Origin of the sequence: Aurantimonas marina (genome assembly GCF_017183135.1) — a bacterium.
Lineage (GTDB): Bacteria > Pseudomonadota > Alphaproteobacteria > Rhizobiales > Rhizobiaceae > Aurantimonas > Aurantimonas marina.
In genome coordinates this window covers 1-57,671 of the sequence record NZ_JADDXW010000018.1, presented here as the reverse complement: position 1 = coordinate 57,671, position 57,671 = coordinate 1, and the positions used below count along the sequence as shown (strand labels likewise).

Genomic DNA, 57,671 nt, shown 5'->3' with positions numbered 1-57,671 from the left:
CGAGGTTGATGACGCCGTCGACCGTCTTCGAGCGCATGTAGGACCGCATTGCGAGCATGCGTTCCAGTGCCGAAATGACCGGTGTCTCGTCGCCCGCCGTCAGCATGTTGGCGAGGTATTTCACCGGGATACGCAGCGACTTCACGTCGGGCATATCACCGTCCGCGGCGATCTGGCCGGCCTCGGCGGCGTTCTGGATAGGGCTGAGCGGCGGGATATACCAGACCATCGGCAAGGTCCGGTATTCGGGGTGCAGTGGAAAGGCGATCTTCCACTCCATCGCCATCTTCCAGATCGGCGATTTGCGGGCCGCCACGATCCAGTCCTCGGGGACGCCCTCAGCCCTTGCCGCGGCAATCACCTCGGGGTCGTTCGGGTCCAGGAACACGCCGAGCTGGGCGTCGTAAAGATCCTGGTCGCTCTCGATCGAGGCCGCCTCGGCGATCTTGTCTGCGTCATAGAGCATCACGCCGATGTAGCGAATGCGCCCCACGCAGGTTTCCGAGCAGACCGTCGGCTGACCGGATTCCAGACGCGGATAGCACAGCGTGCATTTCTCCGATTTACCCGTCGACCAGTTGTAGTAGATCTTCTTGTAAGGACAGGCGGACACGCACATCCGCCAACCGCGGCACTTCTCCTGGTCGATCAGCACCACGCCGTCTTCCTCGCGCTTGTAGATCGCGCCCGAGGGACAGGCCGAGGCACAGGCCGGGTTGAGGCAATGCTCACACAGCCGCGGCAGATACATCATGAAGGTGTTTTCGTACTGTCCGTAGATTTCCTTCTGGATGCCCTCGAAGTTGTAATCCTTCGATCGCTTGGCGAACTCGCCGCCGAGAATTTCCTCCCAGTTCGGACCCCACTCGATCTTCTCCATCCGCTCGCCGGTCAGCTTCGAGCGAGGTTGCGCGGTCGGGAACGCCGACATCTCGGGCGCCGACTTCAAATGGTCGTAGTCGAAATCGAAGGGCTCGTAGTAATCGTCGATCTCGGGCAGGTCGGGATTGGCAAAAATATTGGCGAGGATGCGCCACTTGGCGCCCTGCTTGGGCCGCAGCTTGCCTCCCTTGGTGCGTTCCCAGCCGCCGTTCCAGCGTTTCTGGTTCTCCCAATCCTTCGGATAACCGATGCCGGGCTTGGTCTCGACATTGTTGAACCAGGCATATTCGACACCGTCGCGGCTGGTCCAGACGTTCTTGCAAGTGACCGAGCAAGTGTGACAGCCGATGCATTTATCGAGATTCAGCACCATGCCGATTTGCGCGCGAACTTTCATTCCGCTGCCTCCGCTGACGCGACCGGCGTATCCAGCCAGTCGACCTTTTCCATCTTGCGCACGATCACGAACTCGTCCCGGTTTGACCCGACGGTGCCGTAGTAGTTGAAGCCGTAGCTCAACTGGGCATAGCCGCCGATCATGTGCGTCGGCTTCAGAACCGTCCGCGTGACCGAGTTATGGATACCGCCGCGCTTGCCGGTGATCTGGCTGCCGGGCGTATTCACGATCTTTTCCTGCGCGTGGTACATGAATAGCGTACCTTCCTTGATGCGCTGCGAAACCACCGCCCGCGCCGTCAGCACGCCGTTCGCGTTGAAGACCTCGACCCAGTCATTGTCGACCAGCCCTGCCTTCGCCGCGTCCACCTCCGATACCCACACTACCGGACCGCCGCGGTTCAGCGTCAGCATCAAGAGATTGTCGGTGTAGGTCGAATGGATGCCCCATTTCTGGTGTGGGGTGATGAAGTTCAAAACGACATGCTTGTCGTTGCCCGCTTGCCCTATGGCCGGTGCGATGGTCTTCAGATCCATCGGCGGCCGCCACGTCACAAAGGCTTCGCCGAAGGCGCGCATCCACTCGTGGTCCTGGTAAAGCTGCTGACGGCCCGACAACGTGCGCCACGGAATCAATTCGTGCACGTTGGTGTAGCCGGCGTTGTAGCAGACCTCCTCGCTTTCGATCCCGGACCATGTGGGCGAGGAGATGATCTTTCGCGGCTGCGCCGCGATATCGCGAAAGCGGATTTTCTCGTCCTGCTTGGGTGCGGCCAGATGCGCGTGTTCGCGCCCGGTGACCTTTTCCAGAGATTCCCAGGCCTTAACCGCCACCTCGCCATTGGTTTCGGGGGCCAGCATCAGGATCACCTCGCAGGCGTCGATCGCCGTGTCGATCCTTGCCATGCCTTTGGTCGCACCCTCCTCGGTGACGCGACCATTCAGGTCGGCCAGATGATGCACCTCGGCCTTGGTGTCCCAGGCGATCCCCTTGCCGCCATTGCCAACCTTTTCCATCAACGGTCCAACCGCTGTGAAACGCTTGTAGAGGTTGGGATAGTCCCGTTCGATCGCGATGTAGTTCGGCGCGGTCTTGCCAGGGATCAGCTCGCATTCGCCGGCCTTCCAGTCGGCCACGACCGATTGGGCCAGCTCGCCGGGGCTGTCGTGCTGCATCGGCAACGCGACCACGTCGGTTTCCACTCCCAACACCTCGGGCGCGACTTCGGAGAACTTCCTGGCCAAGGCCTTGAAGATCTCCCAGTCCGATTTCGATTCGTAAGCCGGGTCCACGGCCGCCTGCAGCGGGTGAATGAACGGGTGCATGTCGGAGGTGTTGAGGTCGTCCTTCTCGTACCAACTGGCCGTCGGCAGGACGATGTCGGAATAGACGCATGTCGTCGACATGCGGAAATCCAGCGTCACCAGAAGATCGAGTTTTCCCTCCGGGGCCTGATCGTGCCACTTGGCCTCGATCGGCTTGACCCTGCCTTCCTCGCCCAGATCCTTGCCGAGGACGCCGTGATCGGTGCCCAGAAGATGGCGCAGAAAATATTCATGTCCCTTGCCCGACGATCCCAAAAGGTTCGAGCGCCAGACGAAGAGATTCCGCGGCCAGTTTTCCGGTGCGTCCGGATCTTCGCAGGACATTTCCAGCGCGCCCGACTTCAAGCCTTCGGCCACATATTCCGGCGCCGTCTTGCCCGATGCCTTGGCGGCGCGGCCAACCTCCAGCGGGTTGGTCTTCAGTTGCGGTGCCGAGGGCAGCCAGCCCATGCGTTCGGCCTGGATGTTGTAGTCGATCAGGCTGCGCTCGGCCCAATTGCCCGCCGGTGCGGTCGGCGACAGAATTTCGCCCGCCGTGACGGTTTCGTAGCGCCACTGGTCGGTGTGCGCGTACCAGGCGGAGGTCGAGTTCATGTGCCGGGGCGGGCGTGCCCAGTCCAGCGCGAAGGCCAGCGCCGTCCAACCTGTCTGCGGGCGGAGCTTTTCCTGGCCCACATAGTGCGACCAGCCGCCACCCGACTGACCGACGCAACCACACATCACCAACATGTTGATGATGCCGCGATAGGCCATGTCCATATGGTACCAGTGGTTCAGGCCAGCGCCCAGAATGACCATCGACTTGCCGCTGGTCTTTTCGGCATTGGTAGCGAATTCACGCGCGACGGCGACGATCCGGTCGCGCTTGACCCCGGTGATCTTCTCGGCCCAGGCCGGCGTAAACGGCACATCGGCGTCGAAAGAAGTGGCGACATGTTTGCCGCCGAGCCCACGGTCGAGGCTGTAATTGGCGCAGAAGAGATCGAACACCGTCGTCACCAGCGCATCGCCATCCTTAAGCTTCAGGCGGCGCACGGGGATATTGCGGGTCAGTACTTCCGGGTGATCGCATTTGGTGAAATGCTCGGTCGCCTCGCCGCCGAAATAGGGAAAATCGACACCGACCACATCGTCGCGATCCTCCTCGAGGACCAACGTCGTCTTCAGGTCGACCGCCTTTCCGCCGGCGTTCTCCTCAAGGTTCCAATGCCCGCTTTGCCCCCAACGGAAGCCGATCGAGCCGTTGGGGACGACGACATCGCCGGTGTTGCTGTCGATCCCGACCGTCTTCCAGTCGGGATTGTTGGATTCTCCCAAGGCATCGGTGAAATCGGCGGCGCGCAGCATGCGGCCCGGAACGTAGTGCCCGTCCTTTTCGTCCAGTCGCACCAGCAGCGGGAAATCGGAATATTTGCGGGTGTAATCCTCGAAATACGGCACCTGCCGGTCGAGGTGATATTCACGCAGGATGACGTGGCCAAACGCCATCGCCAGCGCGGCGTCGGTGCCCGCCTGCGGGTTGAGCCAGATGTCGCCAAACTTGGCGGCCTCGCTGTAATCCGGGCTGACCACGGCGGATTTGGTGCCCCGATAGCGCGCCTCGGTATAAAAATGCGCGTCCGGCGTGCGGGTCTGCGGCACGTTCGATCCCCAAAGGATCAGGAAGCCGGAATTGTACCAGTCGGCGCTTTCCGGCACGTCGGTCTGTTCGCCCCAGGTCTGGGGGCTGGCGGGCGGCAGGTCGCAATACCAGTCGTAGAACGACATGCAGGTGCCGCCCATCAGGCTGAGGTAGCGCGAGCCCGCCGCGTAGCTGACCATCGACATCGCGGGGATCGGCGAGAAACCGAAGACGCGGTCGGGTCCGTAGGTCTTGGTGGTGTAGGCATTGGCCGCCGCGACGATCTCGGTGACCTCGTCCCAGCTGGCGCGGACGAACCCGCCCTTGCCGCGGGTCTTGGTGTAGCTGCCCCGCTTGGCCGGGTCGGTCTGGATCGCCTTCCACGCCTCGATCGGGCTCATCGTCGTGCGCAACTCACGCCACAACCGCATCAGCCGACCCCGCACCAGCGGCGTCTTTACCCGGTTGGCCGAGTAAAGATACCAGCTGTAGCTGGCCCCCCGCGCGCAGCCGCGCGGCTCGTGATTGGGCATGTCGGGCCGCGTCCGCGGATAGTCGGTCTGCTGGGTCTCCCACGTCACGATCCCGGACTTGACGTAGATCTTCCAGCTGCACGAGCCGGTGCAGTTCACACCGTGGGTCGAGCGCACGATCTTGTCGTGCCGCCAGCGGTTTCGATAGACGTCTTCCCAGTCACGGCTTTCCACCGTGGTCTGGCCGTGACCATCCGCGAAGGTGTCCTGGCGGGTGGATCTCAGGAAATTCAGTCGGTCGAGAAGATGGCTCATCTCGCGCTCCTCTTTGGATCAGGCTGCTGGGATGGCGGGCGCGGCACGCCCAGCCCGTTCATGTGCCAGAAGGCCGCCGGGCCGTGTGTAGTAGGCCCAGGTCAGCACGACGCAGATCGCGTAAAAGCCGAGGAACCCCCAGAGCGCCGCCACCGGCCCCCCGGTCATGGCGATCGAGGTGCCGTAGGCTTTCGGGATGAAGAAGGCGCCGTAGGCGGCGATGGCGCTGGTAAAGGCGATGATCGCCGCGCTCTCACGCTCTGCCTGCTTGCGCAGCGCGCTCCCGTCCAGCTCCGGCATCAGACGCGGGATTTCGCGGGCCATGATCGCGGGGATCATCTGGAAGGTGGAGGCGTTGCCGACGCCGGTCAGGAAAAACAGTGTCATGAACGAAGCGAAGAAGCCCCAGAACGCGCCCGGCTGTTCCTTGATGCCGAGGAAGAAGATCACCCCGAACACCGCCGCGATCATCCCCAGGAAGGTCCAGAAGGTGACCCGGCCGCCGCCGAACTTGTCGGAGACCCAGCCCGTGCCGGCGCGCGACAGCGCCCCGACCAGCGGCCCCAGGAACACGAATTGCAGTGCGTTCACGTCCGGAAACTGAAGCTTGGTCAGCAGCGGAAAGCCCGCCGAATAGCCGATGAAGCTGCCGAAAGTGCCGGTGTAAAGCACGCACATGATCCAGTTGTGCTTGCGGCTGAAGATGACCGCCTGCTCCTTGAAGCTGGCCTTGGCGTCGGCGATGTCGTGCATGCCCAGCCAGGCCGCGACGGTGGCCGCGATGATGAACGGCACCCACACGAACCCCGCGTTCTGCATCCAGAGCTGGCCGCCATCCGACATGATCTGCGGCTGACCGCCCAACGCGCCGAAGACGCCAGCGGTGATGACGATCGGCACCAGGAACTGCATGACGGAGACGCCGAGATTGCCCAGGCCCGCATTCAACGCCAGCGCGTTGCCCTTTTCCGCCTTGGGGAAGAAGAAGGCGATATTGGCCATCGACGAAGCGAAGTTGCCGCCTCCAAGACCGCACAGCAGCGCCAGAACCAGGAAGATGAGATAGGGCGTTTCCGGATTCTGCACAGCATAGCCGATGCCCATGGCCGGCAACAGCAGCGAGGCGGTGGACAGGGTCGTCCACAACCTGCCGCCGAAGATCGGCACCATGAAGCTGTAGAAGATGCGCAAGGTCGCACCGGAAAGCCCAGGCAGCGCTGCCAGCCAGAACAGCTCGCCCGGCGTGAAGTCGAAGCCGATCGCCGGGAGACGCGCCACCACGACCGACCACACCATCCAGACGGAGAAGGCCAAAAGCAGTGCCGGGATCGAGATCCACAGGTTTCGACGCGCGATGCGACGGCCTTTTTCGTCCCAGAAGGTCTTGTCCTCGGGGCTCCATTCGTCCAGCACGCGCGTCCGCGCTTGCCGGTCCGCATCATGGATTTCCTGCATCTCGGGCAGTTGAGGCAGTTCGTCGAGCGCCGCCCCCTGCGCCGCACGCTCCATCGCCCGGATCGACAGATGCATCCAGGCCAGCGAGATGGCGACGATCACGAAGAGCAGCGCGAAACTGCTGGTATAGATACCGGTCAGATCGAGCAGCGCGCCGAAGGCGATCGGCAGGAGAAAGCCGCCAAGCCCGCCGATCATGCCGACCAGACCACCAACCGCACCGACGTGATTGGGGTAGTAGACCGGGATGTGCTTGAACACCGCCGCTTTGCCGAGGCTCATGAAAAAGCCGAGCACGAACAGCGTGATGACGAAGGGCCATTGTCCCATTTCGGTCGAGAACGCGATCGGACCATCCTTGCCCTGGATCACGTAATCCGTCGGCGGATAGGACAGCATGAACAGCAGGACCAGCGAGAAGCCGAAGGTCCAGTACATCACCGACCGCGCACCGAACCGGTCGGACAGATGCCCGCCATAGGCCCGAAACAGCGAGGCGGACAAGGAGAAGGCCGCCGCCGACATGCCCGCCGTGCGGATGTCGAGGGCGTAGACGTCGACGAGATAATGCGGCGTCCACAGCGCCAGCGCCACGAACCCGCCGAACACGAAGAAGTAGTAAAGCGAAAACCGCCAGACCTGGAGGTTTTTCAGGGGCGCGAACTGCTGGGCCAGGCTAGGCGCTTTCGTGCCGGACTTGCGGCGAGCCACCAATGCCGGGTCATCCTTGGCGAAGAGGAAGAAGACCAGGCCCATCAGTGCCAGGGCAACGGCCCAGACATGGGCGACCCCCTGCCAGCCGAAGGCAACCATGACGAAGGGGGCCACGAATTTGGTCACCGCCGCGCCGACGTTGCCGGCGCCGAAAATGCCCAGGGCCGTGCCCTGTTTTCCCGCGTCATACCAGCGGGACACATAGGCCACCCCGATGATGAACGAGCCGCCGGCAAGGCCGATGCCAAGCGCGGCGACGAGATACATCAGATAGGTCGACGCCCAGGTCAGCATCCATGTCGCGGCCGCCGTCAGCAGCATCTGCGCCGTGAACACGATACGGCCGCCGTATTTCTCGGTCCAGACACCAAGAATAAGCCGGGTAAGCGATCCAGTCAGAATGGGGGTGGCGACCAGCAAGCCGAACTCGAACTCGTTGAGCCCCAGCTCGGCCTTTATCTCGACGCCGATGATTGAAAAGATCGTCCAGACCGCGAAGCAGGCCGTGAAGGCGATCGTGCTCAGCCCCAGCGCTCGTGTGCGCTCGGCATCCGAGACGTGTGCCTGCTCCATCATGATCTATCTCCGCTTCCGACGCGTTTCGTCGCGCCGGAGTGGGACGGAAGAAGCCGCCGCGACTTGACCGAGATCAAACCGCAGCGGCCGGCGAGAGCAATCGAACTAGATTTGATGATAGGCGCCGCAATGACCTGGGTTTGTCAGGCGTCAGGAATTCATATTGCCTATATCCACTAGACTGATGTCTGTTCATCAATTACCAAATATCAAGCGAACTGTCGGAGACGAGTTGATTCATGCGTGAAACGGTCCTTCCGGCGATCCGCCGCCTTCCGCTGTTTCGATCGATGGCGGAGGAGAATTTTCTCGCCCTGACGCGCGCGGCGTACGATCAGACCTTTCCGCCCCAGATCCAGCTGATCGACGAGGGCGAGTCTGCCGATTTTCTCCACATCGTCGTGGAGGGCTCGATCGAGCTCTTCGCGGGCTGGCAGGAGCGTGAAACCACGCTGGCGGTGGTGCGGCCGCGTTCGACCTTCATCCTCGCCGCCTGCATGCGAGACGCGCCTTACCTAATGTCGGCGCGCACACTGGAGAAAACCCGCCTCATCCTGGTGCCCAGCAGCGATGTGCGAACCATCTTCCGCACCGATGGCGAATTTGCGTTGGCCACCATCGCCGAGCTTTCGGCCGGTTACCGCGGCATGGTCCGGCACGCCAAGGATCTCAAGCTGCGCAGCGCACGCGAGAGGTTGGCCGCTTACCTTCTGTGTCAAGCCGGGGCCGCCGGCGACAGAGCAAGCTTTGTCCTACCCATGGAAAAGCGGGTGCTCGCCTCTTTCCTCGGAATGACACCCGAAAGCCTCTCGCGAGCGATGAAATCCCTGCAGGCGGACGGCGCCGTGGCCGACGGCCAGCGGGTGATCATAACGGATCGTCCGGCGCTTGAGGCACTGGCGCAGCCATCTCCGCTCATCGACGGTCCGGACGAAGATGTTTGATCGACCAGCGGATAGCGCGGTCATTCGAGCAAGGCAGCCAAGCGCATGACGGCGCTGCTTGAGGAGGTCTGCCGTGCGACTGCGCGACAGGATCGCAAGGGAATAGGATCGGTCAGACGGGGCCGGTGCCGTCTCGACCGGAAAGCGATCTCATCGAACTCATCGCAAGGAAGACCGCTCTTCGGGAAAGACGCCACTCATGCCCCTCCTCTATCTCGCGAACAGAGGTCGGCAGGCATCTGTCAATTGCCGCGCCATCAGCGATATCACTCCGATGAGGTCGGCCGCTCACCGGGCGATCTGGGCGGTGATCTCGTCCGAGTCGCCGGCTTCAGATAGAAGGCCGGGGGCGGCAACGATGGTGCCCATCTCTGTCACCGCGCATATGGCCCGCAAATGGCCGAGATGCAGCGGCGATTCGCGGGCGATCAGCACCAGCCGGCGCCGCTCCTTCAGCTGGACTTCGGCGGCGCGGACGAGCAGATTGGCGATCGGCATCCCCTCCGATCACCATGAGATCGCGCGAGGGTTCCATGCCCGCGCCAGCGCCCAGGATATGTCGAACCAGCTTCGGGGATCCATGCGGCGGTACAATCCCGCGAGCTTTTCTCTCGTCCGAACTCTCTCCGTCGACAGGCGTGCGACCGCATCTCGTTGAGAATTCCACAGTTAAGCGGATGAGGATTGCCACACCCTGAAGAACACTCCCGCAGGCCTAGGGCAGCGGGGCAGGCTTCAGCATGTACCCGGCCGCCGAGCTTCGCGGCGCCGAGGGCACATCCCCGCGCTCCCATTTCTGACCGGAAATCGCCGAGTAGACGGTCTGCATGTGCTGGACCGTCGCCGTCGCCGCGGCGGCCGGATCGCGAGACTCGAGCGCCATGAAAATAGCCCGGTGCTCGATGCGATAGCGGTCCCGCAGAGCTGGGTTGAACGACGCCCGCTTCAACCGGTCCCATTCCGCCGTGCTGCGCATGGTCCGCATCATCTCCATCACCATCGTGAAGACCGCGTTCTGGGTGGCGTCGGCCAAGGCACGGTGGAAGGCGATGTCCCATTCCTCGAAGGCCTCGAATTCATCGCTCGTCTCGGAGCGGATGAGGCACATCTCGAGCCGCTCTAGATCCTCCTTGCGCGCCCGCAAGGCCGCTTCGCGCGCGATGGCGGGCTCCAGGACCAGACGGGCCTCCATGAGTTCGATCGGCGAAGCGTTTTCGCCGGTCGCTTTCGATGCCTCCGGCGGCGCGCTGACGAAAGTGCCGCGTCCGACATGTCTAACGATCGCCCCTTCCATCTCGAGGCGCGCCAAGGCCTTGCGCAAGGTCGCCCGATTGATCCCCAGCCGATCCGCGAGCGCCCGTTCGGTCGGCAGCCTGACTCCGGGAGCCAGGCCGTCGTCGCGCAAAAGCCGCCGGAGTTCGTCCAGCGCCAGATCGGCGGAGCCTCGCTTGGGATCGAAACCTTGCATTGCGTCTTTCATTGGTTGACATTACCAAACCAAGAATATACCAAATTGCCATAAAGGTCAACCAATAAGGCCTTGGACAGAAACGGAAACGACGCGACATACCGCGTTTACCAGGGAGGTTACACGATGAAATTCACCACAAACCCATCTCGCCGCAAGTTTCTTGCCAGTACGGCAGCCGGCGCCGCCGCGCTGTCGCTCGGTCTGGGCCGCTCGGCCTTTGCTCAGGAATTTCCCGCCGGCAACATGGAAATTACCATCCCGACCGGAGAAGGCGGCGGCGCCGATCGCGATTCCCGCGCATTCGTCCAAGTCTGGAACAAATATCTGAAAACCAACTTCGAGTTCGGCTACTACCCTGGCGCCGCGGGGCAGGTCGGCTACGAATTCTTCATGCAGAAGGAGCCGAACGCCTACAATCTCTTGTTCTCGAACCTCGGTCCCGAGGTCATAATGTTAACGCTGCAGAATGTCGGCATCGATATCGGCAAGGATCTGGTCTACATCCGGCGTACCAGCACCGAACCAATGGCAGTTTGGGTTGGTCCGGACTCGCCGTTCGAATCACTTGAGCAGCTTGTCGAGGAAGGCAAGAAGCGGCCGGTGAGCATTTCCGTCAGCCGTCTGCCACATCCCGCCTCGATCGGCATGCTGGCGCTCGGCGAGGCGACCGGCGCCCAGTTCAACCTGATCCCGTTCGGCGGCGGCAACCCGACGGCGATGGCGGCCATCACCGGCGAAGTCGACGCCTCCGCCCTGCCGCTGGCTAACCCGATCGCGCTCGGCGACCAAGCCCGCGTGCTCGGCATCTTCGCCAATGAGAACACCGTTCCCAAGGTGACCGGCAATGCGCCAACAGTGAACGGGGCGCTTGGAACCGATCTGCCGGAACTGTTCAGTTCGCGCGCCTGGGCGGTCCACGCCGCGGCGGTCGAGCAATATCCCGAGCGGGTCGAGTTGCTGAAGTCCACCATCGACCAGACCATGGCGGATCCTGCCTATGTTGAGGCGGTGAAGGCGGCCGGCGTCCCGCCCGAGTTCATCACGCCGGGTGACCAGGAAACAGCGATGGCGGAGGCCGCGAAAACGCGCGAACTCGCCGAGCGTTACCGCGACCTCTTGACGGGCAATTAAACCAACCTCCGGCAAGGAGGCTTTCCCTGACGGGGCGGCCACGCGGCCCCCCGTCTCCCATCCGTTCGCAAGCAGGATCTCGCCGATGTTGGATCGCGAAACCAGGAAACCGGTCGGGGCTGATCTCATTATCCCCGTCGCGGCGGGCGCCTACGCCATCTATTACGTGCTGTCCGTCCGGAACTTTCCCTGGCAAGCGCAGATGAGCGGGATGATCCTCGCCGCGCTGATGCTGCTGCTCGTCCTGATCTATCTGGCCAGAGTCGCGATCGGCCTTCGCCGCGGCCGGTATTCGATGGGCTTCGGCGATTTCTTCGGGGCGCCGGCCTCGCGCGCCAGTCGGGCGATCTTCGTCGCACTGATCGTCGCGTATATTTTCGCGGTGCCCTATCTCGGCTTCACCCTCACCACATTTGCCTTTCTGGCGCTCTCGTTTCACGTCGCCGGCGCGCGCCCGGTCGGGCGCGCCTTGCTGACGGCCGGGCTTGCCGCCCTCGGCGGTTGGTTCTTCTTCATCGTTCTCTTGAACACCCGGTTTCCCAAGGGTCCGTTCGAGCAGCTCATGGGGGCCATCTTCTGATGGAATTCGACGCCGCCTTCATCACGGGCCTGTTCCTGCATTCCTTCAGCCTCTGGTGGGTGATCATCCCAGCCGTGCTAATCGGCATCGTCATGGGCGCGATTCCCGGTTTCGCCGCCCACAACACGATCATCATCCTGTTGCCGCTGACACTCGCCCTCGATGTGGAAGTGGCGCTAGTGTTCATGGTTGCGCTCTACAGCGCCTCGCATCTCGGAGGCGGAATACCGGCGATCCTGCTCAACATTCCCGGCACAGGCGGTGCGGCCGCGACGACGCTCGACGGCTATCAGATGACCAAGAACGGCCAGGCCAGCAAGGCGCTTGCGGTCTGTTTTGTGGCGTCGGTGATGGGCGGACTGATCAGTTCGATCGTGACGCTGTTCGCGCTGCCGGCGCTGTCGCGCGTCGGTTACTACGTCCACAGCGTCGAGATGGTCGTGATCATGCTGTTCGGCCTCGCGCTGATCGCCTCCATCGCTGCCCAGGACATGTTGAAGGGCCTGATCGCTGGCGCTTTCGGATTGATGCTCGGGGCGATGGGGGCGGACCACATCTACGCGACGCCGCGCGGCACCTTCGGCTTCCTGGAACTCTTCGACGGCGTGCCACTGGTGCCCGCCTTGATCGGCCTCTTCGCCATCTCCGAAGCCCTTGTCATGCTCGAGCAGAAATGGCTCGTCGACACCAAGGGCACGATCTCCGTGCCTACCACCACCTGGGCGAACAGCCTCAGCGAGACCCTGCAGGCCTTCCGCAAATGGTGGTTGATCAGCTGGGCCAGCCTGCTCGGGCTGGTGATCGGCGTGCTGCCGGGTGCCGGCGCCTCGATCGCGGCCTTTGTCGCCTACCAGCAGGCCCGGCTGTTCTCCAAAACGCCGGAACGGTTCGGCACCGGCTTTTCGGACGGCGTCGCAGCGCCCGAGGCCGCCAATAACGGCGTGACCACCGGAACGCTGGTGCCGCTGCTCGCCATCGGCGTGCCGGGCGGCAGCACGGCGGCGGTGATGATGGTCGTGCTGCAGTTCCACGGCTTTCCGTTCGGCCCTCGGCTCTTCGTCGAGGCCCCGGAACTGGCCTATGGCGTCATCACGGCGATGGCGGTGTCCTACGTCTTCATGTTCCTCACCATCGTCCCGATGGTTCGCTACATGTCGCGGATCACCGTCGTCTCGACGATGTATCTCGCGCCGATGATCGTTGCGTTCACGTTGGTCGGCGCCTTTGTCCCGCGTGGGTTTTTGTTCGACATGGGGATCGCCTTCGCCTTCGGTATCATCGGCTACGTGGCGCGCAAGACCGGCTACCACGTCGCCGCCATTTTGATCGGCGTCATCCTCGGGCCGCTGATCGAGCGCTCCTTCATCCTCGCCATGCGAATTTCCGGAAACGACCCGATGGTGATGTTCTCCTCCACGATCGGCAATATCCTCTGGGTGCTGCTGGTTCTGAGCCTCGTGCTGCCGTTCGTGACGACGCGGTGGCGCGACCGGCGGGCCAAGGCGGCGGGACCATCGACGGGAGCCGGTCGATGAGCCCCGCGGATCAGCCGCTTTCGCACCGGGTGCGTCAGATCGCGATGCTCGACATCGCCGGCGGCGGCCAGGTGGTGGTCGATGGCGATCATGTCTTCATCGGGCACATGAAGCCGCCCTACGGCACCACGATCGTCGACGTCTCGGACCGCAGAAATCCGAAGGTCGTGGCGGACATCCGGCTGGAGACGGACGCCTCGCACACCCACAAGCTGCGTGTCGTCGGCGACCTGATGATCACCAATGTCGAACAGAACGACCGCCACTTCAAACGCCGCGCCAAGGGCATTGCCGCCACCGAAGCGGCGCTGCGCGACGAACTCGGCCGCGATCCGGGCGAGGCGGAGGTGGCGGCAAGGGTCGGCGTCACGCCTGGCGACATGCCGCGACTGCGCAAGGCCGCGAATGAAAGCTATGACGAGGGCGGCTTCAAGATCTGGGACATTTCCGACCGGACCAAGCCGTCCCTGCTCGCCTACGAACGCACCCATGGCGTCGGCGTCCATCGTTTCGATGCCGACGCGCGTTACGCCTACATCTCGACAGAGATGGAGGGCTACGTCGGCAACATCCTGGTTGTCTACGACCTGGCCGAGCCCGCCCGGCCGCGCGAGGTCTCGCGCTGGGCGCTGCCTGGCCAGCACGTAGCCGGCGGGGAGAAACCCCATTGGCAGGGCCTCAAGAACCGCCTCCACCACGCCATGCGCTGCGGCGACGAGCTGTGGGCGGCGGTCTGGAACGCCGGGATCCGGGTCATCGACGCGACCGAGATCACGAATCTCAGAACCATCGGGGCCTATGACTACCATCCGGCGATTCCGGAGCCGACCCATACCGTCATGCCGTTCGAGAATCCGATCGGCGGCCGGCGCATCGCCGCGGCGATCGACGAGGAGCACGACCATTTGCACGGCCGGCTGCACGGGTTCCTCTGGCTGTTCGACGCGAGCGACCTGGGCGATCTCAAGCCGCTGTCGATCTTCAGTCTGGGCGAGCACGCCTCACCTTACAGCCAGGCACCCGGCCGATTCGGTGCACACCAGTTCCACGAGCGGCTCGATACGACCCTGATCTACGCCACGTGGTTTTCCGGCGGCCTGCGCATCATCGACGCCAAGGACCCTACCCTACCGGAAGAGGTCGGCTTCTTCATCCCCGAACCGCTCGGTGACGAGCCGAGCCCGCAGTCGAACGACGTCGCGGTCGGCGACGACGGGATCATCTACCTGCTCGACCGCAATCGTGGCCTGCACATTTTGGAGTTCGAGGGGGCGTGAGGTCTTGAACGAAGGATCGGAGGCGACATGAAAACCCGGAAGCTCGGCGACCAGGGACTGACCGTCTCGGCGATCGGCCTCGGCTGCATGTCGATGACCGATATCTATGGCCCGGCGGACGGAGAGGAGTCGATCGCGACGATCCACCACGCGCTGGATCGCGGCGTCGACTTCATCGACACCTCCGACATGTATGCCAACGGCCGCAACGAGGAGCTGCTGGGCGCGGCGCTGGAAGGCCGGCGGAAACACGCCGTCCTGGCCACGAAATTCGGCAATCTGCGGCTGCCTGACGGCAAGACCGGGGTGAACGGTACGCCGGAATATGCCCAAGCCGCCTGCGAGAAGAGCCTGCAACGGCTCAAAACCGAGGTGATCGACCTCTATTACCTGCACCGCGTCGACCCGAATGTGCCGATTGAGGACACGGTCGGGGCGATGGCGCAGCTGGTCGAGGCGGGCAAGGTGCGCTTCATCGGGCTTTCGGAGGCCGGCGCGTCGACGATCCGCCGCGCTCACGCGGTGCATCCGCTGAGCGCTGTGCAAACCGAATATTCTCTGTGGACCCGCGACGTGGAGGCGGAGATCCTGCCGATCTGCCGCGAACTCGGCATCGGCTTCGTACCCTATTCGCCGCTGGGGCGGGGATTTCTTACCGGCGTGATCGGCGGCGAGGCCGATCTGGCGGAGAAGGACCGGCGCCGCGACATGCCACGCTTCACCGGCGAGAATCTTGCGCAAAACCTCCAGTTGCTGGAGAGCCTGCGCGCCACAGCCGACGCCCATGGCGCCACGCCGGCGCAAGTGGCGCTGGCGTGGCTGCTTTCACGCGGCGACGACATCGTGCCGATTCCCGGCACCAAACGACCGCAGCGTGTGGACGAGAATGCCGCTTCGCTCGACCTCTTTCTCACCGACGCCGAACACGCCCGGCTCGACAAGGCCTTCCCGCCCGGCGCGGCGGCGGGCCTGCGCTATCCGGAGCCACAGATGAAGCGCCTCGGCATCTGACTCATCCCATCATCGCCAACAATCAGGACCAAAACATGCAGGACGACATTCGCGCGACGACGAAGACCGAAGGCAAGGAACACCGCACGACATCGAACGGCCAGGAGGTTTTCATCTGGGAGAAGCCAAGCGTGGCCGAGGGCCCCGTCCGCGGCACCATCCTGTTCGTGCATGGATCGTCCATGGCCAGCCAGCCCACCTTCGACCTGCAGGTCGACGGCATGCCGGAAGCCTCGGTCATGGACTGGTTCGCCAGTCGCGGCTTCAACACCTGGTGCTTTGACTGCCGCGGCTATGGCCGCTCCTACAAGGGCGAGGATGTGCTGGCGACGATCGCCGACGGCGCCGACGACGCCAAAGCGGTCTCCGATTTCATCATCGAGCGCGGCGAGAGCGGACCGCTCTTTGCCTATGGCATTTCCTCCGGCGCGCTCCGCGCCGCGACGTTCGCCGAACGCCATCCCGACCGTGTCAGCCGCCTGGCGCTCGACGCGATGGTCTGGACCGGCGAGGGCAGCCCGACGCTGGAGCAGCGGCGCAAGAAGATCGACGATTGGCGCGGAACCGTCCGCCGTCCGGTCAACCAGGATTTCATGTGGTCGATCTTCACGCGCGACCACCCCGGCACCGTCCATGACAGTTTCGCCCAGCCCTTCATCGATCAGGTGCTGGCGCTCGACGATTCCATGCCGAACGGCACCTATATCGACATGTGCACCCGGCTGCCGCTGGTCGATCCGGAAAAGCTGGAGGCGGCGACGATCGTCATGCGCGGCGAGTTCGACGGCATTGCCGGCATCGACGACCTGCTCGCCTTCTTCAAGCGGCTGCCGAACGCCGACAAGGAGTTCGCGGTGATGAAGGGCATCTCGCATGCGTCCTTCACCCAGAAGAACTTCCTGATGGCCTATCAGATCCTGCATGGCTTCTTCACCCGGCCGGCATCGGACTATCACGGCTGAATTGCCGGCGAAAAGCAGACACTGGACTGGAGAGGAAGCCCGGCAGGATGAAGTTCATACGGTATGCGAAGAACGGCGAATCACGGATCGGCGTCGTTGAGGATCAGATGGTGCGGGCGATCGAGCCGGCCATTTCCGACATGGTCGAACTGATCGAGAATTACGATCGTCTGCGCGGCGAGATCCGCGCCGTCGGCGAATCGATGCCGCTCGACAGCCTGACGATCGAAGCGCCGATCCCTGCGCCGCGCCGCAACATTTTCTGCGTCGGCAAGAATTATCACGCCCACGCCAAGGAATTTTCCCAGAGTGGCTTCGAGGCCGGTGCAGTGGCGGGGGCCGAGGTTGACGACTTTCCGGCCGTCTTTACAAAGCCCGCCTCATGCGTGGTAGGAACCGGCGATGTCGTGCAGTTGCATGGCGACGTCACGCAATCCGTCGATTACGAGATCGAGCTCGCCCTGGTGATCGGCAAGGGCGGCCGCAACATCCCCAAGGCCAGGGCTTACGACCACATCTGGGGTTATATGATCGTCAACGACGTGACGGCGCGTGACCGTCAGAAACAGCACAAGCAGTGGTTTCTCGGCAAGGCCCTCGACACCTTCTGCCCGATGGGGCCTTGGATCGCCACCGCGGACGAGGTCGACCCGGAAAACCTCGACCTGGAAACGCGGGTGAACGGCGAGGTCCGGCAGCAGGCGAACACCAGCGACCTGATTTTCGACATCCCGAGCCTCGTCGAGACGATTTCGGCCGGTCTGACCTTGGTGCCTGGCGACATCATCGCCACCGGTACGCCAGTCGGCGTCGGGATCGGCTTCAAGCCGCCCCGATTCCTCAAACCCGGTGACACCGTGCGCATGAGCATTACGGGGCTCGGTGCGCTCGAAAACAGCTTCCAGTAGGCTCGAGGGCGCAGCGGATGCTGAGCGGACCGTTCGCCCTCATCGGGCTTGCCCTGCTGGTTCTCGGCACGTCGTTCCTGAGCGGGGTGTTCGGCATAGCCGGCGGCATGGTCCTAATGGGCGGGCTCCTGTTCCTGATGCCTGTCCCGGCGGCGATGATCCTGCACGGCGTCACCCAGCTGGCCGCCAATGGCTGGCGGGCGGCGCTGTGGTGGCGCTATATCGATTTCTGGGTCGTGGCGCGGTTCGCCGCCGGATCGGCGGCGGCGCTGGCGCTGTTCTCGTTTCTCTTGCTCGTGCCTGATCGCGCCACCGTGCTGATCTGCCTTGGGCTGGTTCCGTTCATGGCCTTCGCTCTACCCGAGCGTTACGCCCCCCACGCCCGGCGACGTGGCGCCGCCGAATTTGCCGGCTTTGTCGGCACGGGCCTGCAGTTCGTATCGGGCGTGTCGGGACCGCTTCTCGATGCATTTCTCGTCCGTATGCCGGTCGATCGCCGCATCATCGTGGCCAGCAAATCGGCCTGCCAAGTCTTGGCCCACGGCATGAAGCTGGTCTATTTCGGCGTTATCGTAACGGCGGGAGATGGCGTTGTCTCCCCCTGGCTCCTGCTGATGGGAGCGGGCCTGGCGGTCGTGGGAACCTCGCTGGCCCGCACCATCCTCGATCGCATTACCGACCGGCAGTATCGGGTTTGGACCAAGGGGATCGTACTAGGAATCGGGGCGGTCTATCTTGTTCAGGGAATCGCGATTCTCGCCGCCCCAGGGTAGGGATGCGAGATACTTCGAAACGAGGTCTCGAATCCGCCCGGTGGGCTTGCACTCGATTTTCGCGGCATCCTTCTTCTGCAACGGCACGATCGCCTCGCCCCCGAGGAGTGTCCGTCTTCCGGGTCAATCGCGACGCCTCGGCACTTCCTGGCTGAATCCTTCATTGACTGTCGTCCGAACCCGCCTCCTCTTCCCGCCGCGGGGCTGTCGCGGAGATCTTCGCCGCCGGCTTGCGCCAGTATTCCGGCCAGGGCGCCAACCGGTGCAGATTCCATTCGGCCGGCGGGTCTGCGATGGCGTGGTCGACGTTCGGTCGACCGGATACAGGGTCGCTTCGGATTGCCAGTGACCCGGACCGCCGCAGAGTCCGCAATGTCACCAGGACCGCGCCCGAACGACAGGCCGACAGGCGGATCGCGCGGGCGACGATCGCGATGTCGCCGCCATCGCACGCGACGCCGGTCTTCTCGTAATCGTCCGTCCAGACGACCTTTAACCCGTCGCGGGTCTCGAAGCGGCAAAGCGCTTCGTCGCAGTCGGCCGCAATACTCCGGCGGGGTTCCCGGTCGGTCGACGGCCTCCCCCTCGCCTCGAAGGCGCGCTCCCATTGCGCGGCGACGAAGTCGTTCGGACGGTCGCGCAGAAAGGCGAGTTGCCCGTCCCTGGCGATCAGTGCCACCTCCTTGCCGTCCTCGAATATGAGGAGCTCAGGTGGCGGCATACGATAGGGTGCCGCCGCCAGTCCGGCGAGGGCCAGCGGAACCGCTAGATAGCGTAGGCGACTTGCGAAGCATGCGGCCGCCAGTATGGCCGCTGTCAGCAAGACCAAGCCGGTGGCCGTGGTCAGGCCGATCGCCTGATCCGGCAAGCGCTCGTAGACGAACCGGGCGATCCGAAGCACGATCCCGATGCCGTAGCCCATCGCCTGAAACGCCCATGCGTCGACACCAAAGGGCATCGCCAATGAGCCGATCAACGCCAGTGGCATGATCCAGAGGGTAAACAGCGGCATGGTCAAAACGTTGGCGACGAGGCCGAACGTCGCCAGGCGATTAAAATGGTACGCCGCATAGGGCGCCGTGGCCGTTCCGGCGATGAGCGAGGTCATCGCGATCGCCGCAAACGCCAACAGGATGCGGTGCGCCCAGCCCCGGCTTCCCGGTGGGACAGGGGACGATCGCGCTCGGCGCCGCGAAAGTGCCGCATACCCGCCGATCAGCGCGACCGTTGCGGCAAAGCTCATCTGGAAGCTGGCGGTCATCACCGCGTGCGGCGTCAGCGCGATCACCACGATGGCGGCGATCGAAACGTTGCGGAGCGTCAGGGCCGGGCGATCGAGCAGGACCGCCGTCAGCATGATGGCAAGCATGATGAAGGCCCGCTGCGTCGCGATATTGGCGCCCGACAAGCCGAGATAGAACGCGGCGACGACAAGCGCGGCGACGGCGGCGATTTTCTTGATGGGAAACCGCAATGCGAGCGGCGGCACCAGCGCGAACACCGAGCGAACGAAGAGCATGGCGAATCCCGCAACGATCGCCATGTGCAGACCGGAAATCGACAGGACATGGGCAAGCCCGGTTCCGCGCAGCCACTCCTCCGCCTCGTCTGGAATGCCGGTCCGTTCGCCGGTGACGAGCGCGGCGGCGATGCCGCCCTCCGCTCCGCCGATGATCTGGCTGATGCGTTCGGTCATGGCCAGGCGAACCGTCGAGAGACGGTTTCGGAACCACGCGCCGAAACCGTTTCGCGCCGGGTCGCCGGAGATGTCGGGACCGGCGGGCTCCGGCGCTCCCAGAGAGAATCCGTAAGCGCCGATGCCGTTGAAGAACGGCGCAAAGGCGAAATCGTGAGAACCTGGAAAAGCCGGACCCGACGGCGGCCGCAGTCGGACAAGGCCGCGGAAGTCGCCGCCGGGCGGAATCGGAGCGTGGCGGCTACCGACGACGATCCGCACCCGTTCCGGCGGGCGCGAAAGGACTGGCCTTTCGGTCGAGGCAATGTCGATCACATAGCGATAACGGCCGCTGTCGGTGCGCTCACGCGATACCACGTTGCCGACGATCTGCACTGTCGCCTCGCCCGAGAACAGCGTTGTGTCCGTGCGCTCGATCTCGGTTATCGCCAAGGCGGCGCCGGCAAGGACGAAGCCGGCGCAAACCAGCGATGGGCGAAGCACCGGCCGCCCCGGAACGCGGACGGCGAGCGCCAGAAGCGCGATCGAAGCGATGGCGGCGACCGCCAGACCGGGGCGCCAACCGATGCCGTAAACGATTACCACCCCGACCATCAGGCCGATTGCGATCAGATGAAAGCCGGAGCGGTGGCGGGTCTCGGCCTCCAATTGGCTGGCGAGCCAGCCAGCGGTGATCGCTCCCCATTCGGCGCGGGGCGGCGGCAGGAGCCCGCGCCAGGCTCTGAAGCCGCCAGCACGGGTCCGCCGTCCCTTCTGCTCTTTCGCGCTGTCGTCGCGGTCGGCGGCTGTGTCCATCGGCTCCGGGTCCCGTCGCCTTGTCTCTCCCCTCGCCTATGCTACACAGCCGGCACGCGAAAGCGATCACCTGCGATCGCACAATCTGCCCTGACTTTTCGATCGGAGACTCCATGACGGATGCCGTCGTGACCCGCTTTGCCCCCTCACCGACCGGCTTCCTGCATATCGGTGGCGCGAGGACGGCGCTGTTCAACTGGCTCTATGCCCGCGCGACCGGCGGCAAGATGCTGCTGCGGATCGAGGACACCGACCGCGAGCGCTCGACCGAGCCAGCGGTTCAGGCGATCATCGAGGGTCTCGGCTGGATGGGGCTGTCGGCGGACGAGCCCCCGGTCTCCCAGTTCGCGCGCGCGACGCGCCATCGTGAGGTGGTCGAGGAACTGCTGGCCAAGGGTGCGGCCTATCGCTGCTACGCAAGCCAGGCCGAACTCACGGAGATGCGGGAGAAGGCCCGGGCCGAGAAGCGTCCGCCGCGCTATGATGGGCGCTGGCGCGACCGTGACCCGTCCGAGGCGCCGGCCGACACCAAGCCGGTGATCCGGCTGCGCGCTCCGCTTGACGGCGAAACGGTGGTCCATGATCGTGTCCAGGGCGACGTGCGGTTTCCCAACAAGGATCTCGACGATTTCGTGCTGCTGCGCTCGGACGGAAACCCGACCTACATGCTGGCCGTCGTCGTCGATGACCACGACATGGGCGTCACCCACGTCATTCGCGGCGACGATCACCTGACCAATGCCGGGCGCCAGACGCTGATCTACAAGGCGATGGGCTGGGATGTGCCGGTGATGGCCCATATACCGCTCATCCACGGGCCGGACGGCGCCAAACTTTCGAAACGGCATGGCGCGCTCGGCATCGAGGCCTATCGGGCCATGGGCTACCTGCCGGTGGCGCTGAGAAACTATCTGGTCCGGCTCGGCTGGAGCCATGGCGACGATGAGATCATCTCGACCGAGGACATGATCGCCTGGTTCGATATCGACGACATCAACAAGGGTGCGGCGCGCTTCGATTTCGCTAAGCTGGAGGCGATCAATGGCCACTGGATTCGCCTGAGCGACGACGCCGTCTTGGTCGAGATGCTGATGAGCGAGCGCGATGTCCTGCCGAACGGTGCGATTCTCAAGACTCGTTCGGACGATGAGGTGCGGGCCAAACTGACCAACGCGATGCCGGGCCTCAAGGGCCGGGCGAAGACGTTGGTCGAATTGGCCGAGAGCACCAGTTATCTGTTCGCGGATCGTCCACTTGATCTGGAGGACAAGGCCGAGGCGATTCTCGCCGATGGCGGCCGTCCGATCGTCGCGGCGTTGCTGCCGCAGTTTGCGGCGGCGTCGACCTGGTCGGCCGACGAACTCGAAACGCTTGTCCGCGCCTATGCCGAGGCTAACGGGCTGAAACTCGGCAAGGCAGCGCAGCCGCTACGGGCAGCACTGACAGGACGCACGACCTCGCCGGGTGTCTTCGATGTTCTGGAGGTGCTCGGCCGGGACGAGTCGCTGGCGCGGCTTGGCGACCAGGCGGGGTGAGCGGGGTCGCATCGTCCAGACTTCGCAACGCAATATGGACTTGGCGCCGGAACTTGTCGCTCCGGCGGCTTTGGAGTAGGCAATCATCTGGGTAAAACGTGTGCGCTGCGATAGGTCTTCGACCGCCGCGGCAACCATTGAAGGGAAAACGCATGGCAGAACAGTCGGCGAAGCTCACACTGGGCACGAAGGAGGCAGGGCTGGACCTGTACAGCGGAACGATCGGCCCGGACGTCGTGGATATCACGACTCTCTACAAGCAGACCGGTCTGTTCACCTACGATCCGGGTTTTTCGTCGACAGCGTCGTGTGAATCCAAGATCACCTACATCGACGGCGACGAGGGCGTGCTGCTGCATCGCGGCTACCCGATCGACCAACTCGCCGAGAGGGGCGATTTTCTGGAGACTTGCTATCTCCTGCTCTATGGCGAACTGCCGACGGCGCGTGAGAAGGAGGATTTCGAATACCGTGTGACGCGGCATACGATGGTCCACGAGCAGATGAGCCGCTTTTACACCGGCTTTCGCCGCGACGCTCATCCGATGGCCGTCATGGTCGGCTCGGTCGGCGCCATGTCGGCATTCTACCACGACTCCACCGACATCGCCGATCCGCACCAGCGGATGGTGGCGAGCCTGCGGATGATCGCCAAGATGCCGACGATCGCGGCGATGGCCTACAAGTATCATATTGGCCAGCCGTTCGTTTACCCGCGCAACGATCTCGCCTACGCCGAAAACTTCCTGCACATGTGCTTCGCGGTTCCCTGCGAGACGTATCAGATCAATCCTGTGCTCGCGAAGGCGATGGACCGGATATTCATCCTCCATGCGGACCATGAGCAGAACGCCTCGACCTCGACCGTGCGGCTCGCCGGTTCGTCGGGCGCTAATCCCTTCGCCTGCATCGCGGCGGGCGTGGCCTGCCTGTGGGGGCCTGCCCATGGCGGCGCCAACGAGGCGGCGCTGAACATGCTGATGGAGATCGGCACCAAGGACCGCATCCCGGAATTCATCGCCCGCGCTAAGGACAAGGACGATCCATTCCGCCTGATGGGCTTCGGTCACCGGGTCTACAAGAACTACGATCCCCGCGCCAAAATCATGCAGAAGACCTGTCACGAGGTTCTCGACGAACTTGGCATTAAGGACGACCCGCTGCTTGAGGTCGCGATGGAGCTCGAGCGGATCGCGCTGACCGACGAGTATTTCATCGAGAAGAAGCTCTATCCGAACGTCGACTTTTATTCCGGCATCACCTTGAAGGCGCTCGGCTTTCCGACGACGATGTTTACGGTGCTCTTCGCCGTGGCCCGGACCGTCGGGTGGATCGCCCAGTGGAAAGAGATGATCGAAGATCCGCATCAGCGTATTGGCCGCCCGCGGCAGCTCTACACCGGCGCCACGATGCGCGACTATCTGTCGGTCGACCAGCGCAACTGATACCGGTATTTTCATCGCAGACGGTAACGGGCGCCTCGGCGCCCGTTTCTATGTCGGGTTGGTCGGACGGCCTTGCCGCACGAGATCGAGCACGATGTCAGCGGCGGCCTCGCCAGGCGGGCAGTCGATCGCCATCGCGGCGCGTATCTCGGCGAAGCCGGCGAGTTGCGCCCGCCGTTCGGGCGTGTCGGTCAAGAGACGCTGAAGACGGCGCGCCAGCAACTCCGGGCGCACGAATTCATGGAAGTGCTCGGGCACCAGCGGATGACCCGCGATGAAGTTCGGCAGCGCGGCGGTCCAGGCTGAAATGAGATGGCGGAACCGATAACCAATCGGATCGAGGCGGTAGGCCAGGGCCATTGGAACATCAGCCAGCGCCAGTTCCAGCGACACCGTCCCGGATGCTGCGATGGCGGCATCGGCTTTGGCGAAGGTCGCCCATTTCGCCGCCTCGCCGGTGACGACCATCGGCTTGTTTTCCCAATGGGCAATCTTTGCCTCGATGATAGGCCGGTGGCGCTCCAGTGTCGGGATGATCGCGGTCAGTCCCGGCATCATCGAGCGCAATCGCTGAAAGGTCGCGCCGAAATCGTCGATCAGCCGGTTGATCTCGCCCCGGCGGGAGCCGGGAAGGATCAGAAGCGTCGGCGGGCTGACCGGCGTGCGATCGGCGGCTGGAGGGTTCGCTTCTTCCATTATTTGCCGCAGGGCGGGTGTCGTCATCAGGGGATGACCGACATAGGTCGCGGGCGGACCACCCAGTCGGCGCATGGTGTCGGGCTCGAACGGCAAGGCACAGATCGCGTGGTCGACATAGGGGCGCATAGCCGCGGCTCGCCCTTCCCGCCAGGCCCACACCGTCGGCGGAATATAATTGGCGATCGGCACTTGCGGCAGCCGCGCCCGCACGCGCTTGGCGACCCGGTGTGAAAAGGTCGGGCTGTCGATGATCACCAATGCATCCGGCTTGGCGTCGACGATGAAATCCGCCGTCTGCGACACCCGGCGCAGCAATTGCGGCAACCGCGCGACGATCGCCCCGATGCCGATGATCGACAACTCGTGGATGTCGAACAGGCTCGTCAGCCCCTCCGCCTGCATGGCCTCGCCACCGAGGCCGACGACGTGCAACTCGCCGTCCGCCTGATTGCGGAGCGCGCGAATCAGATCAGCGCCGATCCGGTCGCCCGACGGTTCTCCGACGACAAAGCCGATGGTCGTCAATTGTGCTCTCCCGATGGGACGATATCCGGCACGGCGTCATCCACCAGGCCGACCAGTGCGATGTCATGACGATCGGACGCACGAATCACATCATCGAGACCCAAAATCAGACTGCGCCCGGCGGTGACCCCGATGGCGGAAATTCCGGCCGCCTTCGCTTCCTCGACCGTCGCCACACCGATGCTGGGCAGATCGAAACGCTGATCCTGTTGCGGCTTGACGCTCTTGACCAGCGCGCACGACTCGCGCTTGCCAATTCTGCCGCCGGCCTTCAGCTCGGCAACCCGCGCCAACATCGCCCGGGTTCCCTCGATCCCCTCAAGAGCAATCACCCGATTGTCCGATGCGACAACCGCCTGACCGATGTCCAGTTCGCCGAGCCGGCGGGCCGCCTGCCCGGCGAGCGAAAGCGCCGCAGTCTCTTCGCTTCGCGGCGCCCGATGGCCCAGCGGACCCAAAGGCGCCAACAGGCGTGGCGCGATTTGCTGAACGGCCAGAACCTCGAAGCCTTCGTGCTCGAGATAGCGGGTGAGTGTCCGCAACAGCCTGTCATCACCGCCGCGCACGATCCGCAGTGCCGCCGGAAGCCGCAGCAAGGTCCGGATGCTCGGCAGAAGCGAGCGAAAATCCGGTCGCCTGGATACGGTTCCGCAATAGACCAGACGGCGAACGCCGCTCGCTGTCATACAGGCGATCGCGTCACCGGTGCGGCCCCATGCGAATGCGCCGCCGTCGTATCCGCTCCAGTCGTCGGCGATACCGTCACCGATCCGCACGACAATCGGCCGCCAACCCGCTTCGCGAGCGGCCTCGGCGACGATCCGGGGCAGCGAGCCGCCGCCGGCGACGATCCCTAAAGCTTCGCCGGGGTGATCCGGGCTCACGGCCTAGGTCGACTGCGTGTTGCGGGGGAAACAAAGGGCTCGGTCGCCGCCAGCACGGATAAAGCCGAGCAAATCCTGGACAAGCGGATCGTCCGGAAATTCGGCCTGCACCTCATCCATGTTCTCCTTGAACGTCAGATCAAAGGAAAACAGCATGCGATAGGCACGCCGCACATTGCGGATTGCCTCTCGATTGAACCCAGCGCGCTTCATGCCGATGACATTGAGGCTGGACAGATAGGCCCGGTTGCCCAGAACCATTCCGAACGGAATGACATCGCCCTCGACCGCCGCGAGACCGCCGACATAGGCATGATGCCCAATACGGGTAAACTGGTGGATCCCGGAGCCCCCGGCAATCGTGGCGAATTCGCCGATCGTGCAATGGCCCGCCAGCATCACGTTGTTGATCAAGGTGACATTGCGGCCGAGGACGCAGTCGTGCGCCACATGCGCCCCGGTGAAGAAAGCGCAGTCGTCGCCGATCGTGGTTTCCGAGCGTCCCTGCACCGTTCCGGCGTTCATCGTCACATGCTCGCGCACGAGGCAATTGCGACCGATCACCAGACGGGTGTCTTCGCCACGGTACTTCAGATGCTGAGGTGCATGACCAAGCGAGGCGAACGGCCAGATCTGCGCCCCCTCCCCGATGACTGTATTACCCCAGAGGACCACGTGTGAGCGAAGTCGGCTGTTCGCACCGAGCCGGACCTGTGGGCCGATGTGGCAAAATGGCCCGACCTCACAGCCATCGCCGATCTCGGCGCCGTCTTCGATGACGGCGGTCGGGTGAATCATGGTGGAACTCATGGTTCAGGACGCGTCGCGTGGCACCAGCATTGCGCTGACCCTCGCCTCCGCAACCTTGGCGCCATCAACCCGGGCGACGCAGTCGAACTTCCAGATATTGGCCCGCTTCTTCGTCTGGGTGACATGATATTCGAGCCGATCGCCGGGAACCACCGGTTTGCGGAACTTGGCGTTATCGATGGTCATGAAATAGACGAGCTGCGGCGTGCCGGTACCGGCGGCGCGGGTACAAATCGCGCCCGCGGTCTGGGCCATGCCTTCGATGATCAGGACACCGGGCATCACCGGCGCGGACGGGAAATGCCCGAGAAAATGCGGCTCGTTCGCAGTCACGTTCTTGATGCCGATGGCCCGCATATCGCCCTCGATCTCGATGATGCGGTCCACCATCAGGAAGGGGTAGCGGTGCGGCAGAAGTTCAAGGATTTCCAGGATGTCGGCGCTGCCCAGCACCGTCGCCTCTTCACTCATCGTTTTTCCTCGGCGAACGCCTTTTCTTGGCAAGTTCGGATAGAAGTGTGATTTCGCGAAACCATTCGCGGACGGGTTTGGCCGGTGTCCCGCCCCAACGGGCGCCGGCCGGAACGTCGCCCGCAACCGACGATACCGCCGCGATCTGGGCACCGTGACCGATGGTCAAATGGCCGTTGATCGCGGTTTGGCCACCAATCATGACGCCGTCTCCGATCGTCGTGCTGCCGGATATTGCGACCTGTGCGACGATCGCGCAATGACGCCCAATCATGACGTTGTGGCCGATTTGAACCTGATTGTCGATTTTCGTCCCCTCGCCGATCACCGTGTCACGAATCGCTCCACGGTCGACCGCGGTATTGGCGCCGATCTCGACGTCATCCTGGATGATGACCCGGCCGATCTGAACCGATTTCATCAAACCTGTCGGTCCCGCTGCATAACCGAACCCGTCCTGGCCGACACGGACGCCAGGGTGGAGTATCACACGATTACCCAGCAAAGCGTGAGTCACGCAGGCGCCGGGGCCGATCCGACTCGCGCGGCCGATCCGGCAACCTGCCCCGATCACCGCACCCGCTCCCACCAGCGTATCGCGCCCGATGGCGACGTGCGGTCCGATGACCGCGAAGGCCTCGACCGTCACGCCATCCTCGATCCGTGCCGTCGGATGGATGTCCGCGCGAGGCGAAAGCCCGATCTGGCCGCTGGCCGCAATTGGCGCGAGGGCGATCGGAAACAAAGCCTGGCCCGCCGCCGCAAAGGCGCGCTGGACGTCGCTGGCGACCAGCGCCCCAGTCTGAGCGGGAACCAGCCGCAGATTCTTTTGCTCGACGATCACGCAAGCCGCCGCGGTCATCGCCAGATCGTCCGCATAGCGGGCGTTATCGAAGAAGGAGAGATCCTCGGCGCCCGCCTCGGTCAGCGGTGCCAGGCCGCTGACCTTCCGCTCGGGATCCACGCCACTGGCCAGCGCGGCCCCAACCATCTTGGCAAGGTCACCCAAGGCAAGGCCATCGCCGCGCGGAAAGAAGATCGAGTCAGGCATCGACAATGGCAACGAGGTCGGCATCGTCGACCTCCATTCCCTTCCGATTAGAAGCGGGACGAGAACCCGAAGGAAAACTCCTGCAGTTCGTCAAAGTCCTCCTTGACGAACGGATGGGCATAGTTGACCCGAAGCGGGCCAAACGGCGATGCCCAGATCAGCCCGACACCCGCTGACGCGCGAAGCGCCGCGTCGGTTCCCACGACGCCCGGCGCTCCTTCGAATTCCGAACCCCAGAGCGAGCCCGCATCGGCAAAGACAGCGCCCCGAAAGCCGTAATCACGGGAAATCAACGGCAACGGGAAGGTCGCCTCGGCGGACGCGTTCGCGTAGTTCGTGCCGCCAATCGACACACCGTTCTGTCGAGGGCCGATCCCCTTGTAGTCGAAGCCACGGACGATGTCCTGACCCTTGAAGAAGCTGTCGAAGACCCGCAGATTGTCACCGCCGAGGGTGGAGACGTTTCCACCCGCCGAACTCAGCTGGCCGATGACGTCATACTCCTCGTTGAGAAGCTTGAAATATGACGCCTTGCCGGTGGTCTTGATGAAGTTCGCATCGCCACCGAGGCCGGCGAATTCCTGCCCACCCTGGATGATGAACCCTTCCCGCGGGTCGCTGGCGTTATCCAGCGTGTTGTAGATCAGAGAATAGGAAACCGAGGATGTAATATACGGACTTTCGCAGATCGCCAGGTTGATGATCGGCGAGTCCGTGTAGGGCGGTGCCACCGCGGCGTTGCCGTTCAGATCGACGATGTTGCTGTTCGGATTCGGCGCACCGCAGGTGCTCTCGAAAATGTTGCCGGAGCTGTCGATCAGCTGCGATTCGGTAAACCGGTTGTAGGTCGTTCCATTGTTGTCGCCGAATTCTTCCTGCTTGTAGTTGTAGGCGATCTGCGCCGTCAGATCCTCGGTGATCGGCGCTGCCAGACGCACGTCGCCGCCGGTCCGGACCGAATCATAGTCGCCCGACGTACTCTCGCTGCGGTACACGTCGAAACCCGCCGCCAGGCGCCGACCCAGAAAATACGGTTCGGTGAAAGACAGGTTGTAGTTTCGCGTGTCCTTTCCAAACCCGGCGGAGACCTTGATGAACTGGCCGCGACCGAGGAAGTTTCGCTCGGTGATGCCGACTTCGGCGACCGGCCCCGCATTGTCGCCGCCGGTCGTGTAACCGCCGCCGAGCGACAGCTCGCCCGTCGCCTTTTCCACCACATCGACGATGACGATCACTCGATCCGGCTCCGCGCCGGGGGCCGTCGAAATTGAAACCTTCTCGAAGAACTTCAAGTCTTCCAGCCGCTGCTTGGCACGCTGAATCAGAACCTGGTTGAAGGCGTCGCCTTCGGAAACGTCGAATTCGCGGCGGATCACGTAGTCGCGGGTCTTGGTATTGCCTCGAATTTCGATGCGTTCGACATAGGCGCGCGGTCCCTGGTCGATGACGTAATTGATCGCGATGGTCCGATTGGTGAAATCACGGTCACCGCGCGGTGTGACCTGGGCAAAGGCGAAGCCGGCATTGGCCATGCTGTTCGTCAGATTGACCAGAGACTCCTCAACATCCTTGGCGCTGTAGACCTCGCCCGGCCGGGTTTCCAGCTCGCTGTAGAGCGCCTCGGAATCGATTCCCGGTATGGTGCTGTCGATCGCCACATTGCCGAAGGTGTAGCGCTCCCCTTCGTCCACGGTGATCGTGATGAAGTAGGAATTCTGGGTTTCGTCGAGCTCGGCCACCGACGAGATGACACGGAAATCGGCATAGCCCCGATTGAAATAGAAACGCCGCAGCGTTTCCTCATCGGTGCGCAGACGATCTTCATCATAAATGTCGTCGCGCTGGATAAAGCTGAGCAGCCCCGATTCGCGCAGCGCGATGGTCTGTTTCAATCGACTGTCGCTGAAGGCGTTGTTGCCGACGATGCTGATCGAGGCAATCTTGGTGCGGTCGCCCTCCTGGATGTTGTAGATGACGTTGACGCGGTTCTCGCCGACCTGCTGGGTGGTGACGCTGACCACCGCATCGCTGCGTCCGATGCTGGTGTAGGCTGCGCTGATCGCATCGACATCTGCCTGCGCCGTTGCAGAGGAATAGGCTCCACGCGGCTGGGTCTGAACGGCAGCCATAAGCTGCTCGTCTTTGATCTTGGAATTGCCTTGGAAAAGCACCTGGTTGACGATCTGATTCTCGTCGACCTGGACGACAAGCGTGCCGCCCGACTGGCTGACGCGGACGTCGGAAAACAACCCTGTCGCAAAGAGGCGGCGAACGACCTCGTCCTGCTCGGCCTCACTGACGTTCTGGCCAGATTGGATCCGCGTGAAATTTCGGATGGTTTCGGCCTCGACCCGGCTGTTACCCCTCACTTCGATTCGGTTGACCACAGCTGCTTCGACGGCCGTGACGACGGCAAGCTGGGCACCCAAGGTCGTCGCGGCAAGAACGGTCGAGGACAGGATGACCGCCGAAGCGGTGCGTAAGATTTTCGTTCCAGCCATCATGGGCTCAACCACCTTCTTGTCATTGTGTCGAAGCGCCAAGGGAACAGTACGCGTCAACGCCTTGTAACGGCTTTCGGGCTTCATTCAAGCAAACTGGCCCGAGTCCATTGAGGAATCGGAAACCCGTTGCAACGCAGCCACGGACACCGCCGCGATGGTTAATGTATTGCAACCCCAAGCCCCCGCTCCGACTCGCCCTGCTCAGACGAGCCCGGAAATATCGTTCCAAAATGCAAATACCATAAGCAGCATCACCAGTGCGAGCCCAATTCGAAACCCGATCTCCTGCACTCGCTCGCTCAACGGCCGACCGCGAACGGCCTCGTAGGCGTAAAAGAGCAGATGGCCACCGTCCAGCATCGGAATCGGCAGAAGATTCAGCAATCCGATGGACACAGACAGCAGCGCCGCCAGGTTGAGCAGCGCGCCGAGGCCGATCGTCGAAACCTGGCCCGAGACCTGGGCGATGCGAATCGGGCCGCCGATCTGATCGGTGCTCTGGCGGCCAACCATGACCTGACCGATGAAATCGACCGTGCGCTCGGTCACGTACCATGTCTGGGATACGCCATAGCCAAGCGATTCCAACATCGACAATTGCTCGACCCGGAACGACGATCCGTCATTGGTCGCCACCAGACCGATCACCGGAACCGTAAAGCTGTTGCCAAATCCGTCCGTCTGCGTCTCGCTCTTCGGCGTGACGGTCAACTCGACCGTTCTGCCTTCGCGCTCGACGGCCATCAGAATCGGCGTATCCGGACGCGCCGACACATAACGCTGCAGATCGGAGAAATAGCGTATCGGCTCGCCGTCGGCCGAGACCACGCGATCGCCGGGCTGAAACCCTGCTTTCGCGGCCGGCGATTCGGCGCGAACGTCGGCCACGACCGGATCGCCGACGACGCGGCCATTGACCAAGGCCACGCCGGCGAAAATCACGATGGCGAGGATGAAATTGGCGATCGGACCGGCGGCGACCGTTGCCGCCCGACGCCCGACGCTCTTGGCCGGAAAGGCCCCGGCGCGCTCGGCCTCGTCCATGCTCGCCAGCGCGGCTTGATCCGGCACAGAGGCGGCGTTCTCGTCACCCAGAAATTTCACATATCCGCCCAGCGGAACCGCCGAGAGCTTCCAGCGGGTCCCGTGGCGGTCATTGAAGCCGATGAGTTCCGGCCCAAACCCGATCGAGAAGGCTAGTGCTTTGATCCCGCACCAGCGCCCGACCAGATAGTGGCCAAGTTCATGGAAGAAGACGATGATCGTGAGGACAAACAGAAACGGGACGACATAGACGAGTCCTCCGCTCCACAGACCGGCCAAACCTCCGGCGAATTCCATCAGGGGCATCCTCTTGATTGATCCATGCGGACGGGCCGAGGCCCCAATCGCACTGCAACTGTCATAAGCACCGTATGATCGCGCCGCAATGATGACCATGCACGATATTTCAGCCTCGCCCATCCTTCGACCCGAGACTTGTCCAGTTCGTGCGGCAGGAACACGCTGCAGCCGATTCGTAGTCCGATCCCGCTACGCACCACGATGCTGTCGTCTATGATCGGTCAGAGCGCGAAGATACCGTGGGCGGGATTGCCGAAACCCGCAACGATAAGGCCGACCAGCCAGGCCGCGCCAAGCGCCACGATCAGGGCATCGATACGATCCATCAACCCCCCATGGCCCGGAATGAGTCGGCCTGAATCCTTGACGCCAAAACGCCGCTTGATCCAGGACTCGTAAAGGTCTCCGGCCTGCCCCAACGCCGAGAGCACGGCGGCGAGGACCAGGAGGAACGGGCTCACCGCGCCGCCCGTCCACAGGACGAACAACGCCCCGCAAATGATGCCGGCCACGAGTCCGCCGACCGCCCCAGAGATCGTCTTCTTGGGTGAAACCATCGGCAAGAGCTTGGGCCCACCGAACGACCGGCCAGTGAAATAGGCGAAGATGTCGGTGGACCACACGACCGCGATGACGAAGCCGAGGGCGGCGAGGCCGGCGCTGTCGTCACCGCGCAACATGCCCGGCGCCAGTGCCGCCAGCGCGGAATACAGCAGACCGCCGAGAACCCAGTCCGCCTTGCGCTCGTTCCGATCGACAAATGCGATGAAGGCGGCGGCGAGGACCACGACTACCAGCGCCAGAAAGTAGAAGCGGAATACGAAGGCAAACAGCGCCACGGCCAGGGCGCGCCGCGCGAAGCTGAAGATCGGACCGGCGCGCTGAGCCCGGGACATCCGCGACCATTCGTCGAAAACGATGAGTCCGGTCGCGAAACACAAAAGCCGAAACGGCCACCCACCGATTATCGTGAGAGCGAGGACGAGGAGACCGAGGACGACCGCCGAAATCAGCCGCGACCGCAGGTCGGTCCAGCTTCCTGCGACGAAAAATTGCCGAATCCCCAGCCCCATCAGCTCAGGATGCGATTTCGCGGGACAGGCCGCCATAGCGACGATCACGGCTGAGATAGTCCTCGATCGCGCCCTCGAAGGCTTTGCGATCGAAATCGGGCCACAGGCAGGGCAGGAACACGAACTCCGAATAGGCGGCCTGCCAGAGCAGGAAATTCGATAATCGGAGCTCGCCGCTGGTGCGAATGATCAGATCGGGGTCCGGTATGCCGGCGGTATCGAGATGCGCGTCGAGGTAGTCGGGTGTGAGCGCTTCGAGTGACACCTCCCCTGCCGCGAACTTCTCGGCAATTCGCCGCATCGCGCGCGCGACCTCGTCGCGTGCGCCGTAGTTGAAAGCAACGACCAGCGTCTGGCGCTGGTTGTCACGGGTCAGGCTCTCGGCCTCCTCAAGCAGCGAGCGGATGTCGTCGGACAAATTGTCCCGCGCGCCGATGACGCGAACGCGGACCCCTTCCTTGTGGAGGTCCGCGAGGTCGCGGCGGATGAAATGCCTGAGCAATCCCATCAGCTCGGCGACCTCATCATGCGGACGGCGCCAGTTTTCGGACGAGAAGGCGAACAGCGTCAGATACTGGATGCCGAGTTCGCCAGCCGCGCGCACCGCCTCGCGAACCGCCTCGACACCGCGGCGATGGCCCATGCTGCGCGGCAAGCCGCGCGAATGGGCCCAGCGGCCGTTGCCGTCCATGATAATGGCGACGTGTTGGAGATGCCGCACCGTGATCCCGCCTTCCCTGTTGGGTTCGCCGCGCGCCTGTCGTTCGGCGCGTTATCGCTAGAGCTTAGACCTGCATGATCTCGGCTTCCTTAACGGAAAGCACCTTGTCGATATCGGAAATGGTGTCGTCGGTCATTTTCTGAACCTGGTCCGACATCTGCCGGCTTTCGTCCTGGCCGATATCGCCATCCTTTTCCATCTTCTTCAACACCTCCATGCCGTCCCGACGAACATGGCGGGCGGCAACCTTGGCGCTTTCGGCGTATTGGTGGGCGACCTTGACCAACTCCTTGCGCCGCTGCTCGTTGAGTTCCGGCAATGGGATGCGGAGCGTCGTGCCGTCGGTGACGGGGTTGAGGCCGAGATTGCTCTCGCGGATCGCCCGCTCGACCTTGCCGACCATCTGCTTGTCCCACACCGATACACTGATCATGCGGGGCTCGGGGATGGAAATGTTAGCCACCTGGTTGATCGGCATCTGCGAACCGTAAGCCTCGACGCTGATCGGATCGAGAAGGCTCGGAGACGCCCGACCGGTCCGAAGGCCGCCGAGATCGCTCTTCAAGCTGGCGACGGCGCCATCCATACGGCGCTTCAGTTCGTTGAAATCCATGTCGGCCATCTTGCTTTCCTCTTTCTCGGCTATGCGGGCGTCGCTGAAACTCAGTCCGTGACGATGGTGGCGCGGCCGCCGCCCGACAGAATTCTGGCGAACTCGCCTTTCTCGTGGATGGAGAAGACAACGATCGGAATATGATTTTCGCGCGCCAAAGCAACCGCGGCAACGTCCATGACGGCCAGCCCCTTTTGCAGGACGGCGTCGTGGGTCAGCCTGTCATATCGCTCGGCGTCGGGATCGTGCTTGGGGTCGGCGGAATAGATGCCATCGACCTGCGTGGCCTTGAACAAGGCGGTCGCGCCCATTTCCGCGGCGCGCAGGGCGCCGGCGGAGTCGGTGGTGAAGAACGGATTGCCGGTCCCCCCGGCGAAGATCACCACGCGGCCCGCCGCCTGATGCGCCAGCGCGGTTCGCTGGGAGAAGCTCTCGCAGATCTCGGGCATGGCGATGGCGGACAGCACGATCGTCTCGACGCCCATCTTGATGAGCGAAGTCCTGAGCGCCAGGGCGTTGATGACGGTTCCCAGCATGCCCATGTGATCGCCCGTCACCCGATCGCCCCCCTTGGAGGCGACCGCAACGCCGCGGAAGATGTTGCCCCCGCCGATGACGATGGAAATCTCAACGCCCAGGGCGCGCGCCTCGGCGATGTCGGCGGCGATGCGATCGGCAACAGCGACATCGATGCCAAAGCCTTGGGAACCCATCAGTGCTTCACCGGAAACCTTGAGAAGAACCCGCCGATACCGGACTTCGGTTGTCATCGATCACCTTGCTTGCGTCCGCGAAGGACCTGAAGGCATGGCGATGAAGACGCGCCAAGCCTCGCCGGAACGAGTACGGGAAACGCCTCGCCGCTGACCGGCCAGGCCCTTGGATTCGCGACGGAGCCATGATGCGGGCCCGCCAATTCGAGGATGCGATACAATAAGGGCGCCCGCTTGTGAAGCGGACGCCCTCCTCTGTCTGGGCTCCGGCCTCTTCCGAATACGGAATGCCGGGCCGGAACCTATTTCTTGCCGGCGGCCGCGGCGACTTCGGCGGCAAAATCGCTCTCTGCCTTTTCAACCCCGTCGCCGAGCGCGAATCGCGCGAAGGCAACGATCTTGGCAGGAGCGCCGAAACCGGATTCCGCCTCGGCCAGCGCCTTCTCGACGGTCAGGTCGGGGTTGATGACGAAGGCCTGTTTGAGAAGAACGACCTCCTCATAGAACTTGCGCAGGCGCCCATCCACCATCTTCTCGATGATGTTATCAGGCTTACCCGACTGGCGTGCCTGCTCGATGAAAATCGCCCGCTCCCGGTCGACCGTGGCCGCGTCGATCTCTTCGGCCGAGAGCGCCAGCGGATTGGTTGCGGCGACATGCATGGCGACCTGACGGCCGAACTGGGTCAGCGCCGATTTATCGCCGGTCGATTCGATCGCAACGAGAACGCCGAGCTTGCCGAGACCTTCGACCACCTGATTGTGGATGTAGGTGGCCACGACACCTTCGCCGACGCTCAGCATCGCCGAACGACGCAGGTTCATGTTCTCGCCGATCGTTCCGATGGCATCCTTGATCGTGTCGTTCACGCTCTTGGACGAACCCGGATAGGTCGCCGCCCCGACCGCCTCGATCGAGCCGTCGGTCGTGAGGGCGACCTTGGTGATATCACGCACGATGGCCTGGAAGGCGTCGTTGCGGGCGACGAAATCGGTTTCCGAGTTAACCTCGACGACGACGGCCTTGGAGCCCTCGGCCGCAACCCCGACAAGCCCTTCGGCGGCCGTGCGCCCAGACTTCTTGTCCGCCTTGGCGATGCCCTTGGTGCGCAGCCAGTCGACCGCCGCTTCCATGTTGCCGTCGGTCTCTGCCAGGGCGGTCTTGCAGTCCATCATGCCGGCGCCGGTCAGGTCGCGCAGCTCTTTGACCATTGAAGCGGTGATTGCCATGTTTGCCTCTTCAGAAATAATTGTGCGCACCGGCTCGGTGGGAACGGGTGCGCCAGACATGTGGCGCCTCGGTCACGACACTCCGGTGGGTCGAGTCGCGACCGCAAGAGCGGCGAAGAAAAACGGAAGCTGGTTTCCGCCGCCTCCGCTCTCTCATTCGATACGATCACGGTGCCGGCGTTGAACCCATGCGGTCCGAATTCGGCGTGATCTCCGCATGCCTTCTGAAAGTCGTTCGAGACTTTCAAACAGGATGATGCGTCTGTTTTCTCATGCGCAGCTCTAGGACAGGATCCCGGCGTCAATCACGCCGGAAACCCTTGCCCTTCGACGTTTGCTCAGGCGCTCGCCGCCTTGGTCTTCTCGTCGCCGGCGGTCTCAGCTTGCTCGGCAGCGATCGGATCTTCAGCGGTGGCTGCGGCCGGAGCCGCTTCTTCGCTCGCCGGGGCAGCAACGGCCTCTTCCTCGATCACCTCTTCGACAGGCGCTTCTTCGAGCGCACCGATGTCGACGCCGGAATCGCCCTGCTGGCGAGCGATACCGTCCACCGCCGACCGGGCGATGAGGTCGCAGTAGAGGGTGATCGCGCGCGCAGCGTCGTCATTGCCCGGGATCGGGTAATCGATCGATGCTGGATCGCAGTTCGAATCCACCACCGCGACGATCGGGATACGCAGCCGCTTGGCCTCCTCGATCGCGATCGACTCCTTGTTGGTGTCGACGATGAAGATCATGTCCGGCACGCCGCCCATGTCACGGATGCCGCCGAGCGCCCGGTCGAGCTTGTCGCGCTCGCGCTGCAGCGTCAGACGCTCCTTCTTGGTGAAGCCCTGGGCCTCGCCAGCAAGCATCTCGTCGAGCTTGCGCAGGCGCTGGATCGATTTGGAGATGGTGTTCCAGTTGGTCAGCATGCCGCCGAGCCAGCGGGCGTTGACGTAGTACTGGGCCGAACGCTGCGCCGCGTCCGCGATGATGTCCGACGCCTGGCGTTTGGTGCCGACGAAGAGCACGCGACCGCCACGGGCAACCGTATCGGAGACCGCCTGCAGAGCGCTGTGCAAAAGCGGCACCGTCTGCGCGAGATCGAGAATGTGGATATTGTTGCGCGCGCCGAAGATATAGGGCGCCATCTTCGGATTCCAGCGGTGAGTCTGGTGACCGAAATGGACGCCCGCTTCGAGAAGCTGGCGCATGGAATAGTCTGGCAATGCCATGGTATGTTTCCTTTACCGGTTGAGCCTCCACGGAAAGAAGCGGCCGGATGCCGCCACCGGTGGATTGCGTCGTTCGAGCAGAACTCGACCGCCGAAACCCGACTTCCGTGTGTGGAATGGACGCGCCGATACACCAAAAGCGGCGACGGGGCAAGCCAAGCTCGCATCCGGCCCATGCCCGTCGTGGCCTGGCGATGCCACGCCCCATTGATTCAAGGGCAATCAGGCATTTGAAAAACGTCGAGGCTCGCGAGGCCGCCGGCCAGGGTATAGCCGTCAAAGGTAAGCACCAGATCATCGGAGACGCCGTTCTCGTAGAGCGTATAGGCCGTCTGGAAAATCGGCAGACCGTCGGGGTCGCTGTCGGAATTGTAAAAGGATTCGCTGATACGCCAAGCGGCGAGACCGGCAAGCTGGTCGAATGGAGAGGCACCCCCGTTGCTTGGCGTCGCCTTGGCCACCTTCCCGTCGCGACCCGTGCCAGACCCCGGAACCGGTGCGATGACCGCGGTGCTCGTCAAGAGCTTTTCGACTTCCTCGTCGCCGTCATAGAGACGTGTCTCAAGGATCCGCGCGCCGGCCTTGGCCTTTTCGATCAGCGCAATCGTATGCTGCATAGGGAACAGGGACCCTGGCACCTCGACAGTTCGCGGCTTGGGGGCGGTCAGGGCGACCCGCGTCACGTCGTCTCGCGTCGACGCGGTGCCGATCACAGCCGTCTCGGGACTGGCGTCGATGAAGGTCTTCGTCTCGAACTCGAAACGCTCACCGTCGACGCTTTCGGTGGAACGCGTCTGCTGATCGGTGACGATTAATTCCTGCTCCTGCTGAAAGCGTGCAACGAAGCGATAGTCGAGTTCGTAGAATTCGCAGGTCTTCCGGCGCAACTCGACCGCAATCCGGCCCTGCGCATCGATCAGGTCGCCATCGCCCTCGCGCATCGAAAGGTCGTAGGAGGCCCGGTGTGGCACCAGCTCCTGCGCCGGGGCAATCGCAGGAATCGCCCCAACGAAACTGATCAAAAGCGGAAGGCTTGTCGCTCGCATGACGGGCCGATCTTTCGCTGGATCGACGGATGGGCTACCGATCGATCAAATTTCGCAACGCCCTATTCCGTGGGCCGTGACGGGCGATATACCCATCCGGCGCTCCTATCCCTGAAGGCAGAGGAAGACAACATCATGGCCGATTCGATCGAGACGCGCCTGCGCGCAGTGGGTGTCACGCTGCCGGAGGCGGCGGCACCCGCCGCCAACTATGTGCCCTATGTGGTGCACGGTCGGCTCCTGCAGACGTCGGGGCAGTTGCCTATCGACGCCGGCAAGCTTGCCGTCACCGGCAAGCTTGGAGCCAGCGTCTCACTGGAAAACGGCCAAGTGGCCGCTCGGTTGTGTGCGATCAACATTCTCGCCCAGGCCAAGGCGGCACTTGACGGCGATTGGCGTCGGGTCAACCGTCTCCTCAAGCTCACTGTATTCGTTGCCAGCGACGCCAGCTTTACCGAACAGCACAAGGTCGCCAACGGGGCATCGGATTTCCTGGTCGATATCCTCGGCGACAAGGGCCGCCATTCACGTTCGGCTGTCGGCGTCCCTGCCCTGCCCCTGGACGCCGCGGTCGAGATCGAAGCGCTTTTCGAGATCGATTGAAATGTCTCCTCGTTATGATGGTCCGCTCGACTGGCTGATCGGGCGGCCGATCGCTCATCGCGGCTTGCATGATGGCAACCAGGCCATCGCCGAGAATTCAATTCCGGCGGCACAGGCGGCGATCGCGTCGGGCTGGGCGATCGAATGCGATGTCCAGCTCTCCGCTGACGGCACGCCTTATATTTTCCACGACGACACACTCGACCGGCTCACCGGCCACGAAGGCGCGTTTCGCGCGACGCGGGACGCCGCAATCCAGGAACTCGGCCTTTTCGCCACTGGAAGTGGCATTCCGACAGTCTCGGCGTTTCTCGAGATGGTCGATGGTCGCGTTCCCGTGGTCATGGAGTTGAAAGGGCTCGATCCGGACCGCGACGAGGCCTATTTCGACAGGCTCCACCCGATCATCGAAGCCTATCCCGGCAAGCTCGCCCTCATGTCCTTCGATGCTTGGTTGATCGACCAGGTGCTCCGGGCCCGCCCGAGCCGCCCGATCGGCCTTACCGCCGAGGGAACGCGACCCGAGATTCTGGCAACTCATCGACAGATCTATGAGCGTGGCTGCGACTTCTGCTCCTACAAGGTACAGCACCTGCCGAATGCCTTTGTCGATTGGGTGCGCACTGAGCGCAGCGCTCCGGTTATCTGCTGGACGGTGCGTACGGCTGAAGACGTCCGCCGCAGCCGCGAATATTGCGACCAGATGACCTTCGAGGGCTTTGCACCCGAGCCCTGACGGCTTGCGTCGCGCCACCGGCGACATAACTCTTCGCCATGATGGAAAAGTTGCAGGACGCTCCGCTCGCAAGCGACACGACGTTCACGATCAGGGTCATCGACGCTATCAGCGCGGTGACGGCTGAGCGCTGGGACAGGCTTGGGGCCATTTCGGCCAATCCCGCTTCAAGTGCGGAATCCGGTATTGCGATCAATCCATTTATCTCGCACGCATTTCTGAGTTCGCTGGAAGACAGCGGTAGCGTAAGCCAGCAAACCGGATGGTTGCCTCAACACTTGGTTCTGGAATGCCCGGACGGGGAGCCGATCGCAGCCGCGCCGGCCTATCTGAAGTCGCACAGCCAGGGCGAGTACGTCTTCGACCACGGCTGGGCCGACGCATTTCAGCGCGCCGGTGGTCGTTATTATCCGAAGCTGCAGATGGCGGTGCCCTTCACCCCTGCCGCGGGCCCTCGCCTGTTGGTCGGCAACGGTCCTGGGGCGGAAACCCGCCGCATGGCGCTTGCCGAGGGAGCCAAGACCTACGCCGCCAGGACCGGCGTGTCGTCGGCTCATGCGACCTTCCTGCGGCCAGATGATCGGGCTGCGTTTGAAGACGCGGACTGGCTGCACCGCACCGACCAGCAGTTTCATTTTCACAATCGCGGCTATGACAGCTACGAAGCCTTTCTCGGCACCCTCGCCTCGCGCAAGCGCAAAGCCCTGCGCAAGGAGCGGGCACAGGCGCTCGTCAACGACATCTCGATCGAATGGCTGACCGGGCGCGACCTCACCGAGGCCGTGTGGGACGCCTTTTACGAGTTCTACATGGATACCGGCAGCCGAAAATGGGGCCGTCCCTATCTCAATCGCGAGTTCTTCAGTCTCGTCGGCGAGCGGATGGGCGCGCAGATCTTGCTAGTGATGGCCAAGCACAACGGCCGCTACATCGCCGGCGGGCTGAATTTCCTTGGTCCCGATACGATCTACGGCCGCAACTGGGGCTGCATCGAGGACCATCCCTATCTGCATTTCGAGGTCTGCTACCATCAGGCGATCGACTATGCGATCGCGCATGGCCTGGCGGTCGTCGAGGCGGGCGCTCAAGGAGAGCACAAGCTGGCGCGGGGCTACGAGCCTGTCACCACCCATTCAGCCCATTGGATCGCCCATCCAGGCCTTCGCCACGCCATTGAGGATTATCTCGATCATGAACGCGCCGAGGTCGCGCGTGTCGGCGAGGTTCTGGGGGAACATACCCCTTACAGGAAAGATACCTCATGATGCACGGCAACGAGCACAGTCGACAAAAGGCGCGCGGTGCCACATCTGTGGAGGCGATCCCGCGCGTCGGGTGAGCACAGAGGGGGAAGGACTTTCATGACCACCTACGACGACGGCAACATCTTCGCGAAGATCCTTCGCGGCGAACTCCCGAGCCAGACGTTCTACGAGGACGAGGTGGCCATCGCGATCATGGACGTGATGCCGGAGTCGAAGGGGCACTGCCTCGTCATTCCCAAGGCGCCGTCACGCAATCTCCTCGACGCCGCGGACGAGACGTTGACGGGGGTCATGCCGGTCGTGGCTAGGCTCGCCCGCGCGGTCAAGAAAGCCTTCGACGCTGATGGCGTGCGAATCGCCCAGTTCAACGAGACCCCGGCCGGGCAGACCGTCTTTCACCTGCACTTTCATGTGGTGCCAATCTATGACGGGGTGCCGTTGAAACGCCATGCCCGCGGCATGCTTGATCAGGCTGTTCTCGCCGAGCAGGCCAACCGCATTCGCGCCGCCCTCGACTGAGTGCTCACGGCCGCCCGGCGGGCGGCGGTCAGGTGAGCATGGCGCCGCTGATGAGAATCGCCTCGGCGATCAAAATGGCGACCAGGATCCGACGGCCCGACAGAAGATAGGCCACAAAGCCCGCCGCAAGGGCTCCGATTCGGATCAGCGGAGCGATCGCGGCGAGCGAGCCGGTGGGAAACAGCACCAGCTGCGCGATCACGGCCGCGACCAGCGATGTCGCTATCGTTCGTGCAAGCGCCGCAAAGGGCGAGTGCTCGTCGATGCGGCCGGCCGACAGGACACCGAGATAACGCCATATGTCGGTGGGCAGCCAGCCTGCCAAGAGGATGAAGACGAAGGGCCACCAGGGCTCCGCAATCGCGGTGAAGCTCCAATCGCCCATCACGCGAGCCGCCGCCCTTCGAGGATCCGGTCGGCCAGATAGGCGACGGCTCCGCCGGCAATCCCGGCCACCAGGAGTTCGAAGCCGGGGATGAACCAATGGGCGAGCGGCAGCGCCGCCATTCCCGTGAACAGGGCAATACGGCCGGAGGCTTCACGCGCGGTTCCGAAGAGCGACGTCAGGAAATAGACCGGCGTCAGAAACGCCAGCGCACCGGTCGCCAAGGCCGGCAACTGCCCCATCAAGTTGAAAACAAGGGCCACGAGGATGGTGTTGATTGTCGTCAGGGTTACGGCGAAGGCGCCGAAGAAGACGGTGCGCTTGTCGCGCGGCACGCTGTCAATCCGCTCCATCGCGAAGATCCAGCCGGTTACCGCCACGAAGTGCGACAGGAAGAGCAGCGTCCCTGTTCGGGTCTTGGGTCCTCGGATCACCGGCATCAGCGCGACAACCATCGGCATCATCCGCAGCGACGACAATCCAACCGCCAAAGCGGTCGCCGGCAGCGAAGCACCGGCGGTGATGGCGCCAACCAGAACGATCTTCGCCGGCAGCGCCCAGACCGTGGCGGTCATGAACGATGCTTCCACCCATGTCAGGCCGGCATCGCGGCAGAGCCCGGCGAAGCCCACGAAGGCCGCGGTCAAAATCAGCGCCGGCGGGCTGGCGATCCCTCTGACGCCACGAAGCGCCCAGAAGAGCGACGAGCGATCTCGTGCGGCCGTCTCACCATGCATGGCTCAGATCTCTGGAAGGATGGTACAAAAAAGGGGCCGCCCGATGGAGCGACCCCTTCTAAATCTGCGGATCAGGATTTGCGTGGGACCTTCGGCACGGTTCCGGGGCGTTTGCCGGGGCGCGACGCCACCGCCGTCGCAAGCTCGCCGTCGGCATCGCCCCCGCCGGTTGAATCGTCCTCGTCCTCGGAGGGAGCGTCGTCGAAGTCCGGTCCGTCGGCTGCGACCTTCACCTGCTTTTTTGACCGGGACGAGCGCTTCGGTTTGGGCGGAACCTCGTCGGCGATCGCCTCCAGCTTCAGCTGTTTGCCGCCCTCGTCCGCTTCGACCACGGTGACCTTGACCGTGCCACCGCGCTTGAGCTTGCCGAAGAGCACTTCGTCCGCCAACGGTTTCTTGATGTGCTCCTGGATGACCCGGCTAAGCGGACGGGCACCCATATTCTCGTCATAGCCCTTGTCGGCCAGCCACGCGACAGCTTCCGGCGCCAGCTCGAATGTCACCCCGCGATCTGAAAGTTGTGCCTCGAGCTGCATGACGAACTTTTCGACCACCTGATGAATCACCGGGGTCGGCAATGCGCCGAACGGAATGATCGCGTCGAGCCGGTTTCGGAATTCCGGCGTGAACAAACGATTGATCGCCTCCTCATCCGCTCCGGTCCGCTTGGAATGTCCGAAGCCGATATTGGCCTTGGCCATCTCGGACGCCCCGGCATTGGTCGTCATGATCAAGATCACATTGCGGAAATCGATCTGCTTGCCGTTGTGATCGGTCAGCTTGCCGTGATCCATCACCTGCAGAAGGATGTTGAAGAGGTCCGGATGGGCCTTCTCGATTTCATCCAGAAGCAGCACGCAATGGGGATGCTGGTCGACGCCGTCGGTGAGCAGCCCACCCTGATCGAAGCCGACATATCCCGGAGGTGCGCCGATCAACCGCGAAACGGTGTGGCGTTCCATATATTCCGACATGTCGAAGCGCAGCAGTTCCACGCCGAGCGCTGAAGCAAGCTGGCGAGCGACCTCGGTCTTGCCGACGCCAGTCGGACCCGAGAACAAATAGGAGCCGATCGGCTTGTCCGGCTCGCGCAGGCCGGCCCGGGCCAGCTTGATCGCCGAGGCCAAGCCATCGATCGCCGCATCCTGGCCATAGACCACCCGTTTCAGCTGAGCATCAAGATGTGCCAGAACAATTTCGTCATCCTTGGAGACGGCCTTGGGCGGAATGCGGGCCATGGTCGCGACAGTCGTCTCGATCTCCCTCACCCCGATCTGTTTCTTCCGCCGGGATTCGGGCAGCAGCATCTGCGAAGCGCCGGTCTCGTCGATCACGTCGATGGCCTTGTCCGGCAGCTTGCGGTCGTTGATGTAGCGTGCCGACAATTCCACGGCCGACTTGATCGCGTCATTGGTGAACTTCACCCGATGGAAGTCCTCAAAATAGGGCTTTAACCCCTTGAGGATCGATACGGTGTCGTCGATCGACGGCTCCTTGACGTCGATCTTTTGGAAGCGCCGGACCAGCGCTCGGTCCTTTTCGAAGAACTGGCGATATTCCTTGTAGGTTGTCGAGCCGATGCAACGGATCGCGCCCGACGACAGGGCCGGTTTCAAGAGGTTCGATGCATCCATCGCGCCGCCGGACGTCGCTCCGGCGCCGATCACTGTGTGAATCTCGTCGATGAACAAAATGGCGCCCGGATACTCCTCGAGCTCCTTCACCACCTGTTTCAGACGCTCCTCGAAATCGCCGCGATAGCGGGTTCCGGCCAACAGCGTTCCCATGTCGAGGGAGAAGATCGTCGCATCGGCCAGCACGTCCGGCACGTCGCCTTCGACGACACGCTTGGCCAGACCCTCGGCGATCGCCGTCTTACCAACGCCCGGATCGCCGACATAAAGCGGATTGTTCTTGGAGCGCCGGCACAACACCTGGATCGTGCGGTTGATTTCCTCGGCGCGGCCAATCAGCGGATCGATCTTGCCCTTGCGCGCCTTCTCGTTGAGATTGCTACAATACGCGGTCAGCGCATCCTGGGGCGTCTTGCGTTTGCCTTCCTCTTCCTGACCGACCGTCGATTGCTCGTCCTCCATGCCTCGGATAGGCCGGCTTTCGGTGACGCCGGGGCGCTTGGAAATTCCGTGCGATATGAAATTGACCGCGTCGTAGCGGGTCATTTCCTGCTCCTGCAGGAAATACGCGGCATGGCTCTCGCGCTCGGCGAAGATAGCGACGAGCACGTTCGCCCCGGTCACTTCTTCGCGACCCGAGGATTGCACATGGATGACCGCACGCTGGATCACCCGATGGAACCCCGCGGTGGGCTTGGAGTCCTCGTCGTGTCCGGTCACGAGATTGGCCAGTTCGGTGTCGATGTAAGTGGTCAGATTCCTGCGCAGGATATCAAGGTCGACGCTGCAGCCATGCATGACCGCCGCTGCATCCTTGTCTTCCAGGAGCGCCAGCAGCAGGTGCTCCAGGGTCGCGAATTCCTGTCGCCGCTCGTTTGCGAGTGTCAGTGCCTGATGCAGCGATTTCTCTAGGCTCTGCGAAAATGTCGGCAAGCTTCACCTCAGTTCTTTTCCATCACGCATTGCAGCGGATGCTGATGTTGACGGGCGAAATCCATGACCTGCGTGACCTTGGTCTCCGCTACCTCGTAGGTAAAGACTCCGCATTCGCCGACACCGTGATTGTGCACATGCAGCATGATCCTGGTGGCTGCCTCGCGATCCTTCTGAAAGAACCGCTCCAGAACGTGAATGACAAACTCCATCGGAGTGTAATCGTCGTTCAGAAGCAGCACTCTGTAAAGGCTCGGCTTCCTGGTTTTGGGCTTCGTCCGCGTAATCACGGACGTCCCACGCTCGGTATCGCCCTTACCGTCCCGACCAGCCTGAGCCTTGGCGGCAAAGTCTTTGGCGCGGGTCGGACAGGGATCTTCGCTCAATTCAGCCACCATCATCATCGCATCGTATGTATGTGCCGGCGCGGGGATTTTAAGGCGGCCGGCACCCAGGGAAAAGCATCATTACGGGTCGGAGTCGTTTGCAAGTCGTCGGCGCGCAGATGACAACGCAAAAAGGCCCGACGAACCCGCCGGGCCAATTCGACTTACTGGGTGGGGCTTGAGCCGTCCTTGCGGGCGGGTCACATGCGCGAAATCAGGCTGCGGCCTTCTTTTCCACGGGCTGGGCCGCCAGCTTGGCAGTGCGGCTTCCGGCATCCGTGGCATTCATGGCCGTCTGCTCGAAAGGTTTGTAGGCCTGCTTGGCAATGTCGGCGTAGATTTCGCCCATCCGGGTCGCCTGGGAGACCCAGCTCTGATAGGCGATCTTGGCGTAGTCTGTCTGCAGCTCGATTCCCTTGTCCAGCGTCTTGATCTTGAACAGCTTCTCCAGCATCTCGGCCTGCTGCTCATAGGAGCGCTTGGTGAAATCATTGGTCTCGGCCGCGATCTGCTGAAACCCCTTGGTCACGGCGGATGCCGACTTGATCGCGTTGTCCACGGCTTCCTGAGTGATCTTGCTGGCGTCTTCGTAAACGTTCATCGTATGATTCCCTAAAATTGGCGGTCGCTCAGCGGAGCGGTCGCGAATCGTCACGGTCCGCGACCAATGCTCGCCCCAACATATTGCGATGCACCATAAATTCAAGCGGGACATTGCGGTGCGAAATGCGCTTCCGGCAGGTCGCCCCGGTCGATCGATTGCGACCCGGCGTTCAAACAATTCGGCAACCATAAACCGATTGGTAAGTCGGCCGGATTACGCTCTTGGACAATAAGCCGACGTTGTGTGCGTGGGATTGCGATCGCCCCAGGGCGTGGTCCTTTCCTGCCTACCCCGTCACGTGATGCCCGAGTGAGAGAGTTGCCGCGTGCGTAGCCAATTCGACGGACTCAAGACCGCCGCCAGAAAACTGACCAGGATGATTGTCCTCGCGGCCATGGGGGCGGGCCTTTCACTGACCCATGCCGCCGGTGCCGACGCCAATCCGAAATATGCCGGCTTCGTCATCGATGCCAACAATGGTCAGGTTCTGTATTCGGAGAATGCCGACGCGCCGCGGTATCCCGCGTCGCTGACCAAGATGATGACCCTGTACATGACCTTCGACGCCCTCAAAAGCGGGCGGATCTCACTCGGAAACCAGATGCCCGTCTCGTCCTACGCGGCTGGCCGCCCGCCCTCGAAGCTCGGTTTGAAGACCGGGTCCACGCTGACGGTCGAGGAAGGTATCTACGCGCTCGTCACCAAATCCGCCAACGACGCCGCCGTGGTCATTGCGGAATTCCTTGCCGGGTCGGAATCGACCTTCGCTGAGCAGATGACGGCGAAAGCGCGCAGGATCGGCATGCGAGCGACGACGTTTCGCAATGCCAACGGGTTACCGGACAATGCGCAGCGAACTACGGCTCGCGACATGGCGACGCTCGGCATCGCGCTCAGGGAGCATTTTCCGGAATACTACAAATATTTCAGCACGCGCTCCTACAGCTTTCGCGGACGTCGGCTGGGCAATCACAATCGCGTCCTCGGGCGTTTCCAGGGAACCGATGGCATCAAGACCGGCTATATCAACGCCTCCGGCTTCAACCTCGTCAGTTCGGTGGCTCGGGATGGCAAGAGACTCGTCGCGGTCGTGATGGGAGGGCGTTCAGGGCGATCCCGCGACGACCACATGGTCGAACTCCTGAACCGCTATTTCCCCAAAGCCAGCACGCGCGGCACCGGCCCGCTAGTCGCTTCGCGCTCGTCTGGAAACGCCGTTGTGGCGAAATTGCCGGCGCGCGGCCCCCTTCCCGATTCCCGACCTGTCGTCCCGACGTCGATCGATGAACGCATCGCGCTCGCCTACGGCTCGGAGCCGGCGGCCGCGATCGCCCGTCTGCCGGAACCGCGGAGCCGGCCGCTTCTTGGAAAGGACGCGCTGCGTGCCGCTCTCGTTCAAGAGCGTCCGGCAACGCGGACGCCGTTCCCCGAACCGAGCCGCAGCATTCCGGCGGCTTTCGGTATTCCGCTTCCGCCGGCAGCGATTCCGGGTGGCAAGGATCTCGATCCGACCACCACCGGTTCGGTCGTAGCCAGTGCCGCGCCTGCATCGGCTCCTAGCTCTCCTTGGGTGGTGCAGATCGCCGCGACGCCCGGTGCCGAACAGGCTATGGCCATGCTCGGCGAAGCCAAGAACAAGGTGGGCGGACCCCTGTCCTCAGCGAAACCATTCACCGAGACCGTCAAAAGCGGCTCCCAGACGCTCTATCGCGCTCGGTTCGCTGGCTTTTCCAGCAAGGACGAGGCCTGGAGTGCCTGCGCCGCACTGAAGCGCAACGCCTATAATTGCTACGCGGTCGCCAACTGAATCGAGAGGGGTGGCGGCCCCGCCACCGGCCATCATCCCACGATTTCCCTGTGTTGCGTATAAAGGGTTCCGTTATGTCGACCGAGCAAAGCAGATTAGGTCTCGTCCCATCAGAACGTCAGCAGGTCCGAACTGCCTCGACAGGGATGCATCCACTGCAACAGGCAGCGATGCGTCTCGTCGACGTCCGCGAGGGACGCTCCCGCCTCAAGGCAAAGGACCTCGTCGGCCTGCTTCTGTCCCATGGCGCTCGGGCTTGGCGTGCGTCACAGCCGATCTGCTACAGTCGCATCAAGGCGGCTGGTCCCTGTGGGGCACCGGCGGTCAGGCTTCGCTTCCGTTGATCGCAAGCCGAAGGCCATGATGCCCGCCCTAACGACTACAGAAGTCCCAACTCCATAAGCTCCCGGCGAAGATCCGGCGGAAACTGCTCCTCTCCCGAAGCCGCAGGGGAAATGTCGGACGGCACGTCCTCGGGTTTGAAATAGCGCCATCCCTGAAAAGCGCGCCGAGGCTGCCAGACAGTGCGCACAAGCACCGGTTGCAGCACGATGTGGCACCGCTTGATGCCCTCGCCGTCGGTAAACGGCCGGATGGCAAGAATCGGCTGGCGCACCTGAACCTGCCCCTTGATCACCCAATAGAGCGAGCCGCCAGCGACGATGTCGTCGACTCGCGTCGGGGTCATGCGGGTCGTGTGGGTCTGCTCGGCCGGCATTCCCTCACCGCGCGCCCTGGCGAGATGGTTTGCCAGATGTGCCTCGAGCTCCTCGATGCTCTCGACGCCGACGCATAGTTTGATCAGATGCAGAGCCATATGTTCGCTTCTCGAGGCAATCCCCGCCCGCCGTCAAGGCCATACGGCGGCAAATCGTCCCCAGCGCGAAACAGGACGCGGTCGGATTGGAAATGCGGTGCCTCCGAACCGGGATACTTACGGGGAACAGAGAAACGTGGGTGTCTCCCGCACCCATTTCGCACTCATCGACCGGCGGCCCCCTGACTGCACGCCCGCGCCTGCCGACAAGGCGCGAACAAAAACGACCCCGCGATCGTATCACAGGGCCGCTTCTTCTGGAATTTCGAGTGAAGTGCCTTTGCCGGCTCGCTCCAGCCGCGTCGTCAGTTGGCTGCGATCGCGATGGTCTCGGGGACGCTGAAGAGGAAACCGAGGACCAGTAATGCGGAGAAGATCGAAACCGTCCAGACGGTTACGCCCCAGCACGACTTGCGCACGCTGTCATCCATGTGAAAAACAATCCTGATATGTGAAACTGGCGAACCGCTTATCGACCCCCGTCCGACGATCCGCAGGGATTAAATATCGGTTAAACCTCGCATCCACAAGATGTCTTTTTCTAAAATTTTCGCCGGTACATATTGACCAGCCAGCCTTGCCTCGGCCTTGACGGATCGCTTCTGTAGGTGCCTGTCCCGATTGCGCCGGCCGCAACGTCCCTGCCAGGCGCCGCGCCGGCATTTGCACGAAACGAGGAGAGATGTGGCTGATGGTGATCGAAGCAACCGACACAGCCGCACTGGTGATTTTCCTGATCGTGTGGATCGGCTACAGCTGGTTCACCGAGCGCGGCCCTCTCGCCGGGCGAGGCCTGTCGAGCGCCATCAACCAGCAGCGGGAGCGCTGGATGCGGGTCATGTTCCGCCGTGATCTGCGGATGATCGACACGGCGATCATGGCTGGGTTGCAGCAGGGCACCGCGTTCTTCGCGTCGGCCTGTATTTTCGCCATCGGTGGGAGCTTTGCCATGCTTGGCTCGGCCGAGCGTATCGCGGTCATCGCCTCAGATCTGCCATTCTACGGTCGGCTCGACCGGGCGTTGGTCGAGTTCAAGCTGCTTGGGCTGGTGATGATCTTCGCCTACGCGTTCTTCAAGTTCGGCTGGGCGTATCGCCTGTTCAATTATTGCTCGATCCTGATCGGCGCGATTCCGATGCATGCCGATGCAGAGGCGAACCCCGCCGAAGCCGAACGAGCCGTCGTGCGTGCGGCGCGGCTCAACCAGCAAGCCGGCCTGAATTTCAATTCCGGGCTGCGGGCGATCTTCTTCGCGCTGGCCTATCTCGGCTGGTTTCTCGGCCCGTATGCGCTGTTTCTCACGACCTTCCTGGTCCTCATGATCTTGGCCAACCGCCAGTTCTTCTCACCCGCGCGAAAGGCGTTTGCCGATTGACCGACGCTCCCGCGCCGTTCGCGAAACCCAACTCAGCCGCCATCATCAACGCGATCGAGGCCGCGATCGCATCGCGTGGCGATAGCAAAAGCGTCTGTCCATCCGAAGTGGCGCGTGCGCTGGTCGGTTCGGACGAGAAACTCTGGCGCCAGTTGATGAAGCCGATCCGGGCCGAAGCGGTCAAATTGGCTGATGCCGGCCGGCTCGAAATCCGCCGCAAGGGCAAGACCGTCAATCCGCGTGATTTCCGGGGCGTCTACCGTCTGGCCGCGCCCCGCTCGGCCGATGACTGATTCATTAAGGCATTTTGCGTGACCGTGCGCCTCCGGCTCAGGTTCCTGGGCTGGGTATGAGAGCATTGGTGCGCCCAGCGAGGCGATAGGCCAGGAGCCCGAGATACTCGCGGATCGCGAAATGCACCTTCTCCAAGTTTCGGGTTGTGGCGCTCGACGGGCGCCACAGCGCGGTGCCGGACGGCGTACGATAATCGACCGGATAGGGCAGTGTCGGGAACTCGGCGACTCGGAACGACCCGACCGCGCGCGGCATGTGGTAAGCAGACGTTACCAGCAGCCAGACCTCGCCCGGCTTCGGCTGCGCGAGTTGCTTGGCAAAAAGCGCATTTTCGTAGGTGTCGCGCGCCCTGCTATCGAGCGCAAGGCGATCCGCCGCGAGACCGAGCGAGAGATAGAGGTCGCTGGCCGCCTCCGTCTCCGGGATATCGTCTTCGAACACGGCGGCGACGCCGCCACTGTACAGCACCTTCGCATCCGGATATCGCCGCGCGAGGGCTAGGGACGCCGTCACCCTGTCGGCGGCCTCATTGAGTTCCGGCTCGCCGCGAGTGCGGGCCACGCGGGTGTCGAATGCGCCGCCGAGGACGACGATCCCGGCGATCTCATCCGGCAGCTCCGGACGCGGAAAGCGATTCTCCAGGAATGCCGTCATCAACAAGCCCGCCGGCGTCAGACTGCTGACGGCCAGCGCGATGGCCGCGAGCGAATACAGCGTCGCGGCGATCCGGCGATAGCGCAGCCGCCAAGCAAGGAGACCGATCGCTCCAAGAAGCAGGATGGCCACCAATGGCTGCAGAACGAACCAGCCGAGCTTGGCGAGATAGAAGAACAGGGTCGACCTCCGGGCCTGAGTGAGGATGCGCCACCCTCATATCAGAAGCCGCCGACCCGTGTACCCTCGTCGGCCTCCGGCCAGCCCTCACGGTTCCGCGGTTCCGCGGCCTGCATCACCGGTCTTTTCGACCGTTTTCACCGTGACTGGCGTGCGCATGATGATCTCGCGATGAGGGAACGGAATGCCGATTCCGTTTGCCTTGAACGCATCCCAGAGCGCCAGAAGCACCTCGCCCTTGACGTTGGTGAGACCAGCCTGCGGATCGCGAATCCAGAAGCGCACGACGAAATCTATGGAGGAGTCGCCGAAGCCGGTCATCCAACAGACGACACCCTTGTGATTGACGACCCGTTCGAGCGCCGCGGTCGCCTCTTTGGAGATCCGTATGACCTCGTGCGGATCGGAATCGTAGGAGACGCCGAATTCGACATCGATTCGCACCAGATCGTTGGAGAACGACCAGTTGATCACCTGGTTGGTGATGAAGTCCTCGTTGGGGATCAGATATTCGCGCCCGTCCCGGGTCACGACGGAGACGAACCGCGCGCGCAACTCGCGAATCCAGCCGAAGGTGTCGCCCAGCGAGATCGTGTCGCCCGGCTTGATCGACCGGTCGGTCAGGATGATGATGCCGGAGATGAAGTTCGAGACTACCTTCTGCAGGCCGAAGCCGAGACCGACGCCGATTGCGCCGGAGAAAATCGTCAACGCCGTCAAATCGACGCCGGCCGACGCGAGCGCCACCGCCAGTGCCAGCAGAATCAGGCCGATCTTCAGGAATTTGCCGATCAGAACCCTTAGAGTCGGCGTCAGCTCCTCGCTGCGCTGAACGCGCGTATCCAAAAAGTTTCCTGCGGTCGATGCCAGCCAGAGCGTGACGGCGAGGACCACGATGGTCTTGATGACGAGCAGGGCGGAAATGCGCGATTGGCCGACGGTCAGGGCGGTCTGGTCGAGCACATCGGCAACCGGGCCGATGAGATCGAGAATGGAGAGCGCCGCCAGTCCCCAGGCGACGAAAGTGATCATGCGGGACAGGAGCCGGTTGCGGACGATCCGCGAGGCCACGGCGATGACGAGATAGGCGAGCGCGAGATCGAAGACGATGGCGACGATCTGGGAGCGTGGACCGCCCGCGGCCGCATCGAGGAGCTTGGCGCCCCACAGGAGCAGGACGAAGAACACCAAGCCCATCCGTCGGCGAATGGCGGCAATGATACGCAGAAACCTTGGGGCGCCTTTGATCTTGCGAACCTGATGTTCGATCGATACGCGCGACAGACGATCGAGCAGCCAGGCGAATGCGAGACAGGCGATGACGATCGTAATCTGCAGAAGTGACGAGGGCTGGTAGAAAAAGCCGAAAAGGTCCCGGCTCCACTCCATGACATCCGCGCCGATCCGCCGCAGCGCCCGTTCGTCCATCAGGCGCGATCCCAGTTCGGTGCAAAGGACGGATCCACCAGCCGCTCGCGGCGATGGGTCAAGGCCGTGATCGCCTCGTGCTCGGCTTCCGTGAGGGAGAAATCGAAGATGTCGATGTTCTCCTTCAGCCGATCGGGATTCGACGTCCGTGGAATCGCACCGACGCCGTCCTGCTCGATCTCCCAGCGCAGGACGATCTGGGCCGACGTCTTGCCATGCCGCTCGGCCGCCTCACGGATCACCGAATTGCCCAGAAGGTCGCCCCCCTGGCCAAGCGGCGAATAGGCAATCATCGCCATGTCATGCCGCCGACAGGCCGACAGGACGGCGTCCTGGCTGAGAAAGGGGTGATATTCGACCTGATTGCAGGCGAGTGGCGCTGCCGACATCGCGGCCGCCTCGTCCAGCATCGCACTGGGAAAATTCGCCACGCCGATATGCTTGGTCAGTTCCTCGCCGATCGCCGCGTTCAAGGCGTCGATCGATTCTTCCAGCGCGATTTCGTGGTTCGGCCAATGGATCAGCAACAGGTCGACCGTCCCTATATTCAGCGCTTCGACGGCCTTTCGCGCGGTCGGCACCAGGTCGGCTTCGCCAATGTCCGTCCACCAGACCTTCGTGGTCACGAACAATTCTTCACGTTCGATGCCGCTTCGGCGAATGCCTTCGCCGACCTCCTTCTCGTTCCCGTACATGCGGGCCGTGTCGAGATGGCGATAGCCGGCATCGATCGCCTTCGCCACCATATCGACGCAAGTCTCGCCTTCGAGTGTATAGGTTCCGAAACCGATCGCGGGGATGCGCGCGCCGTTCGCCTCGATGATCTTCATGAATCGCCTTCCCAAGGTAGATGGCCAAATCCGTCCGGTGGCCTCCCCCAACAAGATAGGCGACTCGCAAGGGTGTCCAGCGTCGAGGAATCTGCGTGTCCCAGTCCATCAATCCGACCAGCCGCGGTCGCATCGAATTCATCGATATCGCGCGCGCCGTCGCGCTCTTCGCCATGGCGATCTATCACTTCGCCTGGGATCTGGAGTTCTTCAACTATGTCGAGCGCGGGCTAACCGGTTCGGGTGGCTGGAAAATCTTCGCGCGCACCATCGCCTCGAGCTTCCTGTTCCTGGTCGGTGTCAGCCTGGTGCTCGCCCATGGGCGGGCGATCCGTTGGCGTCCCTTCCTGATCCGCCTGGCGCAGGTGGCCGCTGGCGCCGTGGCGATCACGGTTGTCACGCTTTTCGTCACCCCGAACAGCTTCGTCTTCTTCGGCATCCTGCAACTGATCGCGGTCGCCAGCCTGCTCGGGCTGCTGTTTATCCACCTGCCCTGGCTTGTGACCGCGTTCGCCGCCGCAGTGATAGTCGTCCTGCCTTTCGTGATCTCCCACCCTGTCTTCGACCCGAAGTGGCTCGCCTGGATCGGCTTCTTCGAGGCTCCACCGTTTTCCAACGACTTCATCCCGGTCTTCCCATTCTTCGGTGCCGTTCTGGCAGGCATCGCGGCGGCGCGCTTCGCCCTCGTCCACGGCGTCTTCGATCGATTGCGCGGCTGGAATTCATCGCTCCGCCCGATGTGGCGACTGGGCGTCCTCGGTCGCCATGCGCTGCTCTTCTATCTGCTGCATCAGCCGATCCTGTTCGGTATCGTCTTCGCCGTCGCGCAACTCGCGCCAGCGGATACGCAAGCCGTGTTCCGTGCCGATTGCCAGCGGGCCTGTCTGGCCGAACGCGACGCCGCATTCTGTGAGCGCTATTGCGGCTGCGCGGAACGAGAGTTGCGCGCGCAGGGTCTTTTCGACGCCCTGATGGGAGGCGGGCTGGACGACGCGAAGATGACCCGAATCCGGCGGATCACCAACCAGTGCTCCTTCGAGCAAACCGAATAACGGGGCCGGCGCCATATGAAGCGTTAGCTCGCGCGGGCGCCCTGCCCCACGCTGAGTTCGGCCATGCGGGTCAGGCAAGCCTCCTCGGCGGCGTCGAGTTCGCGCAGCAATTCGTCGATGTCGCGACGCTTCTGTTCGAGTTCACGCCTCTTGTCGCCGACACGCCGAATGATCGCCTGCAATTGCGCGGCCTCACCGGGCGGGCTCTTGTACATGTTCATGATGTCGCGGATGTCGGCGATCGAAAAACCGAGCCGCTTGCCGCGCAGGATGTTCTTGAGCAATTGCCGGTCTGAGTGTCGGAACAGCCGCGTCCGGCCACGCCGGATGGGCGAGATCAGACCTTCATCCTCATAAAATCGGATCGTGCGGGTCGAGATGTCGAACTCGCGCGTGAGCTCCGTGATCGTATAGTAGTCACGCATATGCGATCCGGTTCCTGCCTCGTATGACCCGCATTTCTTGAATACAGATTTACGTCAAAGTCAATTGCGGCTCTCAACGAATGGCAAGGCCGCAGCCTGACCGCCGGGTCCGGAACGTCGTTAGCCAATGTTGAACCACCAGGCGGCAAGCCCGAGAAACGCGAAGAAGCCAACGACGTCGGTAACCGTGGTCACGAACGTGCCGGAGGCGATGGCCGGGTCGGCGCCCAGCCTATCGAGCACCAGCGGGATCAGGATTCCGGCGAGCGCGGCGGCCAGCATGTTGATGACCATGGCCACCGCGATCACCGTGCCGAGTCCGCGACTGTCGAACCAAATAGCCGCCACCACGCCGATGATCATCGCGAAGATCAAACCGTTGAGCAGCCCGACCAGAGTTTCCCGTCGAATGATCCGCCCGGCATTGTGAAAGTCGATGTCGCGCGCGGCCAAGGCTCGAACGGTGACGGTCATGGTCTGGGTGCCGGCGTTGCCGCCCATCGAGGCGACGATCGGCATCAAGACGGCAAGCGCCACCATCTGCTCGATCGTGGCATCGAAAAACCCGATGACGAGTGAGGCGAGGATCGCCGTCGCGAGGTTGATGAGCAGCCAGGAGAAACGCGAACGCGCGGCGGTCAACACTGTATCGGAGATTTCCTCGTCGCCGACGCCGCCGAGGCGCTTGATGTCCTCGTCGGCCTCTTGCTGCATGATATCGATGACGTCGTCGATGGCGAGAACACCGACCAACCGTTCATTCGAGTCCACCACGGCGGCTGAGGGAAGATCGTATTGCTCGATGACCTGCGCCGCCTCTTCCTGGTCCATCTCGGCCGGGATCGCGTGGCGCGTCTCGTGCATGATGTCTTCGATCTTTTCCGGTCGCTTGGCGCGCAGGATGCGGTCGAGATCGACGGCGCCTTGCAGCTTGAAGCTCGGGTCGATGACGAAGATCTGGGCGAAGGATTCGGGCAAATCCTCCTCCTCGCGCATGTAGTCGATGGTCTGGCCGACGGTCCAGAAGGGCGGCACCGCGACGAACTCGGTCTGCATGCGGCGGCCGGCCGATTCCTCGGGATATTCGAGCGAGCGCCGCAGCCGAATCCGTTCGCGAAACGGCAGACGTTCGAGGATCTCCTTGCGGTCCTCTTCGTCGAGGTCCTCCAGAATGTAGACGGCGTCGTCGGATTCCAGCTCAAGGACCGCCGCCGCGATCTGCTCGTTCGGCATCGCATCGACGATGGAGAGGCGGATCGCCTCGTCGACCTCGGTGAGCGCCGTATAGTCGAACGCGTCGCCCATGAGCCGGACGAGCGCCTGGCGGTTGTCGTTGTCCAGCGCTTCGAGAAGATCGCCAAGCTCGGATTCGTGAAGCGGGCTGATTTCCTCCCGCAGCGTCTCGGAGTCGCCCGCCGCGATCGCTGTCTCGACGCGCTCGCGGAACTCGCGGGCAACGAAGCCGTCCTCGTCGTATAATTCCGACCGAGCATCGGCTTCGGGGGCACCTTCGTCGAGCCGCGTATCAGCCATGCACACTCCCTCTGCAGCGGAAACATTCGCATCCGCCGAAAAGCGGGACCGTCACCCGAGCGTTTAGATCATATCCGATCCCTTCGGAAGCGGCGGTATTTCCGCGCTCGGCCACATCATCATCTGCGAAGAAAAACGAGGGAGTAAACCTTTGGCGCATGCAGGTCACGCGTTCGCCGGGTCGTGTCCCATGTGGCGGTGTAGCCAGGCTGGTTATCTGCGACGCCGACGAGTGCATCAAGGCGCCGTCGCCCGTGTACGCGCCACGACCTGGCAACGCTGCCGGGGTTCACTTCCAAAGAATCGCACTGGCCCATGCCGGCAACAGCAGCCGGCGCGTCGCCACTACCTTCACACCGAACGACCATGCCGATGCCAGCAAGCAATGGCGCCAAGTTGCCGACCAGATACGCGGCAGGTTACCGAAACTGGCCAATCTCGTGGACGACGCCGAGGAGGATGTCCTCACCTACATGACTTTCCCGCCGCAGCACCGCGCGAAATTACGCAGTATAAATCCGATCAAGCGGCTCAACGGTGAGATGAAGCGGCGCACCGACGCCACGAGCGCATGCAGCTGGGACACCATGTTGTCACCCGTCGACGTGCGCGGCCTGACCGCCGAGCAGCGCCGCGTCGGACGCCGGGCAACGTCGAACGGGAACGAATCGGCGCCAAAAGTTGGAACTCCGGCTCAAAGTTTCAACTCGCCGAAATCGGCCTCGCAGCTAAGTATTTGATTTATTTAGGGGCTGT

The 57,671-nt window shown here is 62.9% G+C and carries 51 protein-coding genes and 1 pseudogene (1 of these 52 running past the window's edge); 20 read left to right on the top strand and 32 right to left on the bottom strand.

Features of this window, described 5'->3' with window-relative positions; all coding sequences use genetic code 11:
• The 3 genes in view from narH to ING15_RS16890 are tightly spaced (at most 18 nt apart) and all read right to left on the bottom strand, a layout consistent with a single transcriptional unit that may run on beyond the window.
• Positions 1–1,279, bottom strand: the 5' portion of a protein-coding gene (narH, locus tag ING15_RS16900) for a nitrate reductase subunit beta (RefSeq protein WP_206456009.1). The gene continues 242 nt to the left of window position 1, outside the view; the window shows 1,279 of its 1,521 coding nt (coding positions 1–1,279); its start codon is at positions 1,277–1,279; the stop codon falls past the left edge of the window.
• Entirely contained in the window at positions 1,276–5,013 is a 3,738-nt protein-coding gene (locus ING15_RS16895) for a nitrate reductase subunit alpha (RefSeq protein ID WP_206456008.1), read from the bottom strand. The genes narH and ING15_RS16895 overlap by 4 nt, the downstream gene beginning before the upstream one ends.
• An 18-nt stretch (positions 5,014–5,031) precedes the next feature.
• Entirely contained in the window at positions 5,032–7,758 is a 2,727-nt protein-coding gene (locus tag ING15_RS16890) for a nitrate/nitrite transporter (RefSeq protein ID WP_408628703.1), read from the bottom strand.
• Positions 7,759–7,997: 239 nt separating this feature from the next.
• Here ING15_RS16890 and ING15_RS16885 point away from each other — a divergent pair, with 239 nt between their 5' ends.
• Positions 7,998–8,702, top strand: coding sequence for a helix-turn-helix domain-containing protein (locus ING15_RS16885; RefSeq protein ID WP_206456007.1), 705 nt, complete (start codon positions 7,998–8,000; stop codon positions 8,700–8,702).
• A 326-nt stretch (positions 8,703–9,028) separates the two neighbouring features.
• Here ING15_RS16885 and ING15_RS19790 read toward each other — a convergent pair.
• Positions 9,029–9,188: pseudogene (locus tag ING15_RS19790) on the bottom strand (flavoprotein); the annotation flags it as partial.
• A 229-nt stretch (positions 9,189–9,417) separates the two neighbouring features.
• Positions 9,418–10,170: a FadR/GntR family transcriptional regulator gene (locus tag ING15_RS16875; protein ID WP_206456006.1), complete on the bottom strand. Its 753-nt coding sequence runs from the start codon at positions 10,168–10,170 to the stop codon at positions 9,418–9,420.
• A 126-nt stretch (positions 10,171–10,296) separates the two neighbouring features.
• Here ING15_RS16875 and ING15_RS16870 point away from each other — a divergent pair, with 126 nt between their 5' ends.
• The 8 genes from ING15_RS16870 to ING15_RS16835 all read left to right on the top strand — a co-directional run bounded on the left by ING15_RS16870 (position 10,297) and on the right by ING15_RS16835 (position 18,350).
• The gene (locus tag ING15_RS16870) at positions 10,297–11,304 is read left to right on the top strand and encodes a tripartite tricarboxylate transporter substrate-binding protein (protein WP_206456005.1); all 1,008 of its coding nucleotides are present in this window, start codon (positions 10,297–10,299) and stop codon (positions 11,302–11,304) included.
• Positions 11,305–11,389: 85 nt separating this feature from the next.
• Positions 11,390–11,884: a tripartite tricarboxylate transporter TctB family protein gene (locus tag ING15_RS16865; RefSeq protein WP_206456004.1), complete on the top strand. Its 495-nt coding sequence runs from the start codon at positions 11,390–11,392 to the stop codon at positions 11,882–11,884.
• Positions 11,884–13,419, top strand: coding sequence for a tripartite tricarboxylate transporter permease (locus ING15_RS16860; protein ID WP_206456003.1), 1,536 nt, complete (start codon positions 11,884–11,886; stop codon positions 13,417–13,419). Before ING15_RS16865 ends, ING15_RS16860 begins: the two co-directional genes overlap by 1 nt.
• On the top strand, positions 13,416–14,696 hold the full coding sequence (locus ING15_RS16855; RefSeq protein ID WP_206456002.1) for an RNA polymerase subunit sigma-70: 1,281 nt from the start codon (positions 13,416–13,418) through the stop codon (positions 14,694–14,696). Before ING15_RS16860 ends, ING15_RS16855 begins: the two co-directional genes overlap by 4 nt.
• Before the next feature lie 27 nt (positions 14,697–14,723).
• Positions 14,724–15,707, top strand: a complete 984-nt coding sequence (locus tag ING15_RS16850) for an aldo/keto reductase (protein WP_206456001.1) — start codon at positions 14,724–14,726, stop codon at positions 15,705–15,707.
• A gap of 35 nt (positions 15,708–15,742) precedes the next feature.
• Positions 15,743–16,669 carry an alpha/beta hydrolase gene (locus ING15_RS16845; RefSeq protein WP_206456000.1) on the top strand — a complete coding sequence of 309 codons (927 nt, stop codon included), beginning with the start codon at positions 15,743–15,745 and terminating at the stop codon, positions 16,667–16,669.
• Positions 16,670–16,716: 47 nt separating this feature from the next.
• The gene (locus tag ING15_RS16840; protein ID WP_206455999.1) at positions 16,717–17,577 is read left to right on the top strand and encodes a fumarylacetoacetate hydrolase family protein; all 861 of its coding nucleotides are present in this window, start codon (positions 16,717–16,719) and stop codon (positions 17,575–17,577) included.
• Between the two features lie 17 nt (positions 17,578–17,594).
• The gene (locus tag ING15_RS16835) at positions 17,595–18,350 is read left to right on the top strand and encodes a TSUP family transporter (RefSeq protein ID WP_206455998.1); all 756 of its coding nucleotides are present in this window, start codon (positions 17,595–17,597) and stop codon (positions 18,348–18,350) included.
• Between the two features lie 160 nt (positions 18,351–18,510).
• Here ING15_RS16835 and ING15_RS16830 read toward each other — a convergent pair whose 3' ends face one another.
• Positions 18,511–20,841, bottom strand: a complete 2,331-nt coding sequence (locus ING15_RS16830) for a ComEC/Rec2 family competence protein (protein ID WP_206455997.1) — start codon at positions 20,839–20,841, stop codon at positions 18,511–18,513.
• 113 nt (positions 20,842–20,954) lie between these two features.
• Here ING15_RS16830 and gltX point away from each other — a divergent pair, with 113 nt between their 5' ends.
• Positions 20,955–22,376 carry a glutamate--tRNA ligase gene (gene gltX / locus ING15_RS16825; protein WP_206455996.1) on the top strand — a complete coding sequence of 474 codons (1,422 nt, stop codon included), beginning with the start codon at positions 20,955–20,957 and terminating at the stop codon, positions 22,374–22,376.
• Between the two features lie 152 nt (positions 22,377–22,528).
• Positions 22,529–23,821 carry a citrate synthase gene (gene gltA / locus ING15_RS16820; protein ID WP_206455995.1) on the top strand — a complete coding sequence of 431 codons (1,293 nt, stop codon included), beginning with the start codon at positions 22,529–22,531 and terminating at the stop codon, positions 23,819–23,821.
• A 48-nt stretch (positions 23,822–23,869) separates the two neighbouring features.
• Here the strand turns inward: gltA and lpxB are convergent, their stop codons facing one another.
• The 14 genes from lpxB to ING15_RS16750 all read right to left on the bottom strand — a co-directional run bounded on the left by lpxB (position 23,870) and on the right by ING15_RS16750 (position 38,718).
• The gene (gene lpxB, locus ING15_RS16815; RefSeq protein ID WP_206455994.1) at positions 23,870–25,045 is read right to left on the bottom strand and encodes a lipid-A-disaccharide synthase; all 1,176 of its coding nucleotides are present in this window, start codon (positions 25,043–25,045) and stop codon (positions 23,870–23,872) included.
• Positions 25,042–25,929, bottom strand: coding sequence for an LpxI family protein (locus tag ING15_RS19880; protein WP_206455993.1), 888 nt, complete (start codon positions 25,927–25,929; stop codon positions 25,042–25,044). The genes lpxB and ING15_RS19880 overlap by 4 nt, the downstream gene beginning before the upstream one ends.
• Before the next feature lie 3 nt (positions 25,930–25,932).
• The gene (lpxA, locus tag ING15_RS16805) at positions 25,933–26,739 is read right to left on the bottom strand and encodes an acyl-ACP--UDP-N-acetylglucosamine O-acyltransferase (protein ID WP_206455992.1); all 807 of its coding nucleotides are present in this window, start codon (positions 26,737–26,739) and stop codon (positions 25,933–25,935) included.
• A 3-nt stretch (positions 26,740–26,742) separates the two neighbouring features.
• Positions 26,743–27,210: a 3-hydroxyacyl-ACP dehydratase FabZ gene (fabZ, locus tag ING15_RS16800; protein WP_206455991.1), complete on the bottom strand. Its 468-nt coding sequence runs from the start codon at positions 27,208–27,210 to the stop codon at positions 26,743–26,745.
• On the bottom strand, positions 27,203–28,261 hold the full coding sequence (gene lpxD / locus ING15_RS16795) for a UDP-3-O-(3-hydroxymyristoyl)glucosamine N-acyltransferase (protein WP_206456025.1): 1,059 nt from the start codon (positions 28,259–28,261) through the stop codon (positions 27,203–27,205). Before lpxD ends, fabZ begins: the two co-directional genes overlap by 8 nt.
• 47 nt (positions 28,262–28,308) lie before the next feature.
• Positions 28,309–30,765: an outer membrane protein assembly factor BamA gene (gene bamA, locus ING15_RS16790; protein ID WP_206455990.1), complete on the bottom strand. Its 2,457-nt coding sequence runs from the start codon at positions 30,763–30,765 to the stop codon at positions 28,309–28,311.
• Positions 30,766–30,966: 201 nt separating this feature from the next.
• Positions 30,967–32,106, bottom strand: a complete 1,140-nt coding sequence (gene rseP, locus ING15_RS16785) for an RIP metalloprotease RseP (protein WP_206455989.1) — start codon at positions 32,104–32,106, stop codon at positions 30,967–30,969.
• Between the two features lie 224 nt (positions 32,107–32,330).
• Positions 32,331–33,182, bottom strand: coding sequence for a phosphatidate cytidylyltransferase (locus ING15_RS16780; RefSeq protein ID WP_206456024.1), 852 nt, complete (start codon positions 33,180–33,182; stop codon positions 32,331–32,333).
• A 4-nt stretch (positions 33,183–33,186) separates the two neighbouring features.
• Positions 33,187–33,873 (bottom strand): isoprenyl transferase, encoded by a 687-nt coding sequence (locus ING15_RS16775; RefSeq protein ID WP_210348934.1) that lies wholly within the window; start codon positions 33,871–33,873, stop codon positions 33,187–33,189.
• Between the two features lie 94 nt (positions 33,874–33,967).
• Positions 33,968–34,525, bottom strand: a complete 558-nt coding sequence (gene frr / locus ING15_RS16770) for a ribosome recycling factor (protein WP_206455987.1) — start codon at positions 34,523–34,525, stop codon at positions 33,968–33,970.
• Positions 34,526–34,566: 41 nt separating this feature from the next.
• Positions 34,567–35,286: a UMP kinase gene (gene pyrH, locus ING15_RS16765; protein ID WP_206455986.1), complete on the bottom strand. Its 720-nt coding sequence runs from the start codon at positions 35,284–35,286 to the stop codon at positions 34,567–34,569.
• A gap of 245 nt (positions 35,287–35,531) precedes the next feature.
• Entirely contained in the window at positions 35,532–36,458 is a 927-nt protein-coding gene (gene tsf, locus ING15_RS16760; protein WP_206455985.1) for a translation elongation factor Ts, read from the bottom strand.
• Between the two features lie 338 nt (positions 36,459–36,796).
• Positions 36,797–37,672: a 30S ribosomal protein S2 gene (rpsB, locus tag ING15_RS16755; RefSeq protein ID WP_232845836.1), complete on the bottom strand. Its 876-nt coding sequence runs from the start codon at positions 37,670–37,672 to the stop codon at positions 36,797–36,799.
• A gap of 212 nt (positions 37,673–37,884) precedes the next feature.
• Positions 37,885–38,718: an EipB family protein gene (locus ING15_RS16750; RefSeq protein WP_206455984.1), complete on the bottom strand. Its 834-nt coding sequence runs from the start codon at positions 38,716–38,718 to the stop codon at positions 37,885–37,887.
• Positions 38,719–38,853: 135 nt separating this feature from the next.
• Between ING15_RS16750 and ING15_RS16745 the strand changes: the two genes are divergently transcribed.
• The 4 genes from ING15_RS16745 to ING15_RS16730 all read left to right on the top strand — a co-directional run bounded on the left by ING15_RS16745 (position 38,854) and on the right by ING15_RS16730 (position 41,841).
• A complete protein-coding gene (locus ING15_RS16745; protein ID WP_206455983.1) occupies positions 38,854–39,321 on the top strand; it encodes a RidA family protein in 468 nt (155 codons plus the stop codon).
• A 1-nt stretch (position 39,322) separates the two neighbouring features.
• Positions 39,323–40,057: a glycerophosphodiester phosphodiesterase family protein gene (locus ING15_RS16740; protein ID WP_206455982.1), complete on the top strand. Its 735-nt coding sequence runs from the start codon at positions 39,323–39,325 to the stop codon at positions 40,055–40,057.
• A 41-nt stretch (positions 40,058–40,098) separates the two neighbouring features.
• Positions 40,099–41,322 carry a GNAT family N-acetyltransferase gene (locus tag ING15_RS16735; protein WP_206456023.1) on the top strand — a complete coding sequence of 408 codons (1,224 nt, stop codon included), beginning with the start codon at positions 40,099–40,101 and terminating at the stop codon, positions 41,320–41,322.
• A gap of 96 nt (positions 41,323–41,418) precedes the next feature.
• A complete protein-coding gene (locus tag ING15_RS16730) occupies positions 41,419–41,841 on the top strand; it encodes an HIT family protein (protein WP_206455981.1) in 423 nt (140 codons plus the stop codon).
• Positions 41,842–41,869: 28 nt separating this feature from the next.
• On the opposite strand, the gene ING15_RS16725 is transcribed toward ING15_RS16730, so the two are convergent.
• From ING15_RS16725 to ING15_RS16705, 5 genes are all read right to left on the bottom strand, one after another.
• Positions 41,870–42,226 (bottom strand): AzlD domain-containing protein, encoded by a 357-nt coding sequence (locus tag ING15_RS16725; protein ID WP_206455980.1) that lies wholly within the window; start codon positions 42,224–42,226, stop codon positions 41,870–41,872.
• Entirely contained in the window at positions 42,226–42,963 is a 738-nt protein-coding gene (locus ING15_RS16720; RefSeq protein ID WP_206455979.1) for an AzlC family ABC transporter permease, read from the bottom strand. The genes ING15_RS16725 and ING15_RS16720 overlap by 1 nt, the downstream gene beginning before the upstream one ends.
• A gap of 71 nt (positions 42,964–43,034) precedes the next feature.
• Positions 43,035–45,530 carry an ATP-dependent Clp protease ATP-binding subunit ClpA gene (gene clpA, locus ING15_RS16715; RefSeq protein WP_206455978.1) on the bottom strand — a complete coding sequence of 832 codons (2,496 nt, stop codon included), beginning with the start codon at positions 45,528–45,530 and terminating at the stop codon, positions 43,035–43,037.
• Between the two features lie 8 nt (positions 45,531–45,538).
• Positions 45,539–45,931, bottom strand: a complete 393-nt coding sequence (gene clpS / locus ING15_RS16710; protein WP_232845835.1) for an ATP-dependent Clp protease adapter ClpS — start codon at positions 45,929–45,931, stop codon at positions 45,539–45,541.
• Positions 45,932–46,130: 199 nt separating this feature from the next.
• Positions 46,131–46,517, bottom strand: coding sequence for a phasin family protein (locus tag ING15_RS16705; RefSeq protein ID WP_206455977.1), 387 nt, complete (start codon positions 46,515–46,517; stop codon positions 46,131–46,133).
• 328 nt (positions 46,518–46,845) lie between these two features.
• Between ING15_RS16705 and ING15_RS16700 the strand changes: the two genes are divergently transcribed.
• Entirely contained in the window at positions 46,846–48,327 is a 1,482-nt protein-coding gene (locus tag ING15_RS16700; RefSeq protein ID WP_332873852.1) for a D-alanyl-D-alanine carboxypeptidase, read from the top strand.
• Between the two features lie 379 nt (positions 48,328–48,706).
• Here the strand turns inward: ING15_RS16700 and ING15_RS16695 are convergent, their stop codons facing one another.
• Together ING15_RS16695 and ING15_RS19775 are read right to left on the bottom strand one after the other, a co-directional pair.
• A complete protein-coding gene (locus ING15_RS16695) occupies positions 48,707–49,144 on the bottom strand; it encodes a DUF1489 family protein (RefSeq protein ID WP_206455976.1) in 438 nt (145 codons plus the stop codon).
• A 305-nt stretch (positions 49,145–49,449) separates the two neighbouring features.
• Positions 49,450–49,575 (bottom strand): hypothetical protein, encoded by a 126-nt coding sequence (locus ING15_RS19775; protein ID WP_269812755.1) that lies wholly within the window; start codon positions 49,573–49,575, stop codon positions 49,450–49,452.
• Between the two features lie 260 nt (positions 49,576–49,835).
• Here ING15_RS19775 and ING15_RS16690 point away from each other — a divergent pair, with 260 nt between their 5' ends.
• Together ING15_RS16690 and ING15_RS16685 are read left to right on the top strand one after the other, a co-directional pair.
• A complete protein-coding gene (locus ING15_RS16690; RefSeq protein ID WP_206455975.1) occupies positions 49,836–50,519 on the top strand; it encodes a DUF599 domain-containing protein in 684 nt (227 codons plus the stop codon).
• The gene (locus ING15_RS16685; protein WP_210348932.1) at positions 50,516–50,812 is read left to right on the top strand and encodes a DUF3253 domain-containing protein; all 297 of its coding nucleotides are present in this window, start codon (positions 50,516–50,518) and stop codon (positions 50,810–50,812) included. Before ING15_RS16690 ends, ING15_RS16685 begins: the two co-directional genes overlap by 4 nt.
• Before the next feature lie 37 nt (positions 50,813–50,849).
• On the opposite strand, the gene ING15_RS16680 is transcribed toward ING15_RS16685, so the two are convergent.
• The 3 genes from ING15_RS16680 to ING15_RS16670 form a co-directional block, all read right to left on the bottom strand.
• Positions 50,850–51,599 carry a YdcF family protein gene (locus tag ING15_RS16680; RefSeq protein ID WP_332873851.1) on the bottom strand — a complete coding sequence of 250 codons (750 nt, stop codon included), beginning with the start codon at positions 51,597–51,599 and terminating at the stop codon, positions 50,850–50,852.
• A gap of 135 nt (positions 51,600–51,734) precedes the next feature.
• A complete protein-coding gene (locus ING15_RS16675; protein ID WP_206455974.1) occupies positions 51,735–53,075 on the bottom strand; it encodes a mechanosensitive ion channel family protein in 1,341 nt (446 codons plus the stop codon).
• The gene (locus ING15_RS16670) at positions 53,075–53,905 is read right to left on the bottom strand and encodes an aldo/keto reductase (RefSeq protein WP_206455973.1); all 831 of its coding nucleotides are present in this window, start codon (positions 53,903–53,905) and stop codon (positions 53,075–53,077) included. The genes ING15_RS16675 and ING15_RS16670 overlap by 1 nt, the downstream gene beginning before the upstream one ends.
• An 89-nt stretch (positions 53,906–53,994) precedes the next feature.
• On the opposite strand from ING15_RS16670, the gene ING15_RS16665 reads away from it, so the two are divergent.
• The gene (locus ING15_RS16665; protein ID WP_206456018.1) at positions 53,995–54,957 is read left to right on the top strand and encodes a heparan-alpha-glucosaminide N-acetyltransferase; all 963 of its coding nucleotides are present in this window, start codon (positions 53,995–53,997) and stop codon (positions 54,955–54,957) included.
• 23 nt (positions 54,958–54,980) lie between these two features.
• Here the strand turns inward: ING15_RS16665 and ING15_RS16660 are convergent, their stop codons facing one another.
• Positions 54,981–55,382, bottom strand: a complete 402-nt coding sequence (locus ING15_RS16660) for a MerR family transcriptional regulator (RefSeq protein ID WP_206455972.1) — start codon at positions 55,380–55,382, stop codon at positions 54,981–54,983.
• A 120-nt stretch (positions 55,383–55,502) separates the two neighbouring features.
• Positions 55,503–56,915: a magnesium transporter gene (gene mgtE / locus ING15_RS16655; protein WP_206455971.1), complete on the bottom strand. Its 1,413-nt coding sequence runs from the start codon at positions 56,913–56,915 to the stop codon at positions 55,503–55,505.
• Here mgtE and ING15_RS16650 point away from each other — a divergent pair.
• Positions 56,807–57,655 (top strand): transposase, encoded by an 849-nt coding sequence (locus tag ING15_RS16650; RefSeq protein ID WP_408628705.1) that lies wholly within the window; start codon positions 56,807–56,809, stop codon positions 57,653–57,655. The genes mgtE and ING15_RS16650 overlap by 109 nt on opposite strands.
• The last annotated feature ends 16 nt before the right edge of the window (positions 57,656–57,671 follow it).

Excerpts from the sequence above, each read along its gene's own strand:
- ING15_RS16895 (WP_206456008.1), bottom strand. The coding sequence starts at position 5,013 with ATGAGCCATCTTCTCGACCGACTGAATTTCCTGAGATCCACCCGCCAG.
- ING15_RS16890 (WP_408628703.1), bottom strand. The coding sequence starts at position 7,758 with ATGATGGAGCAGGCACACGTCTCGGATGCCGAGCGCACACGAGCGCTG.
- ING15_RS16885 (WP_206456007.1), top strand. The coding sequence starts at position 7,998 with ATGCGTGAAACGGTCCTTCCGGCGATCCGCCGCCTTCCGCTGTTTCGA.
- ING15_RS16875 (WP_206456006.1), bottom strand. The coding sequence starts at position 10,170 with ATGCAAGGTTTCGATCCCAAGCGAGGCTCCGCCGATCTGGCGCTGGAC.
- ING15_RS16870 (WP_206456005.1), top strand. The coding sequence starts at position 10,297 with ATGAAATTCACCACAAACCCATCTCGCCGCAAGTTTCTTGCCAGTACG.
- ING15_RS16865 (WP_206456004.1), top strand. The coding sequence starts at position 11,390 with ATGTTGGATCGCGAAACCAGGAAACCGGTCGGGGCTGATCTCATTATC.
- ING15_RS16860 (WP_206456003.1), top strand. The coding sequence starts at position 11,884 with ATGGAATTCGACGCCGCCTTCATCACGGGCCTGTTCCTGCATTCCTTC.
- ING15_RS16855 (WP_206456002.1), top strand. The coding sequence starts at position 13,416 with ATGAGCCCCGCGGATCAGCCGCTTTCGCACCGGGTGCGTCAGATCGCG.
- ING15_RS16850 (WP_206456001.1), top strand. The coding sequence starts at position 14,724 with ATGAAAACCCGGAAGCTCGGCGACCAGGGACTGACCGTCTCGGCGATC.
- ING15_RS16845 (WP_206456000.1), top strand. The coding sequence starts at position 15,743 with ATGCAGGACGACATTCGCGCGACGACGAAGACCGAAGGCAAGGAACAC.
- ING15_RS16840 (WP_206455999.1), top strand. The coding sequence starts at position 16,717 with ATGAAGTTCATACGGTATGCGAAGAACGGCGAATCACGGATCGGCGTC.
- ING15_RS16835 (WP_206455998.1), top strand. The coding sequence starts at position 17,595 with ATGCTGAGCGGACCGTTCGCCCTCATCGGGCTTGCCCTGCTGGTTCTC.
- ING15_RS16830 (WP_206455997.1), bottom strand. The coding sequence starts at position 20,841 with ATGGACACAGCCGCCGACCGCGACGACAGCGCGAAAGAGCAGAAGGGA.
- gltX (WP_206455996.1), top strand. The coding sequence starts at position 20,955 with ATGACGGATGCCGTCGTGACCCGCTTTGCCCCCTCACCGACCGGCTTC.
- gltA (WP_206455995.1), top strand. The coding sequence starts at position 22,529 with ATGGCAGAACAGTCGGCGAAGCTCACACTGGGCACGAAGGAGGCAGGG.
- lpxA (WP_206455992.1), bottom strand. The coding sequence starts at position 26,739 with ATGAGTTCCACCATGATTCACCCGACCGCCGTCATCGAAGACGGCGCC.
- fabZ (WP_206455991.1), bottom strand. The coding sequence starts at position 27,210 with ATGAGTGAAGAGGCGACGGTGCTGGGCAGCGCCGACATCCTGGAAATC.
- lpxD (WP_206456025.1), bottom strand. The coding sequence starts at position 28,261 with ATGCCTGACTCGATCTTCTTTCCGCGCGGCGATGGCCTTGCCTTGGGT.
- bamA (WP_206455990.1), bottom strand. The coding sequence starts at position 30,765 with ATGATGGCTGGAACGAAAATCTTACGCACCGCTTCGGCGGTCATCCTG.
- rseP (WP_206455989.1), bottom strand. The coding sequence starts at position 32,106 with ATGGAATTCGCCGGAGGTTTGGCCGGTCTGTGGAGCGGAGGACTCGTC.
- ING15_RS16780 (WP_206456024.1), bottom strand. The coding sequence starts at position 33,182 with ATGGGGCTGGGGATTCGGCAATTTTTCGTCGCAGGAAGCTGGACCGAC.
- ING15_RS16775 (WP_210348934.1), bottom strand. The coding sequence starts at position 33,873 with ATGGACGGCAACGGCCGCTGGGCCCATTCGCGCGGCTTGCCGCGCAGC.
- frr (WP_206455987.1), bottom strand. The coding sequence starts at position 34,525 with ATGGCCGACATGGATTTCAACGAACTGAAGCGCCGTATGGATGGCGCC.
- pyrH (WP_206455986.1), bottom strand. The coding sequence starts at position 35,286 with ATGACAACCGAAGTCCGGTATCGGCGGGTTCTTCTCAAGGTTTCCGGT.
- tsf (WP_206455985.1), bottom strand. The coding sequence starts at position 36,458 with ATGGCAATCACCGCTTCAATGGTCAAAGAGCTGCGCGACCTGACCGGC.
- rpsB (WP_232845836.1), bottom strand. The coding sequence starts at position 37,672 with ATGGCATTGCCAGACTATTCCATGCGCCAGCTTCTCGAAGCGGGCGTC.
- ING15_RS16750 (WP_206455984.1), bottom strand. The coding sequence starts at position 38,718 with ATGCGAGCGACAAGCCTTCCGCTTTTGATCAGTTTCGTTGGGGCGATT.
- ING15_RS16745 (WP_206455983.1), top strand. The coding sequence starts at position 38,854 with ATGGCCGATTCGATCGAGACGCGCCTGCGCGCAGTGGGTGTCACGCTG.
- ING15_RS16740 (WP_206455982.1), top strand. The coding sequence starts at position 39,323 with ATGTCTCCTCGTTATGATGGTCCGCTCGACTGGCTGATCGGGCGGCCG.
- ING15_RS16735 (WP_206456023.1), top strand. The coding sequence starts at position 40,099 with ATGGAAAAGTTGCAGGACGCTCCGCTCGCAAGCGACACGACGTTCACG.
- ING15_RS16730 (WP_206455981.1), top strand. The coding sequence starts at position 41,419 with ATGACCACCTACGACGACGGCAACATCTTCGCGAAGATCCTTCGCGGC.
- ING15_RS16725 (WP_206455980.1), bottom strand. The coding sequence starts at position 42,226 with ATGGGCGATTGGAGCTTCACCGCGATTGCGGAGCCCTGGTGGCCCTTC.
- ING15_RS16720 (WP_206455979.1), bottom strand. The coding sequence starts at position 42,963 with ATGCATGGTGAGACGGCCGCACGAGATCGCTCGTCGCTCTTCTGGGCG.
- clpS (WP_232845835.1), bottom strand. The coding sequence starts at position 45,931 with ATGATGGTGGCTGAATTGAGCGAAGATCCCTGTCCGACCCGCGCCAAA.
- ING15_RS16705 (WP_206455977.1), bottom strand. The coding sequence starts at position 46,517 with ATGAACGTTTACGAAGACGCCAGCAAGATCACTCAGGAAGCCGTGGAC.
- ING15_RS16695 (WP_206455976.1), bottom strand. The coding sequence starts at position 49,144 with ATGGCTCTGCATCTGATCAAACTATGCGTCGGCGTCGAGAGCATCGAG.
- ING15_RS19775 (WP_269812755.1), bottom strand. The coding sequence starts at position 49,575 with ATGGATGACAGCGTGCGCAAGTCGTGCTGGGGCGTAACCGTCTGGACG.
- ING15_RS16690 (WP_206455975.1), top strand. The coding sequence starts at position 49,836 with ATGGTGATCGAAGCAACCGACACAGCCGCACTGGTGATTTTCCTGATC.
- ING15_RS16675 (WP_206455974.1), bottom strand. The coding sequence starts at position 53,075 with ATGGACGAACGGGCGCTGCGGCGGATCGGCGCGGATGTCATGGAGTGG.
- ING15_RS16670 (WP_206455973.1), bottom strand. The coding sequence starts at position 53,905 with ATGAAGATCATCGAGGCGAACGGCGCGCGCATCCCCGCGATCGGTTTC.
- ING15_RS16660 (WP_206455972.1), bottom strand. The coding sequence starts at position 55,382 with ATGCGTGACTACTATACGATCACGGAGCTCACGCGCGAGTTCGACATC.
- mgtE (WP_206455971.1), bottom strand. The coding sequence starts at position 56,915 with ATGGCTGATACGCGGCTCGACGAAGGTGCCCCCGAAGCCGATGCTCGG.